This is a genomic window from Lentzea kristufekii (assembly GCF_033949925.1).
GTDB classification, from domain to species: Bacteria; Actinomycetota; Actinomycetes; order Mycobacteriales; family Pseudonocardiaceae; genus Lentzea; species Lentzea kristufekii.
Genome location: NZ_JAXAVV010000005.1, coordinates 1 through 55112, shown reverse-complemented (window position 1 = coordinate 55112; position 55112 = coordinate 1). Strand labels below are relative to the sequence as shown.

At 68.6% G+C, this 55112-nt stretch carries 63 protein-coding genes and 3 pseudogenes (1 of these 66 running past the window's edge); 26 read left to right on the top strand and 40 right to left on the bottom strand.

What is annotated here, in order from left to right; all coding sequences use genetic code 11:
* Window positions 1-1161, bottom strand: the 5' portion of a protein-coding gene (locus SK571_RS11765; RefSeq protein WP_266042585.1) for a glycine--tRNA ligase. 225 nt of this gene lie to the left of the window's left edge; 1161 of the gene's 1386 nt are visible here — the first part of the coding sequence; it begins with the start codon at window positions 1159-1161; its stop codon lies beyond the left edge, outside the window.
* A 93-nt stretch (window positions 1162-1254) separates the two neighbouring features.
* On the opposite strand from SK571_RS11765, the gene SK571_RS11760 reads away from it, so the two are divergent.
* Window positions 1255-1932 carry a tetratricopeptide repeat protein gene (locus SK571_RS11760; protein ID WP_319984080.1) on the top strand — a complete coding sequence of 226 codons (678 nt, stop codon included), beginning with the start codon at window positions 1255-1257 and terminating at the stop codon, window positions 1930-1932.
* Here SK571_RS11760 and SK571_RS11755 read toward each other — a convergent pair.
* Complete coding sequence (locus tag SK571_RS11755; protein WP_319984079.1) at window positions 1913-2290, bottom strand: antibiotic biosynthesis monooxygenase; 378 nt, start codon at window positions 2288-2290, stop codon at window positions 1913-1915. The two genes, SK571_RS11760 and SK571_RS11755, sit on opposite strands and share 20 nt — an antisense overlap.
* A 17-nt stretch (window positions 2291-2307) precedes the next feature.
* Between SK571_RS11755 and SK571_RS11750 the strand changes: the two genes are divergently transcribed.
* The 3 genes from SK571_RS11750 to SK571_RS11740 are packed head-to-tail and all read left to right on the top strand — an operon-like array spanning window position 2308 to window position 3343.
* The gene (locus SK571_RS11750) at window positions 2308-2586 is read left to right on the top strand and encodes a hypothetical protein (RefSeq protein ID WP_319984078.1); all 279 of its coding nucleotides are present in this window, start codon (window positions 2308-2310) and stop codon (window positions 2584-2586) included.
* A gap of 11 nt (window positions 2587-2597) precedes the next feature.
* On the top strand, window positions 2598-2948 hold the full coding sequence (locus SK571_RS11745) for an ArsR/SmtB family transcription factor (protein ID WP_189159914.1): 351 nt from the start codon (window positions 2598-2600) through the stop codon (window positions 2946-2948).
* On the top strand, window positions 2945-3343 hold the full coding sequence (locus tag SK571_RS11740; protein ID WP_030474433.1) for a Fur family transcriptional regulator: 399 nt from the start codon (window positions 2945-2947) through the stop codon (window positions 3341-3343). The genes SK571_RS11745 and SK571_RS11740 overlap by 4 nt, the downstream gene beginning before the upstream one ends.
* A 407-nt stretch (window positions 3344-3750) precedes the next feature.
* Here SK571_RS11740 and SK571_RS11735 read toward each other — a convergent pair whose 3' ends face one another.
* The 13 genes and pseudogenes from SK571_RS11735 to SK571_RS11675 form a co-directional block, all read right to left on the bottom strand.
* Entirely contained in the window at window positions 3751-4455 is a 705-nt protein-coding gene (locus SK571_RS11735; RefSeq protein ID WP_319984077.1) for a TIGR03943 family putative permease subunit, read from the bottom strand.
* Entirely contained in the window at window positions 4452-5462 is a 1011-nt protein-coding gene (locus SK571_RS11730) for a permease (RefSeq protein ID WP_319984076.1), read from the bottom strand. Before SK571_RS11730 ends, SK571_RS11735 begins: the two co-directional genes overlap by 4 nt.
* Window positions 5459-5890: a hypothetical protein gene (locus tag SK571_RS11725; protein ID WP_319984075.1), complete on the bottom strand. Its 432-nt coding sequence runs from the start codon at window positions 5888-5890 to the stop codon at window positions 5459-5461. Before SK571_RS11725 ends, SK571_RS11730 begins: the two co-directional genes overlap by 4 nt.
* Window positions 5891-5913: 23 nt before the next feature.
* Window positions 5914-6312, bottom strand: coding sequence for a YbjN domain-containing protein (locus SK571_RS11720; protein WP_086667743.1), 399 nt, complete (start codon window positions 6310-6312; stop codon window positions 5914-5916).
* Entirely contained in the window at window positions 6309-7133 is an 825-nt protein-coding gene (locus SK571_RS11715; protein ID WP_266042529.1) for an isoprenyl transferase, read from the bottom strand. Before SK571_RS11715 ends, SK571_RS11720 begins: the two co-directional genes overlap by 4 nt.
* A gap of 47 nt (window positions 7134-7180) precedes the next feature.
* Window positions 7181-7933 (bottom strand): DNA repair protein RecO, encoded by a 753-nt coding sequence (recO, locus tag SK571_RS11710; protein WP_319984074.1) that lies wholly within the window; start codon window positions 7931-7933, stop codon window positions 7181-7183.
* Window positions 7934-8096: 163 nt separating this feature from the next.
* Window positions 8097-8993, bottom strand: a complete 897-nt coding sequence (gene era, locus SK571_RS11705; RefSeq protein ID WP_266042531.1) for a GTPase Era — start codon at window positions 8991-8993, stop codon at window positions 8097-8099.
* Window positions 8994-9137: 144 nt separating this feature from the next.
* Window positions 9138-9470: a cytidine deaminase gene (locus SK571_RS11700; protein ID WP_319984073.1), complete on the bottom strand. Its 333-nt coding sequence runs from the start codon at window positions 9468-9470 to the stop codon at window positions 9138-9140.
* Window positions 9463-10752 carry a hemolysin family protein gene (locus SK571_RS11695; protein WP_319984072.1) on the bottom strand — a complete coding sequence of 430 codons (1290 nt, stop codon included), beginning with the start codon at window positions 10750-10752 and terminating at the stop codon, window positions 9463-9465. Before SK571_RS11695 ends, SK571_RS11700 begins: the two co-directional genes overlap by 8 nt.
* A gap of 4 nt (window positions 10753-10756) precedes the next feature.
* The gene (ybeY, locus tag SK571_RS11690; protein WP_030474423.1) at window positions 10757-11302 is read right to left on the bottom strand and encodes an rRNA maturation RNase YbeY; all 546 of its coding nucleotides are present in this window, start codon (window positions 11300-11302) and stop codon (window positions 10757-10759) included.
* 5 nt (window positions 11303-11307) lie between these two features.
* Window positions 11308-11664: pseudogene (locus tag SK571_RS11685) on the bottom strand (PhoH family protein); the annotation flags it as partial.
* Window positions 11665-11994: 330 nt separating this feature from the next.
* Window positions 11995-12177 (bottom strand): annotated as a pseudogene (locus tag SK571_RS11680) (hypothetical protein); the annotation flags it as partial.
* A 570-nt stretch (window positions 12178-12747) separates the two neighbouring features.
* Window positions 12748-13440, bottom strand: a pseudogene (locus SK571_RS11675) (PhoH family protein); the annotation flags it as partial.
* A gap of 145 nt (window positions 13441-13585) precedes the next feature.
* On the opposite strand from SK571_RS11675, the gene SK571_RS11670 reads away from it, so the two are divergent.
* Window positions 13586-14332 carry a GNAT family N-acetyltransferase gene (locus SK571_RS11670; protein WP_319984071.1) on the top strand — a complete coding sequence of 249 codons (747 nt, stop codon included), beginning with the start codon at window positions 13586-13588 and terminating at the stop codon, window positions 14330-14332.
* A gap of 11 nt (window positions 14333-14343) precedes the next feature.
* Window positions 14344-15126: a GNAT family N-acetyltransferase gene (locus SK571_RS11665; protein ID WP_319984070.1), complete on the top strand. Its 783-nt coding sequence runs from the start codon at window positions 14344-14346 to the stop codon at window positions 15124-15126.
* On the opposite strand, the gene SK571_RS11660 is transcribed toward SK571_RS11665, so the two are convergent.
* The 6 genes from SK571_RS11660 to hrcA form a co-directional block, all read right to left on the bottom strand.
* On the bottom strand, window positions 15123-15440 hold the full coding sequence (locus SK571_RS11660) for a histidine triad nucleotide-binding protein (RefSeq protein WP_319984069.1): 318 nt from the start codon (window positions 15438-15440) through the stop codon (window positions 15123-15125). The genes SK571_RS11665 and SK571_RS11660 overlap by 4 nt on opposite strands.
* Window positions 15441-15448: 8 nt before the next feature.
* Window positions 15449-16039 carry a TetR/AcrR family transcriptional regulator gene (locus tag SK571_RS11655; RefSeq protein WP_319984068.1) on the bottom strand — a complete coding sequence of 197 codons (591 nt, stop codon included), beginning with the start codon at window positions 16037-16039 and terminating at the stop codon, window positions 15449-15451.
* Window positions 16040-16048: 9 nt separating this feature from the next.
* Window positions 16049-16705 carry an alpha/beta hydrolase gene (locus SK571_RS11650; protein WP_319984067.1) on the bottom strand — a complete coding sequence of 219 codons (657 nt, stop codon included), beginning with the start codon at window positions 16703-16705 and terminating at the stop codon, window positions 16049-16051.
* Between the two features lie 350 nt (window positions 16706-17055).
* Window positions 17056-17787: a 16S rRNA (uracil(1498)-N(3))-methyltransferase gene (locus SK571_RS11645; protein WP_319984066.1), complete on the bottom strand. Its 732-nt coding sequence runs from the start codon at window positions 17785-17787 to the stop codon at window positions 17056-17058.
* Window positions 17784-18932, bottom strand: coding sequence for a molecular chaperone DnaJ (dnaJ, locus tag SK571_RS11640; protein ID WP_319984462.1), 1149 nt, complete (start codon window positions 18930-18932; stop codon window positions 17784-17786). Before dnaJ ends, SK571_RS11645 begins: the two co-directional genes overlap by 4 nt.
* Window positions 18933-18975: 43 nt before the next feature.
* Window positions 18976-19998: a heat-inducible transcriptional repressor HrcA gene (hrcA, locus tag SK571_RS11635; protein WP_319984065.1), complete on the bottom strand. Its 1023-nt coding sequence runs from the start codon at window positions 19996-19998 to the stop codon at window positions 18976-18978.
* Between the two features lie 126 nt (window positions 19999-20124).
* On the opposite strand from hrcA, the gene SK571_RS11630 reads away from it, so the two are divergent.
* On the top strand, window positions 20125-20319 hold the full coding sequence (locus SK571_RS11630; RefSeq protein WP_319984064.1) for a hypothetical protein: 195 nt from the start codon (window positions 20125-20127) through the stop codon (window positions 20317-20319).
* Here the strand turns inward: SK571_RS11630 and hemW are convergent, their stop codons facing one another.
* On the bottom strand, window positions 20320-21528 hold the full coding sequence (gene hemW / locus SK571_RS11625) for a radical SAM family heme chaperone HemW (protein WP_319984063.1): 1209 nt from the start codon (window positions 21526-21528) through the stop codon (window positions 20320-20322).
* Between the two features lie 157 nt (window positions 21529-21685).
* Here hemW and SK571_RS46355 point away from each other — a divergent pair, with 157 nt between their 5' ends.
* From SK571_RS46355 to SK571_RS11570, 12 genes are all read left to right on the top strand, one after another.
* A complete protein-coding gene (locus SK571_RS46355; protein ID WP_406601977.1) occupies window positions 21686-21787 on the top strand; it encodes a putative leader peptide in 102 nt (33 codons plus the stop codon).
* 109 nt (window positions 21788-21896) lie between these two features.
* Window positions 21897-23576 (top strand): nitrite/sulfite reductase, encoded by a 1680-nt coding sequence (locus tag SK571_RS11620; RefSeq protein WP_319984062.1) that lies wholly within the window; start codon window positions 21897-21899, stop codon window positions 23574-23576.
* Window positions 23573-23731 carry an Insertion element protein gene (locus SK571_RS11615; RefSeq protein ID WP_090006108.1) on the top strand — a complete coding sequence of 53 codons (159 nt, stop codon included), beginning with the start codon at window positions 23573-23575 and terminating at the stop codon, window positions 23729-23731. The genes SK571_RS11620 and SK571_RS11615 overlap by 4 nt, the downstream gene beginning before the upstream one ends.
* Window positions 23728-24423 (top strand): phosphoadenylyl-sulfate reductase, encoded by a 696-nt coding sequence (locus SK571_RS11610; RefSeq protein WP_319984061.1) that lies wholly within the window; start codon window positions 23728-23730, stop codon window positions 24421-24423. The genes SK571_RS11615 and SK571_RS11610 overlap by 4 nt, the downstream gene beginning before the upstream one ends.
* Window positions 24420-25319, top strand: coding sequence for a sulfate adenylyltransferase subunit CysD (gene cysD, locus SK571_RS11605; protein ID WP_266042548.1), 900 nt, complete (start codon window positions 24420-24422; stop codon window positions 25317-25319). Before SK571_RS11610 ends, cysD begins: the two co-directional genes overlap by 4 nt.
* Complete coding sequence (locus SK571_RS11600) at window positions 25320-26663, top strand: sulfate adenylyltransferase subunit 1 (protein WP_319984060.1); 1344 nt, start codon at window positions 25320-25322, stop codon at window positions 26661-26663.
* A complete protein-coding gene (locus SK571_RS11595; protein WP_406601969.1) occupies window positions 26660-27727 on the top strand; it encodes an ABC transporter substrate-binding protein in 1068 nt (355 codons plus the stop codon). Before SK571_RS11600 ends, SK571_RS11595 begins: the two co-directional genes overlap by 4 nt.
* Before the next feature lie 30 nt (window positions 27728-27757).
* Window positions 27758-28534 carry an ABC transporter ATP-binding protein gene (locus tag SK571_RS11590; protein ID WP_319984059.1) on the top strand — a complete coding sequence of 259 codons (777 nt, stop codon included), beginning with the start codon at window positions 27758-27760 and terminating at the stop codon, window positions 28532-28534.
* Window positions 28518-29390, top strand: a complete 873-nt coding sequence (locus tag SK571_RS11585) for an ABC transporter permease (protein ID WP_319984058.1) — start codon at window positions 28518-28520, stop codon at window positions 29388-29390. Before SK571_RS11590 ends, SK571_RS11585 begins: the two co-directional genes overlap by 17 nt.
* Window positions 29387-30082 (top strand): sirohydrochlorin chelatase, encoded by a 696-nt coding sequence (locus SK571_RS11580; protein ID WP_319984057.1) that lies wholly within the window; start codon window positions 29387-29389, stop codon window positions 30080-30082. The genes SK571_RS11585 and SK571_RS11580 overlap by 4 nt, the downstream gene beginning before the upstream one ends.
* 79 nt (window positions 30083-30161) lie before the next feature.
* Window positions 30162-30626 carry a hypothetical protein gene (locus tag SK571_RS11575; RefSeq protein WP_319984056.1) on the top strand — a complete coding sequence of 155 codons (465 nt, stop codon included), beginning with the start codon at window positions 30162-30164 and terminating at the stop codon, window positions 30624-30626.
* Between the two features lie 601 nt (window positions 30627-31227).
* Window positions 31228-31839 carry a cyclase gene (locus tag SK571_RS11570; RefSeq protein WP_319984055.1) on the top strand — a complete coding sequence of 204 codons (612 nt, stop codon included), beginning with the start codon at window positions 31228-31230 and terminating at the stop codon, window positions 31837-31839.
* Between the two features lie 30 nt (window positions 31840-31869).
* Here the strand turns inward: SK571_RS11570 and SK571_RS11565 are convergent, their stop codons facing one another.
* Entirely contained in the window at window positions 31870-32304 is a 435-nt protein-coding gene (locus SK571_RS11565) for a MarR family winged helix-turn-helix transcriptional regulator (RefSeq protein ID WP_319984054.1), read from the bottom strand.
* 4 nt (window positions 32305-32308) lie between these two features.
* On the bottom strand, window positions 32309-32923 hold the full coding sequence (locus tag SK571_RS11560; RefSeq protein WP_319984053.1) for a DJ-1/PfpI family protein: 615 nt from the start codon (window positions 32921-32923) through the stop codon (window positions 32309-32311).
* Between the two features lie 62 nt (window positions 32924-32985).
* On the opposite strand from SK571_RS11560, the gene SK571_RS11555 reads away from it, so the two are divergent.
* Window positions 32986-33753 (top strand): enoyl-CoA hydratase family protein, encoded by a 768-nt coding sequence (locus SK571_RS11555; protein WP_319984052.1) that lies wholly within the window; start codon window positions 32986-32988, stop codon window positions 33751-33753.
* On the opposite strand, the gene SK571_RS11550 is transcribed toward SK571_RS11555, so the two are convergent.
* The 4 genes from SK571_RS11550 to SK571_RS11535 are packed head-to-tail and all read right to left on the bottom strand — an operon-like array spanning window position 33750 to window position 35128.
* Window positions 33750-34166, bottom strand: coding sequence for a hypothetical protein (locus SK571_RS11550; protein ID WP_319984051.1), 417 nt, complete (start codon window positions 34164-34166; stop codon window positions 33750-33752). The genes SK571_RS11555 and SK571_RS11550 overlap by 4 nt on opposite strands.
* Before the next feature lie 43 nt (window positions 34167-34209).
* Window positions 34210-34473: a barstar family protein gene (locus tag SK571_RS11545; RefSeq protein ID WP_319984050.1), complete on the bottom strand. Its 264-nt coding sequence runs from the start codon at window positions 34471-34473 to the stop codon at window positions 34210-34212.
* Window positions 34470-34919, bottom strand: a complete 450-nt coding sequence (locus SK571_RS11540) for a ribonuclease domain-containing protein (protein ID WP_319984049.1) — start codon at window positions 34917-34919, stop codon at window positions 34470-34472. The genes SK571_RS11545 and SK571_RS11540 overlap by 4 nt, the downstream gene beginning before the upstream one ends.
* The gene (locus tag SK571_RS11535; protein ID WP_319984048.1) at window positions 34916-35128 is read right to left on the bottom strand and encodes a hypothetical protein; all 213 of its coding nucleotides are present in this window, start codon (window positions 35126-35128) and stop codon (window positions 34916-34918) included. Before SK571_RS11535 ends, SK571_RS11540 begins: the two co-directional genes overlap by 4 nt.
* A 70-nt stretch (window positions 35129-35198) precedes the next feature.
* Here SK571_RS11535 and SK571_RS11530 point away from each other — a divergent pair, with 70 nt between their 5' ends.
* Together SK571_RS11530 and SK571_RS11525 are read left to right on the top strand one after the other, a co-directional pair.
* Window positions 35199-36167 carry a zinc-binding dehydrogenase gene (locus SK571_RS11530; RefSeq protein WP_319984047.1) on the top strand — a complete coding sequence of 323 codons (969 nt, stop codon included), beginning with the start codon at window positions 35199-35201 and terminating at the stop codon, window positions 36165-36167.
* Window positions 36168-36437: 270 nt separating this feature from the next.
* On the top strand, window positions 36438-37856 hold the full coding sequence (locus tag SK571_RS11525; RefSeq protein WP_319984046.1) for an amino acid permease: 1419 nt from the start codon (window positions 36438-36440) through the stop codon (window positions 37854-37856).
* Here the strand turns inward: SK571_RS11525 and SK571_RS11520 are convergent.
* The 4 genes from SK571_RS11520 to SK571_RS11505 form a co-directional block, all read right to left on the bottom strand.
* The gene (locus SK571_RS11520) at window positions 37831-39360 is read right to left on the bottom strand and encodes a DUF885 domain-containing protein (RefSeq protein WP_319984045.1); all 1530 of its coding nucleotides are present in this window, start codon (window positions 39358-39360) and stop codon (window positions 37831-37833) included. The two genes, SK571_RS11525 and SK571_RS11520, sit on opposite strands and share 26 nt — an antisense overlap.
* Window positions 39360-40883: a DUF885 domain-containing protein gene (locus SK571_RS11515; protein WP_319984044.1), complete on the bottom strand. Its 1524-nt coding sequence runs from the start codon at window positions 40881-40883 to the stop codon at window positions 39360-39362. Before SK571_RS11515 ends, SK571_RS11520 begins: the two co-directional genes overlap by 1 nt.
* Before the next feature lie 10 nt (window positions 40884-40893).
* On the bottom strand, window positions 40894-41940 hold the full coding sequence (locus tag SK571_RS11510; RefSeq protein ID WP_319984043.1) for an NAD(P)H-dependent flavin oxidoreductase: 1047 nt from the start codon (window positions 41938-41940) through the stop codon (window positions 40894-40896).
* Window positions 41941-42072: 132 nt separating this feature from the next.
* The gene (locus tag SK571_RS11505) at window positions 42073-43545 is read right to left on the bottom strand and encodes a chitinase (protein ID WP_319984042.1); all 1473 of its coding nucleotides are present in this window, start codon (window positions 43543-43545) and stop codon (window positions 42073-42075) included.
* A 98-nt stretch (window positions 43546-43643) separates the two neighbouring features.
* Here SK571_RS11505 and SK571_RS11500 point away from each other — a divergent pair, with 98 nt between their 5' ends.
* Together SK571_RS11500 and SK571_RS11495 are read left to right on the top strand one after the other, a co-directional pair.
* A complete protein-coding gene (locus SK571_RS11500) occupies window positions 43644-44075 on the top strand; it encodes an HD domain-containing protein (RefSeq protein ID WP_406601968.1) in 432 nt (143 codons plus the stop codon).
* Between the two features lie 73 nt (window positions 44076-44148).
* Window positions 44149-44376 carry a hypothetical protein gene (locus SK571_RS11495; RefSeq protein WP_319984040.1) on the top strand — a complete coding sequence of 76 codons (228 nt, stop codon included), beginning with the start codon at window positions 44149-44151 and terminating at the stop codon, window positions 44374-44376.
* Between the two features lie 53 nt (window positions 44377-44429).
* Here SK571_RS11495 and SK571_RS11490 read toward each other — a convergent pair whose 3' ends face one another.
* The 3 genes from SK571_RS11490 to lepA all read right to left on the bottom strand — a co-directional run bounded on the left by SK571_RS11490 (window position 44430) and on the right by lepA (window position 47802).
* A complete protein-coding gene (locus SK571_RS11490; RefSeq protein ID WP_319984039.1) occupies window positions 44430-45041 on the bottom strand; it encodes a class I SAM-dependent methyltransferase in 612 nt (203 codons plus the stop codon).
* A gap of 68 nt (window positions 45042-45109) precedes the next feature.
* A complete protein-coding gene (locus tag SK571_RS11485) occupies window positions 45110-45934 on the bottom strand; it encodes a DUF72 domain-containing protein (RefSeq protein ID WP_319984460.1) in 825 nt (274 codons plus the stop codon).
* Between the two features lie 32 nt (window positions 45935-45966).
* Window positions 45967-47802 (bottom strand): translation elongation factor 4, encoded by a 1836-nt coding sequence (lepA, locus tag SK571_RS11480; protein WP_319984038.1) that lies wholly within the window; start codon window positions 47800-47802, stop codon window positions 45967-45969.
* Window positions 47803-47891: 89 nt separating this feature from the next.
* Between lepA and SK571_RS11475 the strand changes: the two genes are divergently transcribed.
* Window positions 47892-48314 (top strand): type II toxin-antitoxin system PemK/MazF family toxin, encoded by a 423-nt coding sequence (locus tag SK571_RS11475; protein ID WP_319984037.1) that lies wholly within the window; start codon window positions 47892-47894, stop codon window positions 48312-48314.
* Here SK571_RS11475 and SK571_RS11470 read toward each other — a convergent pair.
* From SK571_RS11470 to SK571_RS11450, 5 genes are read right to left on the bottom strand one after another with little or no spacing between them, the layout of a single operon-like run.
* On the bottom strand, window positions 48299-48475 hold the full coding sequence (locus SK571_RS11470) for a DUF397 domain-containing protein (RefSeq protein WP_319984036.1): 177 nt from the start codon (window positions 48473-48475) through the stop codon (window positions 48299-48301). The genes SK571_RS11475 and SK571_RS11470 overlap by 16 nt on opposite strands.
* Entirely contained in the window at window positions 48450-49295 is an 846-nt protein-coding gene (locus tag SK571_RS11465) for a helix-turn-helix domain-containing protein (protein WP_319984035.1), read from the bottom strand. The genes SK571_RS11470 and SK571_RS11465 overlap by 26 nt, the downstream gene beginning before the upstream one ends.
* Window positions 49296-49355: 60 nt before the next feature.
* On the bottom strand, window positions 49356-50198 hold the full coding sequence (locus tag SK571_RS11460) for a transglutaminase family protein (RefSeq protein ID WP_319984034.1): 843 nt from the start codon (window positions 50196-50198) through the stop codon (window positions 49356-49358).
* Window positions 50199-50200: 2 nt separating this feature from the next.
* On the bottom strand, window positions 50201-51148 hold the full coding sequence (locus tag SK571_RS11455; protein ID WP_319984033.1) for an alpha-E domain-containing protein: 948 nt from the start codon (window positions 51146-51148) through the stop codon (window positions 50201-50203).
* Between the two features lie 11 nt (window positions 51149-51159).
* Window positions 51160-52791: a circularly permuted type 2 ATP-grasp protein gene (locus SK571_RS11450; protein ID WP_319984032.1), complete on the bottom strand. Its 1632-nt coding sequence runs from the start codon at window positions 52789-52791 to the stop codon at window positions 51160-51162.
* 89 nt (window positions 52792-52880) lie between these two features.
* Here SK571_RS11450 and SK571_RS11445 point away from each other — a divergent pair, with 89 nt between their 5' ends.
* Window positions 52881-55061, top strand: a complete 2181-nt coding sequence (locus tag SK571_RS11445) for a P-loop NTPase fold protein (protein ID WP_319984031.1) — start codon at window positions 52881-52883, stop codon at window positions 55059-55061.
* Window positions 55062-55112 lie beyond the last annotated feature (51 nt).

The window sequence follows — 55112 nt, the reverse complement described above, 5'->3', positions numbered from 1 at the left end:
CGCGAGGTCGCGGGCCTTGGGCGACAGGTCGGCGTTGCGCGACAACGGCAGCACCGCGACCTTGACCGGTGCGAGGCGGCGGTCGAGCTTCAGCACGACGCGCTTGTCCACGCCGCCCTTGGCGTTCGGGGCCTCGTCCTCGGTGTAGGCCTCCAGCAGGAACGCCATCATCGGGCGGCCGACACCGGCCGCCGGTTCGATGACGAACGGCCGGAAGCGCGAGTTCGTGGCCTGGTCGAAGTACGACAGGTCGACACCCGAGTGGTTCGAGTGCGTCGTGAGGTCGAAGTCGGTGCGGTTCGCGATGCCCTCGAGCTCACCCCACTCCTGGCCGCCGAACTGGAAGCGGTACTCGACGTCGACCGTCCGCTTCGAGTAGTGCGACAGCTTCTCCTTCGGGTGCTCGTAGTGACGCAGGTTCTCCTTGGAGATGCCCAGGTCCGTGTACCAGCGGGTGCGCTCGTCGATCCAGTACTGGTGCCATTCCTCGTCCGTCCCCGGCTCGACGAAGAACTCCATCTCCATCTGCTCGAACTCGCGGGTGCGGAAGATGAAGTTGCCCGGCGTGATCTCGTTGCGGAACGACTTGCCGATCTGGCCGATGCCGAACGGCGGCTTCTTGCGCGACGTCGTCTGCACGTTCAGGAAGTTCGTGAAGATGCCCTGCGCGGTCTCGGGGCGCAGGTAGTGCAGGCCCTCCTCGGTCTCGATCGGACCGAGGTGCGTCTTGAGCAGGCCGTTGAACATCTTCGGCTCGGTGTAGGAGCCGCGCACGCCGCAGTTGGGGCAGGGCACGTCGGAGACGTCGCCCTCGGCGACCTCCTTGCCGGTGCGCTCCGCGTACTCCTCGGACAGCGTGTCCGCGCGGAACCGCTTGTGGCACGACTCGCACTCGACGAGCGGGTCGACGAACGCCTCGACGTGACCGGAGGCGACCCACACGTCACGCGGCAGGATCACCGACGAGTCCAGGCCCACCACGTCCTCACGGCCGCGGACCATGAAGTTCCACCACTGCCGCTTGATGTTGTCCTTGAGCTCGACGCCGAGAGGTCCGTAGTCCCATGCCGAGCGGGTACCGCCGTAGATCTCCCCGCACGGGTAGACGAACCCCCTGCGCTTGCAGAGGCTGACAACGGTCTCGATGCGATCGGCGGGCAAGGGGAACTCCATCGGGGGAATGAGAATCGGGGGCTCAAGCCTAGCCCGTCACGTCGTGCCCCGAACGAGCGACCGGAGCCTTACCCTGCACCAATGGAAGACCGGCTGCGAGAGCTGTGGGACTTCGCCGACCTCGACGGCACCGAGGCGAGGTTCCGCGCGTTCCTGGGCAACGTGGAGACCGACGACGAGCGGGCGGAGGTGCTGACCCAGCTCGCCCGCGTGGAGGGCCTGAGGGAGAACTTCGCCGCAGGTCACGCTCTGGTCGACGAGGCGGAGGTGCTGGTCGCCCCCGACTCGACGGGCCGCGTGCGCGCGCTGCTCGAACGCGGCAGGCTGCACCGCTCCAGCGGTGACCCCGAGGCGGCGCAACCGCTGTTCGTGGCGGCGTTCATCCTGGCCAAGACGCGCGGCGACCTGTCGCTCGCGGTCGACGCCGCGCACATGGCGTCGCTGGTCGACGACCCGGAGAAGTGGACCAAGCAGGGCATCGAGATCGTCGTGGCCAACCCCGAACTGGTGCGCTGGCTCGGCCCGCTGCACAACAACCTCGGCTGGTTCTACTTCGAGAACGGCCGCTACGACGAGGCGCTCGACGCGTTCGAGAAGACCCCGGAGGCCTACGCGGAGAGCGGCAAGGCCAAGACGCTGCACGCGCTGGGCCGGTCCGCGGAGGCCGCCGAGGCCGCGCGCAGGGCGTTGGAGCTGCTCCCCCACGACTCGCAGGAGGAGTGGGTCGAGGAGATGGAAGCTATCGCCGCGGGTTCGTAGGCCCTGCCGCCTCGCCGAGCCGCACCGTGAACGCGTCCTCGGCGAGCACGCTCGTGTGCGTCTCGACCTCGCCGCCGGCGCTGGTCAGCGTCGGCTCGTACATCGCGGGCTCGTCGGTCAGCGCCTCGGACAGCAGCGGGATGACGTGTTCGCGCACGGGGAACGGCGACATCGCGCGCCGGTAGGCCACCACGGACTCGAACTCGACGGTCAGCACCCAGCGGTCGTCCTCGTCGGTCGACCGCGCCAGCGTGCCCTTGTGACACCCCGGCTGAGCCGTCAGGAGCTTCAACGCCTCTGCGACGCGCACGGTGAACGTCTCGGGGTCGGACACGCGGAATCGGCACACCAGCAGCACGGTGCAAGGATGGCACGGTGACCTCCAAGCGCCCTCTCCTGCCCGGCGACGGCCCACTCGCGCGCGTGCGCCCCGTCGTGGCGTTCGTGCTCGTGCTCGGTCTGTTCATCACCGGCGTTCTGGTGGGCGGCACCCTCGGCGCGGTGCTGCTCGGTGTGCTGATCGTGGGCGCCGCGGTGCTCCTGGCCGCCACCTGGAAGGTTCTTTCCCCAGGTCACCGCACATTGCGCGTGGTGGTCCTGCTGGTACTGCTCGTCATCACCGTAGAATTGGTTGTGAAAATCCCTACCAGGTGAGGTGCGCCGCCATGACCGTTCAACTGCACGGCGAGCACTCCCCCGAACGCGAGGCCCCGGCGCCCGCGGCACCCCGCTCCGCGCACACCCTCGCCGAGGCCGGCGACCTGCTGCGCGCGCTGGCTGCCCCGGTCCGCATCGCCATCGTTCTGCAGCTGCGGGAACACGACCGCTGCGTGCACGAACTGGTCGAGGCGCTGGGAGTCGCGCAGCCGCTGATCAGCCAGCACCTGCGCGTGCTCAAGTCGGCGGGCGTGGTGCACGGCGAGAGACACGGCCGCGAAGTCGTGTACCGATTGGTGGACGAACATCTGGCGCACATCGTGGTGGACGCTGTGACGCACGTCGAGGAGAAGTTGTGACCGGACTGAGGTCCACCAAGCAGCGCACCGCGGTGTCGAACCTGCTCGACCAGCTCGACGACTTCCGCAGCGCCCAGGAACTGCACGAGGAACTACGCCGCCGCGGCGAGGGCATCGGCCTGACCACGGTCTACCGCACCCTGCAGTCCCTCGCGGACGCCGGCCAGGTCGACGTCCTGCGCACCGACTCGGGTGAGGCGATCTACCGCCGTTGCTCGGCGCACCACCACCATCACCTCGTGTGCCGCCACTGCGGCCGCACGGTCGAGGTGGAGGGTCCGGCCGTCGAGAAGTGGGCGGACCGGGTGGCGGCCGAGAACGGCTTCTCCGAGGTCAGCCACACCGTCGAGATCTTCGGCACCTGCGCGGACTGCACGGCCAAGGGCCTCAAGTAAGGCGAGGACGGGGCACCCGATCCGGGCGCCCCGCTCCTAGTAGAGCGTCGCGGCTTAGCTGTGCTGCGTTGAGTCGCGCACGGGGCTGGGCGGCCTGGTCGGTCGTTACCGAAGCCCGGATGGTCGCGCGCTCACGCACGTCGCCGCCGAGTTGGCGGCAGAAAACTGCCGGCGCAAACGTTTGCTGATCACCCCAACTACCGCCAACCGCGCAGGTGACAGCCATGAGAGCGCGATCTTCATGATCGAAAATCAGCAACCTGCCGCCATCGCTATCCCAAGAGATAGCCGCGACGCTCTACTAGTGGTGTGGCCCAGAAAGTTGCCGGGCGAATTCGCGGTCAGACGGGTGCATCGCGGTGCCCTGCTGAGCGTGAATTACCCAGCCGACTTTCTGGGTCACGCCACTAGCTCTCGTAGGGCTCGACCGGCTCGGCCACGGGCGTGAACGACTCCACGGTGAAGGTCGGCACCCAGGAGTTCTTCTCGTTCGCCGACTTCGGCACGACCTGCCCGGTCACCTCGACCCACTGCTCGTCGGGCAGCGAGGGCACGTCCCCGGTCACCCGCACCTTCAGCGGCCGGGCGTCGGCGGCGCAGCACGAGATCGCGAGCCGGGCGACGAACGTGTCACCCTCCGCACGCAGCAGGAACCCGGTCAGCTTCACCCGGCGCCCGTCCAGCGTCCCGGACTCGTCCCACGCCGTGCGCGTGACGAACTCCGTCATGGACAACGGGATCACGTCGCCGGACGGCAGTTCGCCCAGCAGGTTGCGGGAGCGCTGCGTCTGGTTCGTGTCGGCGGCCGAGTTGACGACGTCGCCGCCGAGGGCCGGGGGCGAGATCAGGAACACCGCCAGCACCGGCAGCAGCATCAGCCACGTCGAGCGCGACGAGTGCGAGTGCTCGTGGTCGTCCTCGGAGGCCGCCTTGCCGCGGCGGATGTCCTGGACGATCGCGAACAGCGCCAGGCCGATCATGATCACGCCGGCCGCGATCAGCAGTGGCAGCAGGCTCTTCTGCACGTACCTGAGGTACAGGCCCGAGAAGCTGATCTTCAGCAGCGCGCCGCCGAGCAGGACCAGCAGGATGTTCTGGGTTTCCCGTCTCACAGCAGCACCACTCCACTCACGACGGCGCACAGGATCGCCACCACGAAGGTAGCCGGGGCGAAGCGGAAGGCGAAGGACTTGCCGAACGCACCGGCCTGCAGCGCGATCAGCTTCACGTCGACGGCGGGGCCGACGACGAGGAACACCAGGCGCGGCAGCAGGGGCAGCGCGGAGAACGCCACCGCCACGAAGGCGTCGGCCTCGGAGCACAGCGCCAGGATGACGGCCAGGAGGGCCATCACGATCACGCCCAGCACGATCTGGCCGCCCAGCGTCTGCATCCACGCGGTGGGCACGAACGTCTTGAACGCCGCCGCGAACAGCCCGCCGAGCACCAGGAACCCGCCGGCGTCCACGAGGTCGTGCCGCGCGCTCTCGGCGAACACGGCCCACTTGGACCTGCCGGAGTGATCAGCCAGCTTGGCCAGCGCACGTTCGGCGATCCACTCCATCTTGCCGAAGCGCACCCACAGCCAGCCCATGACCATCGCGGTCAGCAGGGAGCCCACGAACCGGGCGGCGACCATCATCGGGGTGTCGTTGAACGCCACGGCGGTCGACACCAGCACGATCGGGTTCACCGCGGGCGCGGCCAGCAGGAACGTCAGCGCGACGGCCGGTGCGACACCCTGCTGCATCAGCCTCTTGGCCACCGGCACCGAGGCGCACTCGCAACCCGGCAGGGCGATGCCGGCGACACCGGCCACGGGCACGGCCAGAGCGGTCTTCGACGGCAGCAGCTTGCGCAGCGCCGAGGCCGGTACGAACGCCGCGATGGCGCCCGAGATCAGCACGCCCAGCACGAGGAACGGCATCGCCTGCACGCAGATCGCGACGAACACGGTCGACGCCGTGCGCAGCTTCGGCACGTCGAGAAGATCGACAAGTCTTGACTGGAAGAGCAGTGCGAGAACGAGGATCCCGCACAGCACCTCCAACGACGTGATCTTCAGCCGAGGCGGGCCCGAGCGCCGCTTCGACGAGCGGATCTCGCCGGTGATCGTCATTCCGCGTCCGCGTCCAGGTCCAGCAGGCGGCGGTACTGGCGCGCCATGCCCTCACGGATCTCCTCGGGCGAGGGCGGCTCGTCGAACTCCGCCTCCTCCTCTTCGAGGTCGTCGTCGTCGAAGTCGACCGGGGTGCCGTTGACGGTCTCCTCGGCGTCGGCCTCCTCCTCGAGAGCGGCCTCGCGCAGCTCCTCGATCGTGGCGGAGACGTCCTCGGCGGACAGCGCGGGCAGCATCGGCTTCACGATGGCCAGCACACCGCCCTCGGCGTCGTCCAGCGCCACGGCCTCGGCCAGCGCGACGGCGTGGTCACGCTCGTACGGGCCGCAGATGAACGAGTCCCAGTCGTCGCCGCCCGAAGGCTCGAACGTGACGGTCCACGGGAACTCGTTGACGTCCGAGTCCTCTTCCGGCTCGTAAATGATCACGCCACCCATCGAAGGGTCCTTTCTCAAGAAAAGCGGGAGAGGAGCTCGCCGCGCACCTGCGACGCGGTCGACACGACGAGCATGAGCAGCGTGCTCAGCGGCTCGGGCTTCAGGCCGTCCGCCGGGAAGGCGTACCGGAGCATCACGTCCGTGCCTCGTTCGGACGCGATGACACCCAGCGTCCCGAACAGGCCCTGACCAGCGCGTTCCGCGACCCACACGGCCACGTCACCGACCAGGTCCCACGCGACGACGACCGTCAGCGAGAGAACCGTCAGTCCTTCGGCCAGTTCCATGCCCTGCACCGCGCACGGCACGTCGCCGTGGCGGAAGCTCAACGCGCCGTCATCGTCCACGGAGACGTCGTGGAACAGCTCCAACGCCTTGCGCGCGGCCTCCAGGGCCTCACCACTCGCGTTCACGACGACACCACCTCCTCGCCCGGCTTGTCGACGGCACCGCCGAAGCGGCGGTCGCGCCCGGCGAACTTCTCGCAGGCCCGCCACAGGTCGCGGCGGTCGAAATCGGGCCAGAGGATGTCCTGGTAGACCATCTCGGCGTACGCGGACTGCCACAGCAGGAAGTTCGAGATGCGCTGCTCGCCGGACGGCCTGATGAACAGGTCGACGTCGGGCATCTCCGGCTTGTACAGGTACTTCGCGAGGGTGCGCTCGTCGACCTTGTCCGGGTTGATCTTCCCGGCGGCGACCAGGCGCGCGACCTCGCGAGCGGCGTCACCGATCTCCGCGCGACCGCCGTAGTTCACGCACATCACGAGGTTCAGCACGTCGTTCTCGGCCGTGCGGACCTCGGCCTCCTGCAGCTGCTTGATGACGCTGCCCCACAGCTTCGGCGAGCGGCCGGCCCAGTGGATGCGGACACCCATCTCGTCCAGCTCGTCGGTGCGGCGCGCGATCACGTCGCGGTTGAAGTTCATCAGGAAGCGGACCTCTTCGGGGCTGCGCTTCCAGTTCTCCGTGGAGAACGCGTAGAGCGAGAGCCACTTCACGCCCAGCTCGATGGAGCCCTTCGCGACGTCGAGCACGACCTGCTCACCGCGCTTGTGCCCCTCCACCCGCGACAGCCCGCGCTGGTTCGCCCAACGGCCGTTGCCGTCCATCACGATCGCGATGTGCTTGGGCACCAGGTCGGCGGGGATGTCCGGGGGCGTCGCACCGGACTCGTGCGGCTCCGGCGGGCGCGGAACGCGCTTCTCACGCTCGGAGCGGCGGCGACGCAACATGGACTCGGCATCCTCTCGGGCGAAAACCGTTGTCGGTAGCCGCCACATTAGCCGTCGGCCGGCTGCGCCTTGCGCTCGACCAAAGGCAACGACCTGAGCTGCCGTTCGAGGTGCCACTGCAGATGCGCCGCGACCAGGCCACTCGCGTCACGACGGGCGATGTGCGGGATCTCGTCGACCACGGTCCACTGGCCGTGCAGCAGCGCCGAGAGCAACGTCAGCGTGTCCTGGGACGGCGAGGAGGACCCGGCCGGACGGCAGGTCGGGCAGCACGAGCCGCCCGCCTGGATGCTGAACGCCCGGTGCGGACCGGGGTTACCGCACTTCGCGCACTCGTTCACCGCGGGCGCCCATCCCGCGAACGCCATCGCACGCATGAGGAACGCGTCCAGCAGCAGCGACGGGTCGCGCTCACCGTTCGACAACGCCCTCAACGCCCCGGCCACGAGCATGTAGAGGCGCAAGACCGGTTCGCCTTCTTCGGCCGTGAGCCGGTCGGCGGTCTCCAAGATGGCGCACGCTGCCGTGTAGCGCTGGTAGTCGGTGACGATGCCGACGCCGAACGCGTCCAGCGTCTGCACCTGCGTGATGATGTCGAGCGACCGGCCGGGGTGGAACTGCACGTCGACGTGGCAGAACGGCTCCAGCCGCGCGCCGAACTTCGACGACGTGCGGCGCACGCCCTTGGCCACGGCGCGGAGCTTGCCGTGCTTCTGGGTCAGGAAGGTGATGATCCGGTCCGCTTCACCGAGCTTCTGCACACGAAGCACGATCCCGGTGTCGCGGTACAGGTTGGCCATAGTGCCGTCACCTCCAGCCTTTGCCTCGTATTTCGACGGTCAGACGGGTGCATCGTGGTGCCGTCCCCACGTCCTCATACTGGACCGTATGGGGGCGTGGGGCGGTGCCGCGAGGCGCCCTGCTGAGCGCCGGAAGACGCGGTGAAGGCTGGTGGTCGCGGCACTAGAAGCCCAGGCGGCGCAACTGCTTCGGGTCCCGCTGCCAGTCCTTGGCGATCTTGATGTGCAGGTCCAGGTACACGCGGCTGCCCAGCAGCGCCTCGATCTGCTTGCGGGCGGCCATGCCGACCTGCTTGAGCCGCTCGCCCCGGTGGCCCAGGATGATCGCCTTCTGCGACGGCCGCTCCACGAACACGAACGCGTGGATGTCGATCAGGTCGTTGCGGCCCTCGCGCGCCTGCATCTCCTCGACCACCACGGCGATGGAGTGCGGCAGCTCGTCGCGCACGCCCTCCAGCGCCGCCTCGCGGATGAGCTCGGCGACCAGCGTCTGCTCCGGCTCGTCGGTCAGGTCGCCGTCCGGGAACAGCTGCGGGCCCTCGGGCAGCTTCTTCAGCAGCAGGTCGCTCAGCTTGTCGACCTGGAAGCCGTCGACGGCGGACACCGGGATGATCTCGGCGAACTCCATGACCTTCTGCAACGCGAGCAGCTGCTCCATCACCTGCTGCTGCGACACCAGGTCGGTCTTGGTGACGATGCCGACCACGGGCGTGCGCTTGGCGACCTTCTCCAGCTCGGCGGCGATGAACTTGTCACCGGGGCCGACCTTCTGGTCCGCGGGCACGCAGAAGCCGACGACGTCGACCTCCGACCACGTCTCGCGCACCAGGTCGTTGAGGCGCTGGCCGAGCAGCGTGCGCGGCCGGTGCAGACCGGGCGTGTCGACCAGCACGAGCTGGCCGTCCTCGCGGTGCACGATGCCGCGGATCGTGTGGCGCGTCGTCTGCGGCTTGCTGGACGTGATGGCGACCTTCGTGCCCACCAGCGCGTTCGTCAGCGTCGACTTCCCTGCGTTCGGGCGGCCGACGAAGCACGCGAACCCGGAGCGGTAACCATCCATCCGTCCATTGTCCCTGGGACCGGCAACCGGGTTGTCGCCGGTCCCGGAACCTGCTGTTCCGTCACGTCCGCGACCGGTCAGGACCAGGCCGGCCGGTGCACCGCGGAGTCACTGCCGGTGACCGCCCGACACGGCCCCGGCTCGCTAGAACTGCTTGCGCAGCTCGCCGGAAGTGTTCGCGAGGAGCACCGGGCCGGTGGGCGTGAGGTCACGCACGGCCGCGAGCGACGCCCCGTCCACCCGGTTCGCCTCGGTGACGACCGCCGCCGCTTCCAGCCCCTCGGCACCGCTCGACACGGCGGCCGCGATGGCCGCCTGCAGCGCGGTGAGCTTCAGCGACGGCAACGAGACCGTGGAGGCGTTGTAGGTGCGGCCGTCGAGGTCCCGCACCGCCGCTCCCTCCTCGGCACCGTTGCGCGCACGAACGGACCGCGCCAGCGTGATCAGCTTGGCGTCCTCGGGGGCAACGTCAGTCATCTTCTTCTGTCTCCTTCTGCACGGGACGCACGAGCACAGTGGTGACCCGGATGCGGCCGCGTTCGTCCTTGCCGCCCTCGGCCCGCATGCGCAGGCCGGCGATCTCCGCCTCGGTGCCGGGCAGCGGCACGCGCCCGAGCCGTTGCGCGAGCAGGCCGCCGACGGTCTCGACCTCGTGGTCGTCGAGCTCGGTGCCGAACAACGCGTCGAGGTCGTCCACCGGCAGACGCGCGCTGACCCGCACCGCGCCGTCCTCCAGGTGCTCGATCGGCGGACGGTCGTCGGTGTCGGACTCGTCGGTGATCTCACCGACGATCTCCTCGAGGATGTCCTCGATGGTCAGCAGGCCCGCGGTGCCGCCGTACTCGTCCACGACGATCGCCATGTGCCGGCGTGACACCTGCATCTCGCGCAGCAGGTCCGCGATGGGCTTCGAGTCCGGGATGAAGCTCATCGGGCGCATCAGCTCGGCGACGTTCTTCGGGTCCTCGTCCTCGGCGAGCGTGGCCCGCATCAGGTCCTTGAGGTTCACCACGCCGAGCACGTCGTCGACGCTTTCGCCGATCACCGGCACGCGGGTGTAGCCCGTGCGCAACGACAGCGCGAGCGCCTGCCGCACCGACTTCGACTGCTCGATCCACACGATCTCGGTGCGCGGCACCATGATCTCGCGCGTGATGGTGTCGCCCAGCTCGAACACCGAGTGGATCATCTCGCGCTCGCCCTCGTCCACGACGCCGCGTTCCTGCGCCATGTCGACGAGCTCGCGCAGCTCGACCTCGGAGCTGAACGGACCCTCGCGGAAGCCCTTGCCGGGCGTGATGGCGTTACCGATGAGGATCAGCAGCTTGGACAGCGGCCCGAGCACGCGCCCGAGCTGCCGGACGGTGCCCGCGGCGAGCAGGCTCACGCCGTACGGGTGCTGACGGCCGATGGTGCGCGGTCCGACGCCGACGAGGACGTACGACACGATGAGCATGCTCAGGCAGGCGTACAGGACAGCGAGCCCGTCCTGTGCCACGAAGTCGAGGAACACCGTCGTGGCCAGCACCGCCGCCGACATTTCGCAGGCCAGCCGCAGCAGCAACAACAGGTTGACGTGCCGCGGCCGGTCGTTCAGGACGTGCAGCAGCTGCCCGGTGCCCCAGCGACCCTGCCGTTGCAGGGCCTCCACCCGTGCGCGTGACACGGTGCCGAGAGCGGCATCCACACACGCGAACAGTCCGGCTGCGAGCACGAGCAGAACGGCCAGCACGATCACACTGGCAGGGTTCGCGGTCATCGCGTCAGGCTTCTTCGTTCTTCTCGTCCAGGCCGACCGCGCCGAGCACCTTGTCGTCGGTGCTGCGCTGGTGCGCGGCCCGTTCGGCCTCGTCACGGGCGGTGCGGAAGTCGCCGAGGATGCGGTTCTGCAACGTGAACATCTCACGTTCCTCGGCGGGCTCGGCGTGGTCGTAGCCGAGCAGGTGCAGCACGCCGTGCACGGTCAGCAGGTGCAGCTCGTCCAGCAGGCCGTGGCCCGCCTTCTTGGCCTGGTCCTTGGCGAACGCGGGGCACAGCACGATGTCCCCGAGCAGCGCGGGCCCGAGGCCCGCAGCGTCGGGGCGGCGCGCGGAGTCCAGCTCGTCCATGGGGAAGGCCATGACGTCCGTCGGACCCGGCAGGTCCATCCAGCGCTCGTGCAGGTCGGCCATCACGTCCAGCTCCACGAGCAGGACGGACAGTTCGGCCAGCGGGCTCACGCCCATGCGGTCCAGCGCGAAGCGGGCGGCGGAGACGATGGAACCCTCGTCGACTCCGACACCCGACTCGTTGGCGATCTCGATGCTCACGGCGCCTATCGTCCTCGCCGCTGGTTCCCCCGGCGTGCACCGGGTCCGTGGTGCTGCCCGTTCTGGTCGACGAGGTCCTGCTGGACCTGCCACTTGTCGTACGCGTCGACGATGTCGCCGACCAGGCGGTGGCGCACCACGTCCTGGCTGGTCAGCACCGAGAAGTGCACGTCGTCGACGCCTTCGAGGATGTCCCTGACGACCCGCAGACCGCTGCGCTGCCCGCCCGGGAGGTCGACCTGGGTGATGTCACCCGTGACGACCACCTTGGAGCCGAAGCCGAGGCGGGTGAGGAACATCTTCATCTGCTCGGGCGTCGTGTTCTGCGCCTCGTCGAGGATGATGAACGCGTCGTTGAGCGTGTTGTGCGTCAGCAGGTAGTCCTCGGTGACGTACAGGGAGTCCTGCGCCGCCACCTGGATGCACACCGTCTCCGTCCGGCCTGCGGGCTCGATGCTGTCGATGAACCGCATCGGACGCCCGCCGCCACCGGCCGCGTGGTACTTCTCCCGCTTGCGCTTGAGCCGGAACGGTTCGACGCCCTCGGGCAGCCTGATGTCGAGGACGTACGCGTCGTGGCGGTAACCGACGTCACGGCCCTTCGCCCTGCCCGGCTTGCGTCCCTCGGCCGGACGGCAGCGCCAGTAGGCGACGCCGCCGAGCGAGCGGACCAGTGCGACCACGTCGTCCCGCAGCCGCTCCGACGTCGTCGTGTACTGGACGCGGCAGGTGCGGCCGAGCTGGGTGACCGGGCCGCCGTCCGAGTCGAGCAGGCCCTGCAGGACGGCGAGACGCACGTCCGCGCTGTTGTGCAGGTAGAGCTCGGGCACGAACTTGGTGTGCGAACGGGTGCCGTGCAGTCCCAGCTCGCGCATCACGGCAGTCACGGGATTCGCGATCGTGATGACGTCGCCAGGCGTCCTGATGCGCCGCATCGTGTAGTCGACCTGGGACTTCTTCATCACCGCGATGTCCGGCTCCAGCGCGATCTGCAGTGCGAAGGCGAGTGCCGGGTCAGCGGTCGAGAACGACGGCGTCGTCGAGCCCGTGATGCACCCGTCGCCCAGCAGCAGGCCGAGCGCGTACGCGTTCATCGGCACTTCGCGTTCCGGCAGGCACACCGGTGCGCTGAGGAGCGGCAGCTCGTACCGCCGGGCGTGTGCCGCCCGCAGGTTGCCGATCATCTCCTTGGTCTCGAGCACTCGCCACGGCTTGTTCCGGCGCCGGTCGGACGCCGTCCGAACGGTCCAGAGGTGCTCACCGCAGGCGAGCGTCGACGAACCGTCCTGTGCCGTGACGCGGTAGACGTCCTTCTCACCCTGCGGGTAGACGCCCAGCACCGGGGTCGGCTCGCCGTTGGAGCCGATGACGAGGTCACCGACCTGCAGCGATCCGATCGGCCGGTAGCCGTCCGGGGTCAGGACCGGGGTGAAGATCGGCTGGGCGCGGCCACGCATGTAAGCCAGCGGTGCGACCTCGATCGTGCCCGCCTGCGTGAGGCGCGGGATCGACTCCGGGTCGACCATGTCGTGCAGCGCGTCGTAGAGCGGGCGCAGGTACGGGTCGATCTTCTCGTAGAGCGTGCCGGGCAGGTAGCCCAGGCGCTCGCCCGCCTCGACGGCCGGGCGGGTGAGGATGATGCGGTTGACCTGCTTGGCCTGCAGCGCCTGCACGGCCTTGGCCATGGCGAGGTACGTCTTGCCGGTGCCGGCGGGGCCGATGCCGAACACGATCGTGTTCTTGTCGATCGCGTCGACGTAGTGCTTCTGGTTCAGCGTCTTCGGCCTGATCGTGCGGCCTCGGCGGCTGACGATGTCGAGGCTCAGGACCTCGGCGGGCGACTCGACGTCGTTCGCGCTGAGCATCGCGACGATGCGGCGGACGGCGTTCTGGTCGATGGGCTGGCCACGGCCCGCGAGGGTGATGAGCTCGGAGAAGACGCGTTCGGCGAAGGCCACGTCGGCGGGGTCGCCGGACAAGGTGATCTCGTTCCCGCGCACGTGCACGTCGGCGTCGAGCAGTTCCTCCGCGAGGCGGAGGTTCTCGTCGCGCGACCCGAGCAGCGTGAGCACCGCGCCTTCCGGCACGGCGAACCGGGACTGACCTTCCTTGTTGCTCTGCTGGTTTTCTTCGGCCACGTGGCCCCGGCCTGCTTCCTGTCGCTCGGATCTGGTGCCGTCGATGCTAGTCCGGCCGAAAATGAGTGGCTACCGCTTTGCTCACGGTGTGTGCTCGGGAGCTGTGGAGATCCGCAGGCTTGGCGTTGAGGACGTACCCGAGTGCATGAAGCTGGTGACGGACCGGGGTTGGAGCTGGACGCCCGCGCAGTGGGAGATGCTGCTGGCCCTCGGTCCGGGCTTCGGCGCCTTCGACGGGACCGGGTTGCTCGGCACGACCCTGGTCACGCCGTATCCCGAGATGCAGGCGATCAGCGGCGTGCTGGTCGGTTCGTGGGCCGAACGCAGAGGCATCGCGGGCGCGCTGATGTCCAACGTGTTGGATGCGGGTCCGTCGGTCCTGTACGCGACCGCGATGGGTCAGCCGCTGTACGAGCGGCTCGGCTTTCACTCGGTCGGGCGTGCGGCGGCGTACCACGGCGAGCTCGGCGGCGCGGCGACCGGCGTGACACGTCCGGCGACGCCTGATGACCTGCCCGCGGTGGTGGCGCTGGACCGGGCGGCGAGCGGGTTCACGCGTGAGGCGTTCTGGGCGCATGTGTTCGGTCCGTCATCGGCGTACACGCCCCACGTCGCGAAGGACGGTTTCGTCTGCACGCGGCGCATGGATGAGACGTTGGTCATCGGTCCGCTCGTAGCACCGAACGCGGCGGCGGCGTGCGAGATCATTGCTGACGTGGCCGCCGGCGCCGGGCCGTCCCGCGTCGACGTGAGCGACCCGGACGTGACGGCGTTCCTGTCGGGCGAGGGTTACGAGATGCGCGGGGGCTGCGCGCTGATGGTGCACGGCGTCGACGACGTCGGCGGCGACCGCGGGCGGTACTTCGCGCCCGCGTCGCTCGCGCTGGGATGACTGGGGAAACTGTGGAACTGCGACGACTGACCTTGGACGACATCCCCGCGTGCTCCGACCTGGCGGAAAGCCGGTCGTGGCCGCGCGAGGAGAGCAAGTGGGAGTTCCTGCTCACGTACGGCGAGGGCTGGGGACTGTTCGACGAGCAGGGCCTCGTCGGCACGACGATCGTGACGCGCTATCCGGAGCTGGCGTCGGTCAGCATGGTGCTGGTCGCCGAACGCGCCGCGCGCCAGGGCCACGCCCGCCGCTTGGTGTCACACGTGCTGGACACGGGTGTCTCGACGTTGTTCGCGACGTCGATGGGCCGCCCGCTCTACGAGCAGCTGGGTTTCCACGCCGTCGGCTTCACCGACATCCACGCCGGGACGTTCACCGGACCGGCATCCGGCGTGTCGCACTTCGCGACCTCCGCCGACCTCGACGATCTCGTCGCGCTCGACACCAAGGTCACCGGCCTCACCCGGCCGTACCTGTGGGAGTCGCTGCTCAGGATGGGCACGGTCCGGATCTCCGAGCGCGGCGTCGCGGGCTCGTGGCAGGTGCGCGAAGGCCGGAAGCTGATCGGCCCGGTCATCGCGGACTCCCCCGCCGACGCGTGCGCGCTCATCGCCGACTGCGCCGCCGGCGATCCCAGCGTGCGCGTCGACGTGCACGACCCCGAGGTCATCGCGTTCGTGCGCGAGAACGGCCTGGAGTCGTGGGGTGAGGCCACCTGGATGGTCCGCGGTGCCGAGCAACTGCCGGGTGACCGCACCCGCTACCGCGCTCCGCTGCTGCAGGCGCTGGGCTAGAGACGTCGGCCGCCCAGCAGGTGCAGGTGGGCGTGGAAGACCTCCTGTCCGCTGTCCGGGCCGGTGTTGAAGAGCAGCCGGTAGCCCGACTCGGCCACGCCCTCGGCGTCGGCGACCTCCTTCGCGGCGGCGAAGAGGTCGCCGAGCTGGTCACCGGTCAGGTCGACGGCGTTCGGCACGTGGTCGCGCGGGATGAGCAGCACGTGCACGGGCGCCTTGGGCTGGATGTCGCGGAACGCGAGCGTCGTCTTGGTCTCGTGCACGATCCTCGCGGGAATCTCACCGTCGACGATCCGGCAGAACAGACAGGACATGCCCCAAGCTAAACGAACAGCCGGTCCAGCTGCTCGTCGACGGCCTCGACCATGTCGTCGACCGTGAGCTCGTCGGGGCCGAGCCCGTGGTGGATGTTGAGCCCGTCGATCAGCACGATGAACCGCCGCGCGGCCTTCATCGGCACGACGCCGGCCCGCAGCTCACCGGCTTCCTGCGCCGCGACGAGAACGCGTGCGACCCCGTCGTACAACTCGCGTGTGCCGATGCGTTCCAGCTCGTGCAACGACGGCTCGACCATCGCCCGCGGCAGGAACGACAGCAGCACCGCGGCCTCGACCCGGCGGTCGTCGTCCAGCGCCAGCATCTCGTGCGCGAAGGACCGCAGCACCTCCCGGTTGCCGGCGGTGGTGTCGATCTTCTCGAGCCGCGCGATGAACCGCCGGTACGCGAGCTCCATCGCGAATCCCAGCAACGCGTCCTGCGTCGGGAAGTAGTGGCGCAGCGACCCGCTCGACCAGCCGGACTCCGCGGCGACGGCACGCACGGACGCGTGGTCTATCCCGTCTCGCTGGACGATGCGCCACACTGCCTCAGCGAGTTCCCGGCGGCGTTCGTCGTGGTCGACAACCTTCGGCACCGGCCCTTTTTAGCAGTCGCGCGCGAGCCGGACGACAGCCGCGCGGCACCTCTCCCACGACTCGGTGCCCGGCGTGATCATGTCCATGTGGCCGGCTCCCCCGACCACGACGAGCTCCGCCTGCGGCTCGGCGGCGCAGAACCCGATCGACTGCTCGACCGGCACGTCCTCGTCCTGGTCACCGTGCACGCACACCACCGGCTTGCCGATGGGGATCAGCGCGGCCGGCGAGGCCTGCGCGAACTGCTCCTGGGTGCACAGCTCCAGCGCCCGCGGCGTGATGTGCTTCGTGAAGTCCAGCACCGCCGCCTGGGCGACCGCTCCGACCACTCGCGCGCTGTGCTTGGCCGCCCACACAGCGAGGTGGCCACCGGCGCTGTGCCCGAGCGTCACGACAGGCCCGATGTCGACGGCGTCGATGGCGGCGAGCACGTCCTCACCGGTCTGCGGCCACCCTCCGCCGCCGCTCACCCGCCGGTATTCGATGTTCCAGACGACAAATCCTTCTGCGACGAGCACGTCGGCAAGTGGGCGGCCGAGTTCGAGGCCGTAGCGCTGGTGCCAAAAACCACCGTGAATGACGACAACGGCACCCTGAGTCGCGGTCCCGGGAACGTAAAGCTCGCCGAACTGACTGGGATGGTCACCGTAAGCAATTCGCTGCACACGCAGAACTTACGTGAACGACAAGAATTCGCCGAGAAGCGCGCCGGTTCGATAGGGAGTGACGAACCCGCAGGCCAGGCGGCCGGAACGGCACCGCGCAAACAGGCCTGGAAACCAAAAGGGGCGCCTCGCGGTCCGAAGCCTGGGGGTCGCTTCGCCGCGAGGCGCCGACGCCGGACCGAGGGGGGAGGTGTCCGGCGAGTCTTTTGGTCAGAAGGTCTAATCGTCTACTCCGTTTCCGGATAGACCAATCAGCCCCACTGCGAACAAGAGTAACCCCAACCGCCTGCGGTTCGCTACAACTTGCGTCAAGCCAATCCATCCGATGTTCACCTTGGGAGTGATCGGGGTCACCACCTAGTAGTACGTACCCCGATGGCACCAAGAGCAACCGCCGCAGCGGTAGATGCACGCAGAACGGTTGGTCCCAATCGGACGATCCGGGCACCCGAAGATCGCAACGCGTCGAGTTCCTCAGGCGTGATTCCGCCTTCGGGACCCACGACGAGCAGCACGTCCCCGGAATCGGGCAGCGCGACGTCCGCGAGCCGTTCGGTCGCGCTTTCGTGCAACACGAGAGTGAGCGCCGACGATGACACGCGATGAGAGAGCTGGTTCGTGCTCACGGGTTCGTCGACGAACGGCACTCGCGCGCGGCGGGCCTGCTTGGCCGCCTCGCGAACCGTGGACCGCCAGCGCCCCAGCGCTTTCGCGCCGCGCGGGCCGTCCTCCCACTTCGCCACGCACCGGGCCGCGCGCCACGGCACCACGCCGTCCACACCGGCCTCGGTGGCGAGCTCGACCGCCAGCTCACCCCGGTCGCCCTTCACCAGGGCCTGGGCGAGCACGACGCGCGGTGCCGGTTCGGGCTCGACCCAGCGCTCGACCACGCGCAACGCCAGGGCGTCCTTCTCCACCGCCACCACGGAACAGCGCACCTGGGCACCGGAACCGTCCGACAGGACGAGTTCCTCGCCCGCGCGCAACCGCTTCACGGTGGCGGCGTGCCGGCCTTCCGGGCCGTCGAGCACGAACTCCTCACCGGAGGGCAACGCCTCGACGAGGAAGACCGGCAGGGTCACCGGTGGCCGCGCGAGGAGCGCAGGCGGGAGAACAGCCCGCCGCCGCCCTTGCCGTTGTGGGACAGGGAGGGTTCGTTCTCCCCGCGCATCTCGGCCAGGTCGCGCAGCAACGAGGCCTGTGCGGCGTCGAGCTTGGTCGGCACGACGACCTCGAGGTGCACGTGCAGGTCGCCGCGACCGTCGACACGGCCGGTGGACCGCAGCTTCGGCATGCCGCGGCCGGTCATGACGAGCTGCGTGCCCGGCTGCGTGCCCGGGTCGATCTGCAGTTCTTCCTCGCCGTCCAGGGTCTTCAACGGCAACGTGGCGCCCAGGGCGGCCGTCGTCATCGGGATCTGGACGATGCAGTGCAGGTCGGCGCCGTCGCGTTCGAAGATCTCGTGCGGGTGCTCCTCGACCTCGACGTAGAGGTCGCCGGCCGGGCCACCGCCGGGGCCGACCTCGCCCTGGCCCGCGAGGCGCACGCGCATGCCCTCGGCGACACCGGCGGGGATGTTCACCGAGATCGTGCGACGCGACCGCGTGCGGCCGTCACCGGCGCACTGCTGGCACGGGTCGGGGATGACCTCGCCGTAGCCGCGGCACACCGGGCACGGGCGCGACGTGACGACCTGGCCGAGGAACGAGCGCTGCACCGACTGCACCTCGCCGCGGCCGTGGCAGGTGTCGCACTGGACGGGCTTGGAGTTGTTCTGGGTGCCGGCGCCGTGACAGCGGTCGCACAGGATCGCCGTGTCGACGGTCAGCTCACGGGTGGTACCCGCCGCGCACTCCTCCAGCGTCATGTCGAGCCGGATCAGCGCGTCGGAACCGGGCTGCACGCGGCTGCGCGGCCCCCGGCCACCACCGGGCGAGGCACCGAAGAAGGCGTCCATGATGTCGCCGAGGCCGAAGCCCGCGAACGGGTCGCCACCCGCGCGGCCACCGCCGCCCGAGTCGAGCGGGTCGCCTCCCAGGTCGACGATGCGGCGCTTCTCGGGGTTCGACAACACCTCGTAGGCGGCCGTCACCTCCTTGAAGCGGGCCTCCTCGTTGGGATTGACGTCCGGGTGCAGCTGCCTCGCGAGCTTGCGATAGGCGCGCTTGATCTCATCCTGTGTCGCGTTCTGCGAGACACCGAGGATGCCGTAGTAATCCCTGGCCACCTTGTTCGCTTTCGTGTTCATCTCAAGTGCAAGACGTTTCTGGTCAACGACCGGTCAGGATCTCACCGACATAGTTGGCGACCGCGCGCACGGCGGCCATGGTCCCGGGGTAGTCCATGCGCGTCGGTCCGACGACGCCGAGGCCCCCGAGCGGGTTGTCACGGCTGCCGTAGCCGATGGACACCACGGAAGTGCTGCGCATCTCGGCGGCCTCGTTCTCCTCGCCGATGCGCACCAGCACGCGACCGGGGTCGCGGGAGGCGGCGAGCAGTTTGAGCACGACGACCTGCTCCTCCAGCGCCTCCAGCACCTGCCGCAGCGAGCCCGGGAAGTCGGTGATGCTGCGCGTGAGGTTCGCGGTACCGCCGAGCACCAGCCGTTCCTCGGGGTGCTCCACCAGCGTCTCGATGAGCACAGTAGCGACTCGCAGCATCGGATCGCGCAGGTTCGACGGTACCTCGTCGGGCAGCTCGGCGACCTTGGCACTCGCCTCGGCCAGCCGCTGCCCCGCCATCGCCTGGTTCAGCACACCGCGCAGCTGGGCCGTGTGCTCCTCGCTGATCACGTCCCCGAGCTCGACGATCCGCTGGTCGACGCGGCCGGTGTCGGTGATGAGCACCAGCATCAGCCGCGACGGCGTGATCGGCAGCACCTCCAGGTGACGCACGGCCGCACGCGACAGCGTCGGCACCTGGATCACCGCCACCTGCCGGGTCAGCTGCGCGAGCAACCGCACGCTGCGGCGCATCACGTCGTCGAGGTCGATCGCGCCGTCGAGGAAGCTGCGGATGGCCCGCCTCTCGGCCTGCGAGAGCGGCTTGATCTCGCTCAGCTTGTCGACGAAGAGCCGGTAGCCCTTGTCGGTCGGCACGCGCCCCGCGCTGGTGTGCGGCTGGGCGATGTACCCCTCGTCCTCCAGCGCGGCCATGTCGTTGCGCACGGTCGCGCTCGACACACCCAGGTTGTGCCGGTCGACCAGGGCTTTCGACCCCACGGGCTCCTGGTTGGACACGTAGTCGGCAACGATGGCGCGAAGCACCTCGAAACGACGCTCGTCGGCGTTCACCGCTGTTCACCTCCATGTCCACTGCTCCCGAGTTTACCCAGCCCGTTTCCTGCCTGGTGCGCGCTCTGAAGTCGTGCTCGATCCGGCCTCCGGTTTTTTGTCGGTGGCGATCGCTAGGGTCCAAACGTGGACAACGTTGTGTGGCTGCGGCCACCCGGCAAGCCATGCCTGGTGCTCAGCGACGACGAGTGGTGGAAGGGCTCGGTCGTCTGGGAAGAGGCCCGCAGGGAGGACGGGCTCTGGTGGGGCACGGTGACGTACGACAAAGACGGACAGAAGATCACCGAGGTGCGCAGTCAGCACGACCTGCGCGCCCGCTGATCAGGGAAGCAGGCGCCTGACCACGGCGTCGGCGAGCAGCCGTCCGCGGTCGGTCAGCACGCAGCGGTCGTCGTGCGGTTCGAGGAGTCCGTCGGCGATCGCCTGCTTCGCCTCCTCGCGGCCGGCGTCGTCCAGCACGTCCATCGGCAGGCCTTCGGCGAGGCGCAGTTCCAGCAGCACCCGTTCGACGCGCTGGTCCTCGGCCGCCAACGTCTCGCGGCCTGCGGCGGGCGACTTGCCCTCGGCCAGCAGGGCCGAGTAGCGCGCGGGGTGCTTCACGTTCCAGAAGCGCACCCCGCCCACGTGGCTGTGCGCGCCGGGGCCGAAGCCCCACCAGTCGGCGCCCTTCCAGTAAAGGACGTTGTGCCGGCACTGCGCCTGCGCGGACGTCGCCCAGTTCGACACCTCGTACCAGGAGAAGCCCGCGCCGCTCAGCACCGAGTCGACCATCTCGTACGACGAGGCCAGCACGTCGTCGTCGGGCATGGGCAGGTCGCCGCGGCGGATGCGGCGGGCGAGGCCGGTGCCGTCCTCCACGATCAACGCGTAGGCGGACACGTGGTCGACGCCCGCGGCCAGCACGGCGTCGAGGGATTCGGCCAGATCCGAGGGTCGTTCCCCCGGTGTGCCATAAATCAGGTCCAGGTTCACGTGCTCGAACCCGGCTTCACGGGCCTCCAGTGCGGCTTCACCCGGACGGCCGGGCGTGTGCTTGCGGTCCAGGACGGCGAGAACGTGCCGCGCGGCCGACTGCATCCCCAGGGACACGCGCGTGTAGCCGGCGTCCCGGATGCCTTCGAAGAACGGAACAGAGGTCGACTCGGGGTTCGACTCCGTCGTCACCTCGGCGTCGGGAGCCAGGCCGAACGACTGCCGCACCGCGTCCAGCACGTCGCCGAGACCCGAGGCGCCCAGCAGGGACGGCGTGCCACCGCCGACGAACACGGTCTGGGCGGGCACGGCGGACCCGAGGACGGACGCGGCCAGGTCCAGTTCGCGGCGCAGGCCCTCCAGCCACGACTGCGGTGACGCGGAGGAACCCAGCTCGCCGGGCGTGTAGGTGTTGAAGTCGCAGTAGCCGCAACGGGTCGCGCAGAACGGCACGTGCACGTAGACGCCGAAGGGGCGCGAGCCGACACCGGCGAGAGCGGAAGGAGGAAGCGAACCGTCGGCGGGCGCGGGCTCGCCATCGGGCAAAGCGGAGGGCATGACTCCCAGTGTCCCCTACACGGCCCGAATGGCGGTGTTCGACCAGGGAAAGTATCTGTCGGTGACAGAATAATTACGGAGTGAAACCGGCCTAAGATGTCAACTTCCCCTCGTCGATCCCAGCATTCGGTTGGCGGTGGACCACGCACTGGACGACATGCACACTGAGGTCATGCATTCGACTGGAGTCCGCCTCGTGGCCCGCCGCCACGTCGACTTCCGTCGTGTCTCCAGCGCGATGTGCCGTCGTTCGGCATGACCGCGCGCTGATTTGTTCCCGTCAGCGCTCGGCGCGCTGACGAGGCCCCCACCACAAGCACCTCCGGGCTCGCACGCGCACTGAGCGCCTCGAAACCCGGAGGATGGCGATGGCCACGCCGCAGACGTCACCGCGTGCCAAGCAGCGTCGCGGCGAGGGGCAGTGGGCACTCGGTTACCGAGAGCCGTTGAACCCCAACGAGCGGAGCAAGAAGGACGACAACCCGCTCAACGTCCGCGCCCGCATCGAGAACATCTACGCCCACGGCGGTTTCGACTCGATCGACCCGGCCGACCTGCGCGGACGGTTCCGCTGGTACGGCCTCTACACCCAGCGCAAGCCCGGCATCGACGGCGGCCGCACGGCCACCCTGGAGCCGGAGGAGCTGGACGACGAGTTCTTCATGATGCGCGTCCGCAGTGACGGCGGTGCGCTCACCACGGAGCAGTTGACGGTCCTCGGCGAGATCTCGCAGACCTACGCCCGTGACACCGCGGACATCACCGACCGGCAGAACATCCAGTACCACTGGATCCGGGTCGAGGACGTTCCCACGATCTGGCAGAAGCTCGAAGCCGTCGGCCTGACGACGATGGAGGCGTGTGGCGACAGCCCGCGCGTCATCCTCGGTTCGCCGGTCGCGGGCATCTCGCAGGACGAGATCATCAACGGGCAGCCGGCGATCGACACGATCCTCGAGCGCTACATCGGCGACCCGCGCTTCTCCAACCTGCCGCGCAAGTTCAAGACGGCCATCTCCGGTCTGCAGGACGTCGCGCACGAGATCCACGACATCGCGTTCGTCGGCGTGAACCACCCCGAGCACGGGCCGGGCTTCGACCTCTGGGTCGGCGGCGGCCTGTCCACGAACCCCATGCTGGGCAAGCGCCTGGGCGCCTGGGTGCCGCTCGACGAGGTGCCGGACGTGTGGGAAGCCGTCATCAGCGTCTTCCGCGACTACGGCTACCGCCGCCTGCGCCACCGCGCGCGCATCAAGTTCCTCGTCGCCGACTGGGGCCCGGAGAAGTTCCGCCAGGTCGTCGAGGACGAGTACCTCAAGCGCAAGATGATCGACGGCCCGGCGCCGGAGACCCTGGACCAGCAGCTCGACCACATCGGCGTGCACAAGCAGAAGGACGGCCTGTTCTACGTCGGCGCCGCGCCGGTCGCGGGCCGGGTCTCGGGTTCGATCCTCGTCGAGGTGGCGAAGTTCGCCGAACGGGCCGGCTCGAACCGCGTCCGCTTCACGCCGCAGCAGAAGATCATCGTGCTGGACGTGCCCGAGGCCGAGATCCCCGCGCTCAAGAGCGATCTCGCCAAGCTGGGCCTGCAGGTCGACCCGTCGCCGTGGCGCCGGGGCATCATGGCCTGCACCGGGATCGAGTTCTGCAAGCTCGCGATCGTCGAGACGAAGGCACGTGCCCTCGACCTCGTCACGCAGCTCGAAGCCAACCTCAAGGACATCGTCGACGGTGTCACGGCGCCGATCACGGTGCACATCAACGGCTGCCCCAACTCCTGCGCCCGAATCCAGACCGCGGACATCGGCCTCAAGGGCCAGATCGTCACCGACGAGCAGGGCAACCAGGTCGAGGGCTTCCAGGTGCACCTCGGCGGCGGACTCGGCCTCGACGCCGGGTTCGGCCGGAAGCTGCGCGGCCACAAGGTGACCGCGGCCGAACTGCCCGAGTACGTCGAGCGGGTCGTGCGGAACTTCGTCGCCCAGCGCGAGACCGACGAGCGGTTCGCGCAGTGGGTCGGCCGGGCGGAAGAGGGTTCGCTGCGATGACCGAACGCGCGACGCCGTTCTACTGCCCCTACTGCGGCGACGAGGACCTCCGGCCGCAGGAGGAACCCAGCTACGCGTGGCTGTGCACCGGGTGCCGCCGCGTCTTCAAGGTCTCGTTCGTCGGGCTCAACCTGCCGCAGGAGGTGAAGAAGTGAGCGATCTCAAGGAAGACCTCAAGATCGTCGCCGAGGCCGCGGAGCTGGAGCTGAAGGACGCGAACGCCGAAGAGGCGCTGGAGTGGGTCGCGCGGACGTTCGGCGACAACTACATCGTCGCCTCCAACATGCAGGACGCCGTGCTGATCGACCTCGCCGCCAAGGTGAAGCCGAACTTCGACGTGCTGTTCCTGGAGACGGGCTACCACTTCCCGGAGACCATCGGCGTGCGTGACGCCGTCGGGGTCGTCTACCCGGAGGTGCGCATCGTCAACGCCGCCGCCGAGCAGTCCGTCGCGGACCAGGAGGCGGAGTTCGGCCTGCTGTACCAGTCGGATCCGGCGAAGTGCTGCAACCTGCGCAAGGTCGTGCCGCTGCGCCGGGAGCTCGCGAAGTACGACGCGTGGGTCACCGGTGTGCGCCGCGTGGACGCCCCGACGCGGGCGAACACGCCGATCGTGCAGTGGGACGAGCGCAACGGCCTGGTGAAGATCAACCCGATCGCGCCGTGGAGCGACGACGAGTTCAACGCCTACATCCGCGAGAAGGGCATCCTCGAGAACCTGTTGGTGCAGGAGGGCTATCCCTCCATCGGCTGCCTGCCGTGCACCGCCAAGCCGTTGCCGGGCCAGGACGCCCGCAGCGGCCGGTGGGCGGGCCAGTCCAAGACGGAATGTGGGTTGCACGGATGACACTGGCTCTGGACACCCTGGGACGCCTCGAATCCGAGGCGATCCACATCTTCCGCGAGGTCGCGGGCGAGTTCGACCGGCCGGTGATCCTCTTCTCCGGCGGCAAGGACTCGACGCTGCTGCTGCACCTCGCGATCAAGGCGTTCTACCCGGCGCCGGTGCCGTTCCCGCTGCTGCACGTCGACACCGGGCACAACTTCGACGAGGTCATCGAGTTCCGCGACCGCGTCGTCGCGCAGCACGGTCTGCGCCTGGAGGTCGCGAAGGTCCAGGACTGGATCGACGACGGCCGTCTCGAGGAGCGCCCGGACGGCACGCGCAACCCGTTGCAGACCGTGCCGCTGCTGGACTCCATCACGCAGCACAAGTTCGACGCGGTCTTCGGCGGCGGCCGCCGGGACGAGGAACGCGCCCGCGCCAAGGAGCGGATCTTCAGCCTGCGCACGGCGTTCGGCCAGTGGGACCCGAAGCGCCAGCGCCCGGAGCTGTGGAACCTCTACAACGGCCGGCACCGCGCCGGTGAGCACGTCCGCGTGTTCCCGCTGTCCAACTGGACCGAGCTCGACGTGTGGAACTACATCGAGCGCGAGGGCATCGAGCTTCCGGACATCTACTACTCGCACCAGCGCGACGTGTTCCTGCGCGACGGCATGTGGCTCGCCGAGGGCCCGTGGGGCACCGCGCGCGAGGGCGAGACGTTGCTGCGCAAGACGGTTCGCTACCGCACGGTCGGCGACGGCTCCTGCACGGGTGCCGTCGAGTCCGACGCCGCCGACATCCACGCGGTGATCGCCGAGGTCGCCGCGTCACGACTGACCGAGCGCGGCGCCACGCGGGCCGACGACCGGCTGTCCGAGGCCGCCATGGAAGACCGCAAGCGGGAGGGCTACTTCTAAATGAGCGACCTGTTGAGGCTGGCCACCGCGGGCAGCGTGGACGATGGGAAGTCCACGCTCGTCGGCAGGTTGCTCTACGACACCAAGTCCGTGCTCGCGGACACGCTCGACGCCGTGCATCGCGCGAGCGCCGACCGAGGTCTCGCGACGCCGGACCTGTCACTGCTGGTCGACGGCCTGCGTTCGGAACGCGAGCAGGGCATCACGATCGACGTGGCGTACCGCTACTTCGCGACGCCCAAGCGGTCGTTCGTGCTCGCCGACACCCCCGGTCACGTCCAGTACACCCGCAACACCGTCACCGGTGCCTCCACCGCGCAGCTCGCGGTGCTGCTCGTCGACGCGCGCAAGGGCGTCATCGAGCAGACTCGGCGCCACGCGGCGGTTCTCGCGCTGCTGGGCGTGCCCAGGCTCGTCCTCGCGGTCAACAAGATCGACCTCGTGGACTACGACGAGGTGACGTTCTCCCGCATCGCCAAGGAGTTCACGGCACACGCCACGGCTCTCGGCTACACCGAGGACGCGGTCGTCGAGATCCCGGTCTCGGCGCTGGCCGGCGACAACGTCGTGGACAAGTCCGCGAACACACCCTGGTACTCCGGCCCGACCCTGCTGGAGCACCTGGAGAACGTGCCGGTCGAGCCCGACCCGCACGACGCCCCGTTCCGCTTCCCGGTGCAGTACGTGATCCGCCCGCGCACCGCCGAGCACCTCGACTACCGGGGCTACGCCGGTCTGATCGCGGCGGGCACGGTCAAGCCGGGCGACGAGATCGTCGTGCTGCCCTCCGGCCGTCGCTCGACGGTCACCAAGATCGACACCGCGGACGGCGAACTGACCGAGGCGGCGGCCGGCCAGTCCGTCACGCTGCTGCTGGCCGACGACATCGACATCTCGCGCGGCGACCTGATCTCGGTGGCGGGCAACGAGCCCACCGTCACCGACGAGCTGGACGCCACCCTCTGCTGGCTCGCGGAGAAGCCGCTGCGGCCCGGCGCACGAGTCCTCGTCAAGCACGGCACGCGCACCGTGCAGGCGATGGTCACCGACCTGCGCGACCGCTTCGACGAGCAGAACCTGTCCAGTGTGGACAGCCCCGGCTCGCTGGAGCTCAACGAGATCGGCCGAGTGGCACTGCGACTGGCGGAGCCCGTTCCGCTGGACGACTACAGCTTCAGCCGGCGCACCGGGTCCTTCCTGGTGATCGACGCGAGTGACGGTTCCACTCTCGCCGCCGGACTGGTCGGGGCTCCACTGCCGCTGCTTGAGGACGGCGTGGAGAGCTGTACCGGGGGCAGCGCCGCTGCCCCGGACGACCACGCCCTCGTCTCCCCCGGTCCGTGAAAGGCCAGCTTCCCGTGAACCTCAAGCCCGCAATCGCCGTCGCGCTCATCGCACTGTCAGCACTGTCCGGTTGCAGCCGCCGCGCCACCGACGAACCGGCCACGGTCGGGTCGAAGGGTGCCGCGACCGAGGTCCGCCTCGGGTACTTCCCGAACGTGACCCACGCCGCCGCGCTGATCGGCGTCGACAAGGGCTTGTTCGCGAAGGATCTCGGCGGCACCAAGCTGACGACGCAGACGTTCAACGCGGGCCCCGACGAGGTGAACGCCCTGCTGGGCGAGTCGCTCGACATCGCGTACATCGGCTCCGGCCCGGCGATCAACGCCTACGCGAAGTCCAAGGGCGAGGCCGTGAAGCTCATCGCGGGTGCCACGTCCGGTGGCGCTCAGCTCGTGGTGAAGCCCGAGATCAACTCGATCGAGGACCTCAAGGGCAAGGTCGTCGCCACGCCGCAGCTCGCGAACACGCAGGACGTGTCGCTGAAGAAGTTCCTGGCGGAGAAGAACCTCACCGGCCAGGTGACCGTGCAGAACGCGGAGAACGCGGCGTCGCTCGACCTGTTCAAGAGGGGCGACGTCCAGGCCGCCTGGGCACCGCAGCCGTGGTCGGCACGCCTGGTCGCCGAGGCCGGCGCCAAGGTGCTGGTGGACGAGAAGACGCTGTGGGAGGGCGGGGCGTTCCCGACCACCGTGGTCATCGTGCGGACGAAGTTCCTGCAGGAGCACCCGGAGACGGTCGAGGCGGTGCTGAAGGGTCACGTCGCCGCGATCGACTGGGCGAAGGCCAACTCCGACGAGGCCAAGAAGTCCGTGAACGCCTCGCTGGAGAAGCTCACGTCCAAGAAGCTCGGCGACAAGATCCTCGACGCCGCGTGGGACAACATCGAGCTGACGACCGACGCGCAGGCCAAGTCCTTCCCGCAGCTCGCGAAGGACGCCGTGACGGCGGGCGTGGCCAAGGAGGCCGCGAACGTCGCCGGGTACGCCGACTTCACGTTGCTGAACAAGGTTCTCCAGGCACAGGGCAAGCCGCAGGTACAAGCAGCCGGACTGGACCAGAAGTAAGTCTTCGACGCCGAGGGAAGGCACACGACCATGACCGCCACGCTCGAGACCACTGTCCCGTCCACTGTGGACACCGCCGTCGAACTGGCCGGAGTCCGGAAGGTGTTCGGCCACGGCAACTCGGCCGTGGTAGCGCTCGACGGGGTCGACCTGTTGGTCAAGCCCGGTGAGTTCGTGTGTCTTCTCGGCGCCTCCGGCTGCGGCAAGAGCACGCTGCTCAACATCGTCGCGGGCCTCGACGCCGCGACGTCCGGCGAGTTGCAGCTCAACACCTCGCGTCCGGCCGTGATGTTCCAGGAGCCCGCGCTGATGCCGTGGCTCACCGCCGCGCGCAACGTCGAGCTGGCGCTGCGCTTCGCCGGTGTCGGCCGGCTGGCGCGCAAGCGCCGCGCGCTGGACCTGCTGGAACTGGTGCGGCTGGGCGACGTCGCGGACAAGCGTCCGCACGAGCTCTCCGGTGGTATGCGTCAGCGCGTGGCCCTGGCTCGCGCGCTGGCGTCCACCACCGTCTCCGCGGACGGCGCTCCCGCCCTGCTGCTGATGGACGAGCCGTTCGCGGCCCTCGACGCCATCACGCGCGACGTGCTGCAGAGCGAACTGCTGCGCGTCTGGGAGACCACGAACACCGCGATCATCTTCGTGACGCACGACGTGCGCGAGGCCGTTCGCCTCGGCCAGCGCGTCGTGCTGCTGTCCTCACGTCCCGGCCGCGTCGTGCGCGAATGGGACGTCACCGACTCCTCGGACGACGTCCTCGCCGAGATCAACACCCATCTGCGAGAGGTCATCAGTGGCCACGCCTCCTGACACGCTCGACAAGGTCGGCGCCGGCCTCGACGCGCTCGATGTGCCCGTGGAGGAGCACAAGCCGCCGGTCTGGCGCCGTTTCCTGAAGACGGGCGTGCCACCCATCATCGCCTTCGCGCTGCTCCTGGGCGTGTGGCAGGCGTTGTGGGCTTCGGCTCTGGTGCCCGAGTTCCAGCTCCCCGCTCCCGTCGACGTGTGGGACGAGCTGGTCCGCTCGATCTCCACCGGCGAGGCGTTCGGCATCCTGTGGACCTCGTTGCACCGCGCGGTGCTCGGGTTCCTCGCGGCGGTCGTGATCGCGACGCCGCTGGGGTTGCTGATCGCCAAGGTGCGGGTGGTGCGCGCGGCGATCGGGTCGTTGCTGACCGGCCTGCAGTCACTTCCCTCGGTGGCCTGGGTTCCGGCGGCGATCCTGTGGTTCGGCGTGACGCCGTCCACGATCTACTTCGTGGTGCTGATGGGCTCGGTGCCGTCGATCGCGAACGGCCTGGTGGCGGGCATCGACCAGATCCCGCCGCTGCTGCCGCGCGTGGGGCGCGCCCTGGGTGCCGGCCGGCTCGCCTCGGCCCGCCACATCCTGCTCCCCGCCGCCCTCCCCGGTTATCTGGCGGGTCTCAAGCAGGGCTGGGCGTTCTCGTGGCGGTCACTGATGGCCGCGGAGATCATCGCGACGTCACCCCAGCTCGGCGTCGGGCTCGGGCAGTACCTGCACAACGGGTCGTCGTTGAACGACATCAACATGGTGATCGCGGCGATCTTCCTGATCCTGCTGGTGGGCATCGGGATCGAGCTGCTGCTGTTCCGGCCGTTGGAGCGCGCTGTGCTGCGGGCCCGTGGACTGACGGGGGCGCTGTGATTCCCCTTGTCGCCGTCGCCCACGGCAGCCGTGATCCTCGTTCGGCCGCTTCGATCCATGCTTTGCTCGACGTGGTGCGCTCGTTGCGGCCCGAGCTGGACGTCCGCGGGTGTTTCCTGGACCTGTGCGCGCCGCGGCTGAACGACGTGCTGCGCGGACCCGCGGTGGTCGTGCCTTTGTTGCTGGGCAAGGCTTATCACGCCCGCGTCGACGTTCCGGCCGCCGTGGCCGAGTCGCGCGTGCCTGCTGTGGTGACTGACGTGCTGGGGCCGGATCCCCGGCTGGAGTCGGCGGCTCTGCGCCGGCTGTCCGAGGCCGGGGTGTCGTTCGGGGACAGGTCTTTGGGTGTGGTGCTGGCCGGTGCGGGCTCCTCGCACGCGCCCGCCAACGAGGCCGTGGCCCGCGTGGCTCGGCGCTGGGCTCGCGAGTCGGGCTGGGCCGGGGTGGAGGCGGCGTTCGCGTCGATCGCGTCGCCGACCGTGCCCGAGGCGATCGAACGGTTGAAGGCTCGCGGTGCCACTCGGATCGCGGTGGCGTCGTGGTTCCTGGCGCCGGGGTTGCTGCCGGACAAGGTGGCGAGGCTCGCGGGCGATGCCGTGGTGGCGCAGCCGTTGGGTGACGACGTGGAGGTCGCGCAGCTCGTGCTGGACCGCTACGACTTCGCCCTGGCACGCCAGACCGTCGCGGCTTAGCTTGTGCCGCAAGCAAATCCTTGGATCGCATTCAACGACCCGGGCAGGAATTGTCGGTGGCACCTGCGATCCTGTTTGGATGCATATGTTCGTCGACGAGTCGGAGCGGAGCGGCTACCTCATGGCAGCCGTCCTGATCGCCCCGAACGCACTGCACTCCACCCGCTCGTTGATGCGCGGCCTGTTGCTCCCCGGTTGTCGACGCGTGCACTTCAAGACCGAGAAACCCGCCCGGCGCAAGCTGATCGCCGACAAGCTGGCGTGCTGCGACCTCGTGGTCAACATCTACGTCGCGCGCGGCAAGAGCGAGAAAGTCCGTTCCAAGCTTCTCCCGCTGCTGGTCGATGACGCCGTCGGCGCAGGCGTCACCCGCCTGGTGCTCGATTCACGTGACCCCGTGGCCAACGGTCGCGACCGGCTGGTGATCGGCACCAGAACCAAGGCCCATGATGCTGGACTGGTGTACGAGCGGTGTGTCGCAGCTAACTCTTGGATTAGTGACGAGCGGGAGGGACGTCGGCAGGTGGCCGAGCTTCGATCATGAAGATCGCGCTCATGGCTGTCACCTGCACGGTTGGCGGTACTTGAGGTGATCAGCAAACGATTGCGCCGGTAGTTTTCTACCGCCAACTCGGCGGTAAATGTGCGTGAGAGCGCGACCATCCGGGGCTTTGGGCAACGAGCGACCACACCGCCCAGCCCTCTGCCCTGCTCAACGGAGCACAACTTAGCCGCGACGCTCTACGAGCACATCCAGTCGTCCTCGGAACCAGCGCTGTGGGTCAGCGACGCGCTCGCCTGGTGCCACGGCGCCGGCAGCGACTGGAAGCGGCGGATCGCACCCATCACCGGGACCATCGTCGACCTGGGCCAGCTCTAGAAAGCGCGAAGCCCAGGCAGCGACCGTCCGGACGCGCACCTGGGCTCACTTCCTCCACCTAGCGGCGAAGGCTATGCGCACAGCCTAGCACATTTGAGCCCAACCGCTCCCCCGCGCCACTTCCAGCCGCCGCCACAAGATCGAACGCACAGCGCCGTTCGGGCGATGTGAAGCGTGAACTGTTGACGTGAAACCTACTCATGAGTAGTCAGGTGCTTACGCCGCGTGCTGGAAGTGTCCCTCGTCCACTCATCGGGGAGAGGCCATGAAGCTAGCCGGAATCGCCGCAGCAGCACTGGTACCGATGCTGATGTTCGCCGCCAACGCGTCAGCAGCTCCGCAGACCATCACCTACAAGCTCCGGGCGAGCGCCGCCGGGCAGTCGTCGGACTTCACGCTCGACCAGGGCGTCGACGCGTCGGCACCCGCGACCGTCGCGCCCAACGGTTCGGTGGCGGTCACGATCGACCCCGCGCCCAACAAGATCCCGACCGAGGCCGGCGGCCGGCAGGTGCGGGAGATCAAGGGTCTCGCGCTGAGGTTGCCGGTGCCCGCCAACTCGAAGTTCCAGTCCGCGTCGCTCGCCGGCGGTTCGGGGCTGGGCGGCACGCCGACGGTTGCCTTGCAGGGCAACGACGTCGTGCTGAGCGTGCCAGGGCCGATCAAGGGCGGCGCGGACTTCGAGCTGCCCACCGTCACCATCAACCTGCAGGCGGGCGGCACCGGGACGATCACCACGAAGCTGGGTGGCACCAGCTACGACGCCCCGGGCCTCACCTTCACCGCCGTCGTCACCGTCATCGGGTTCCCGGTCAACGCCGCCGCGAAGGGCTACCCGGACCCGAGCCCCGTGCTGACCACGACCACGATCGGCTAGCGATCCTGACGCCCAACCCCCTGCCGGGCATCAGGAAGTAGCCGCGACCAGAGCGGTCATCGTGGCGAGCGTCGTGCGCAGGTCTTCCAGCGAGACCTGCGCACTGACGCGGTTGGCCCACTCGTACTGCGCCTCCCGCAACCGTTCGATGGCGGCGAAACCCTCGGGAGTGGGCCGCACCAGCTTCGCGCGGGCGTGCGTCGGGTTCGGCAGGTACTCCGCCAAACCCTTGTCCACCAACAGGTCCGCGATCCGCTGCACGGACTGCCGCGCCAGTCCCATCTCCCGCGCGATGCCCGAGACGGACAACGGTTCGCGCAGCACCGCGCCGAGCACCTGCCACCACGCCGCGGTCAGGCCGACCGGCTTCGTCATCACCTCGGCCGCGTCGAGGAACGCTCCGTACAGACGGAAGGTCCTCATCACGACGTCGGTCAGCACGTCACCTGATTCAGTCCTGGACACCGGCTCAGTCCTGGACACTCGCCACCAGCTTCCCGAACGCCTCGGCCGTGTCGTCGCGGTTGAACTCGTACCAGGCCTGCAGGGTCCCCGGCGAGAACGTCTCCAGCTCCGCCAGCACCTCGCGGGCGAACTCCAGCGCGGACGCACCGCCCGCCGTGATCACACCGTCGGCGCGCACCACGCGTTCGTCGCGATACAGAGCCGCGCCACCGTAAGAACCAAGTGCTCCAGGAAAGTTCGACGTGTGCGGCACGTCGTCGAGCAGCCCTTCGGCCGCCAGCCCGACCGTCGCCCCGCAGATCGCCGCGATCGGCTTGCCCGCTTCGCGGAACCGCCGCGCGAGCTTCCCGAACGCCGCCAGCTCACCGGTCTCCCAGCCGTCGCCGCCCGGCATCACGAGCATCGCCGCGTCGTCCAGGGACACGTCCCCGATGGTGACGTCCGGCAGCATCCGCACGCCGCCGACCGTGCGGATCGGGTCCGCGGTCAGACCGACCGTCCGCAACTCGTACCGCCCCGGCTGCTGCTGGAACTGCTGCAGGCTCACCTGCGCGGCCACATGGCCGTACTCCCAGTCGGCGAGCTGATCGGCCAGAACGAGGTACACCGTCTGTGTCATGACAGCATCCTGTCGTGAATGACAGGATGCTGTCAACATGGCCGCGAGCTAAGGTCAGCGACATGGCAGACGAGCTGGTCCACTACGAGGTGCAGCGTGGCATCGCGACGATCACGCTGGACTCCCCCCACAACCGCAACGCGCTGTCCTCGCAGCTGCGCCGGGAGCTGAAAGAGCACCTCACCAGCGCGGCGAGCGACGACCAGGTGCGCGTGGTCGTGCTGACGCACACGGGCTCCGTGTTCTGTTCCGGCATGGACCTCAAGGAGGCGGCCGGCGCGAGCGCGGGCGACCAGGGCGTCAACGAGTTCCCCGCGATCCTCGAACAGCTCTGGACCAGCCCGAAGCCCGTCGTCGCCGCGCTGAAGGGCCCGGCCCGCGCGGGCGGCGTCGGCATCGTCGCGGCGTGCGACATCTCCATCGCCGCCACCGCGGCCACGTTCGCGTTCAGCGAGGTCAGGATCGGCGTCGTGCCGGCCGTCATCTCGGTGACCGTCCTGCCGCGCCTGCTCCCCCGCCAGGCCCACGAGCTGTTCCTGACCGGCGAGACGTTCGACGCGCGGCGCGCGGTCGAGATCGGCCTGCTCAACTCCGCGACCGACGACGTCGACGCGGAGGTCCGCCGCTACACGGACATGCTCGCGCTCGGCGCCCCCAACGCGCTCGCGGCCACCAAGGAGATGCTGCAGCAGGAGAGGTCCACGAACCTCGGCGAGGTCTTCGCGGACCTGCTCAAGCTGTCTGCTCAGCACTTCGGCGGCCCGGAGGGCCAGGAGGGCATCGCGGCGTTCAAGGAGAAGCGCAAGCCCTCCTGGGTGCCTGCCGACTAGAACCAGCCGGTGCACTCGATGACGCCCTGCGAGGACCCGCAGGCGCGCATCACCTTGCCGTCGTTCTTGAACGCGTCGGTGTACTTCGCCGAACCCGAGTCGATCCTGGTGTAGCCGAGGAAGCCCTCGTGCCCGTTGGCCGAGGGCTCCTTGCGGTCCGTCCAGATCTCCTCGCCGGGCGTGCCGTAGGAGATGCGGCCCCACGCGCACTTGGACTTGTTCGACGCGCGCAGCTCGACCACACGGCCGTTCTGCATCGTCACGGGGTTGTCGCCGTCGATCGTCTCGAACGGCGTGAAAGGCCCCTCCTGCGAGCAGTCGGGGTCACCGGCGAACGACACCGCCGGACAAAGCGCTCCAACAACCACGACGACGCCGAGCGCGGAGCTCAAGCGGCGGAATTGCGTTCCCATGGAACGGCACTGTCCACTCCGGACGCCATGACCGCAGCCCCAGTCACCGTTCTGTGCGAATCACGCGCACTTTTCGGTCACCTGATTCGGCGGTCTGTTTCGCAGCGTCACGCAGGACCTGCGAGACGGACGGGTCCAGGTCCGCGGGCACGACCAGCACGTACTCGCCCGCGGGCAGCCACGAGAGATCGGTCAGGCTGTCGTACAAAGCGTCCAGGTTCTGCCCGAACCACTCGGGGAAGTCCAAAGCGGCGGCAATGGCCGAGATCGCGGCGGACTTTTCCGAAACGAGAATGTGCCGTTTCACTTTTTCACGTCCACGACGACGAACGACGAATAGTGGTCACCGGTGTAGAAGACTTCCTTCTCCGAACCGGTGACGAGGCGCCGCGCACCCCGGTCGGGACTTCCCGGCGTCGGCACGGTGTACTCCTTGTAGTACCCGGAGTTCTTGGCGGGCAGCCGCTTCTCCCGGTTCTGGAACGTCACGCCGTCGTTGCGCGGGTACGGGAACGGCCCCTTCGCCTCGATCAGCTTCCAGGTCTGGCCGGCCTCGGCGGGCAGCTTCGACAGCGCCTCGATGTCCAGCCCGGAGTTCGCGCCGGGCACGGTCTCGGCCTCCGCCGCGCTCGTGACCACCGGCTTCGTGGTCCCGGGAGGCGGCTCCGAGCTGTTGTCCTTGACGAACCACCCGATGACGACCAGCGCGAGGAGCCCGACCAGCGCGACGGTCAGGCGACGACCAGGGCTCACGCGGCGACCTTCTCCGGCTCGGGCTCGGGTTCCAGCTCGGAACCGGAAGCCGGGTTCTTCGCACCCCAGTCAGCGACCCGGTCGATCAGCCGTGCCACGCCCAGGCAGAGCGGGAGCACCACGATCATCACGACGGGGAACTGCACGGCGACGGGCAGCTGGACGACCCACAGCTCGACCCCGTCCCACCACTGCACCAGCCAGTCCACGCACCTCAGCCTAGTCTCGTGACCGGTGTCACGGCATTTGGCCACGATCCAGGTGGGTATGTTGCGAACCATGTTCGCCGTTTACGCAGCAGAACCCAGTCCTGAGAACCCGCTGGCCTCGCTTCGCGTCGGCGAGCGCCCCGACCCCGAGGTTCCCGCCGGGTGGGTGCGCGTCGCGGTCAAGGCGGCCAGCCTCAACATGCACGACCTGTGGACGTTGCGCGGTGTCGGCATCAAGCCCGAGCAGTTCCCGATGATCCTGGGCTGCGACGGCGCCGGTGTCCTCGACGACGGCACCGAGGTGGTGCTGCACTCCGTCATCGGCGACCCGAGCTGGGACGGCGACGAGACGCTCGACCCGAAGCGCACGCTGCTCACCGAGAAGCACCAGGGCACGTTCGCCGACTACGTCGTCGTGCCGGCCCGCAACGCGCTGCCCAAGCCGGCGGACCTCACGTTCGCCGAGGCCGCCTGCATGGGCACGGCGTGGCTGACCGCGTACCGGATGCTGTTCGTGAAGTCCGGCCTGCGCCCCGGCCAGACGATGCTCGTGCAGGGCGCGTCGGGCGGTGTGTCGACCGCGCTGATCCAGCTCGGCCGCGCCGCCGGGTTCCGCGTGTGGGTCACGGGCCGCACGGAGGAGAAGCGCGCGCTCGCGTCCAGTCTCGGTGCCCATGACACGTTCGAGTCCGGCGCCAGGCTGCCCGAACGGGTCGACGCGGTGTTCGAGACCGTCGGCAAGGCCACCTGGTCGCACTCGATGAAGTCGCTCAAGCCCGGCGGCATCGTGGTGATCTCCGGCGCGACGTCCGGTGACGCCTCCGCGGCCGAGCTCCAGCGGCTGTTCTTCCTGCAGCTGCGCGTCGTCGGCTCGACGATGGGCACCCGCGAGGAGCTGGGCGACCTGATCAGGTTCTGCGCTCTGAACGACCTCAAGCCGCAGATCGGCGCCGAGCTGAAGTTCGAGGACGCAGAGCAGGGTCTTCGCTCGATGCTGGACGGCGACACCGCCGGCAAGATCGTGTTCAGCCGCCCGTAAACAGCACGAAGAGCCAAAAATCGGCTCCCTGATTGGTGGGTCCGGACAAACCGCGTGACAGTTGGCGCGGGCAGTGTGGTGGCCGCCAGCCTTTGCCCCGTCTTCGGTGTTCAGACGGGCGCATCGCGGTGCCGGCCCCGCGCTCTCGTACTGGTTGTACGGGGGCGCGGGGCCGGTGCCGCGAGGCGCCCTGCTGAGCGCCGGAGACGCGGTGAAGGTTGGCGGCCACCACACTCCGTTCGCCCGGTCCCACCAACCAAGGAGCTAGGCATGACCACACAGGGCGTCTTCAGGCGCAAGCCCATCGAACAGATCGCCGAGGACAAGGGCGACGGGCTCACCAGAACACTGGGCCTGTGGCAGCTCACGGCGATCGGCATCGGCGGCATCATCGGCGCGGGCATCTTCTCGCTCGCGGGCGCCGTCGCGAACAAGACGGCGGGCCCGGCCGTGCTGATCTCCTTCCTCATCGCTGGTATCGCGAGCGCGGCGGCGGCGTTCTCGTACGCGGAGTTCGCGGGCCTGATCCCGAAGGCCGGCAGTGCCTACACCTACGGCTACGCGGTGCTGGGCGAGATCGTCGGCTGGTTCATCGGCTGGGACCTGCTGCTGGAGTACACCGCGATCGTGGCGGTGGTCGCGATCGGCATCTCGGGCTACTTCACCGAGCTCCTCAGTCTGCTGAACATCCAGCTGCCGCAGTGGATGCTGGGCGCGCCGGGCACCGAGACAGGGGACGTCGCCGCGGGCACGTACAAGGTGAACCTGTTCGCCGTCGTGCTGTGCCTGTTGATCGCTTACGTGCTGAACATGGGCATGAAGAACGCCGCACGGTTCGAAACCACGCTGGTGTACCTGAAGGTCGCGGTGGTGGCGCTGGTCATCGTCGTCGGCGCGTTCCACATCAACACCGACAACTACAACCCGTTCTTCCCGTTCGGCATCTCGGGTGCGCTCACGGGTGCAGCGACGGTGTTCTTCGCGGTGTTCGGCTACGACGCGATGTCGACGGCGGCGGAGGAGTCCAAGGACTCGCAGCGGCACATGCCCAAGGCGATCATCTACTCGCTCGCGGTGTCGATGGTCCTGTACGTGCTGGCCTGCCTGGTGCTGACGGGGATGGTGAACTACAAGGACGTCGACGCCGAGTCGGCGTTCGCCACGGCGTTCGCCGACGTCGGCCTGCCCGCGCTGGGCATCATCATCAGCGTCGGCGCCATCCTCGGCATCACGACGGTGCTCTTCACGTTCCTGCTGGGCGCGGCCCGCGTCGGCTACTCGATGAGCCGCGACGGCCTGCTGCCCCAGTGGTTCGCGAAGACGCACCCGGTGAAGCACGTTCCGTCGCGCATCACCTGGGTGCTGGGCGTCGCCTCCGCGGTCATCGCCGGTTTCCTGCCGATCGCGGAGGCCGCCGAACTCACCAACATCGGCATCCTGCTGGCGTTCGTCGTCGTCTGCATCGCCGTGATCGTGCTGCGGTACAAGCAGCCCGACCTGCCGCGGACGTTCAGGACGCCGGGCATGCCGGTGGTGCCGATCATCGGCGTGATCTTCTCGATCTGGCTGATCACGTTCCTCACCCCGGAGACCTGGCTGCGGTTCGCGGTCTGGTTCGTGATCGGCCTGATCGTCTACTTCGCCTACTCGAAGCGGCACTCCCTCATGGAGCGTCAGTCCAAGCGGTGACGATCTGGTCGAGGGTGGAGAGCGGCACCGCGCCGCTCCCCACCACCAGGTCGTGGAACGACTTGACGTCGAACCGGTCGCCCAGCTTCGTCTCCGCCTCCGCCCGGATGCGCTGGATCTCCAGGCGCCCCACCATGTACGCGAGCGCCTGGCCCGGCGTCTCGATGTACCTGTCGATCTCCGAGTCGATCTCCGGCGCGGTCATGACGGTGTTCTCCCGCAGGTAGTCGACGGCCTGCTGCCGCGACCAGCCGAACGCGTGGATGCCGGTGTCCACGACGAGCCGCCCGGCGCGCATCGCGTCGAGGCCCAGCATCCCGAGGCGCTGCTCGTCGGACGAGTACAGGCCCATCTCGTCCGCGAGGCGCTCGGTGTAAAGACCCCAGCCCTCCAGGTACGCCTCGATGAACGCGTACTTGCGCATGTTGGGCAGTTCCGTCTCGGAGGCGATCGAGAACTGGTAGTGGTGGCCCGGCACGGCCTCGTGGAACGCCGTCACCTCGGACAGCGTGCGGCTGCGTTCGGTGGCGCCCAACGGGTTCAGCCAGTACGTGCCGGGACGGCTGCGATCGGCCGGCGCGGGCTGGTAGAACGCGATGGCCGACGTGCGCTGCTCCTCCTGCGGCACGGCACGCACCTGGCAGCCGATGCCCGGCATGCGGCCGAACCACTTCGGCGCCTCGGCCTCCGCGCGGGCGATCGCCGCGACGGCGTTCTCGATCATCTGCTCTTCGCTGTCCCACAGCAGCTCCGTGCGCAACCGGTGGAAGATCTCCGGCACGTCCTTCGTGCCCCACAGCCGCGAGCCGATCTCCGCGTACTCCTCGCGCAGCGACGCGATGATGTCGAGCCCGAGCCGGTGCAGCTCGTCAGGCGTGCGGGAGGTCGTGGTGTAGGTGCGGACCAGGTTCGCGTAGTTCGCCTCGCCCTCGGGCAGCCAGCAGAGCCCGGCCTTGTCGTCGTCGCGGCCGTCCTCGATCGACGCCAGCACGTCGCGGAACCCGGCGACGGCGGTGCGGATCTCCGCCGAGTGCGCGCCTTCCCACTCCTGTGCCGGCAAGGCCAGGAACGCGTCCATGCGCTGCACACCGGCCTGGAGGTGACGGCTCAACGGTCGCCGGTCGGAGTCGCGGACCCTCTCGGCGGCCTGCCCGATGTACCGCGGGTACTTGTCGAGGCGCTGGGACACGTCCAGCTTGGAGGAGATCATGAGCAGGCCGTTCACCGGCGCGCTCATGGTCCCGACGGTGTGTTCGGCCAGCCTGGCGTCGATGCGGTCGACGATCGCCCTGCCCTGCTGCTTGATCACCGCGAGCGTGACGGCGTCCTCGGTGTCGTCCGTCTCGGCCCTGTCCACGAGGGCGGCGATCCGGTCGCGGTCGGCCCGCTGGCCCTCGACGCTCAGGTCTCCGAGCCCGTCCTCCCAGCCCGGCACCCCCAGCATCGTGGCCTGCAACGGCGAATAGTCCATCATCGCCTGGAACATCTCATCAGCGAGCGACATCAGGCCCTCCTGGACCAGTCGGAAACGAGCTTGCCGAGCGTGGGCAACGGCACGATGCCGTTCTGCAGCACGAGGTCGTGGAACTCCTTGATGTCGAACCGGTCGCCCATCGCCGCCCTGGCCTCCTCGCGCACGCGCTGGATCTCCAGGCGTCCCACCATGTACGCGAGCGCCTGCCCCGGCGCCTCGACGTACCGGTCGACCTCGGACGAGATCTCCGCGTCGTCCATGGCGGTGTTCTCGCTCAGGTAGTCGATGGCCTGCTGCCGGGGCCATCCGAGCGCGTGCAGGCCCGTGTCGACGACCAGCCGGCCGGCGCGCATGGCGTCGAGGCCCAGCATGCCCAGGCGTGCCTCGTCCGACGAGTACAGGCCCATCTCGTCGGCCAGGCGTTCGGTGTAGAGGCCCCAGCCTTCGAGGTAGGAGTCGATGAACGCGAACTTGCGCACGTTGTGCATGTCGGTCTCGGCGGCGATCGAGAGCTGGAAGTGGTGGCCCGGAATGGCTTCGTGGAACGCCGTCACCTCCGACACCGTGCGGCTGCGTCCGGTGGCGTTCAACGGGTTCACGAAGTACGTGCCGGGACGGGAGCCGTCGAGGGCCGCGTCCTCGTAGTACGCGAACGCGGCGTTGTGGCGGTCGACCTCCGGCACGAACCTGATCTCGCAGCGCGCCAGCGGCAACCGCCCGAACCACTTCGGCGCCTCGGCCTCGGCCCGCGCGACGGCGTCGACCGCGCTGGCGAGCATCTGGTCCTCGTTGTCCCACAACAGGTCCGTGCGCAACCGGCGGAAGATCTCCCGGACGTCGCTGACGCCCCACACCCGCGAACCGATCTCCGCGTACTCCTCGTGCAGCCCGGTGATCAGGTCGAGCCCCAGCTGGTGCAGTTCGGCAGGGCCGTAGGAGGCGGTCGTGTAGTCGCGGACGAGCCTGCGGTAGTTCTCCTCGCCGTCGGGCAGCCAGCACAGGCCGGCCTTGTCGTCGTCACGTCCGGGCAGGCCGAGCAGGACCTCCCGGTAGCGGGCGAACGCCGGGCGCAGGTCCGCGTCGCCCTCCCACTCCTGGCGCGGCGAGGCGAGGAACCGTTCGACGTAGGCCGCGCCGTTCTGCACGTGCCGGCGCAACGGCCTGCGGTCGGTGTCCAGCAACCGTTGCGCGGCCTGCTCCAGGAAACGCGGAACGAGGTGCCGCCGCTGCGAGAAGTCCACCTGGGAGGTCGCCCTGAGCAGGCTCGCGACCGGAGCGTTGACTCCCCTGGACACCGAGTGCTCGACCAGCCGCGCGTCGATGCTGCTGATGATCGACTCGGCCTGGTGCCGGATCACGTCCCGCGAGACCGGGTCCTCGTCGCTGCCGTCGAGGCGGCCGAGGATGCCGGTCAGCCGGGCTCGCAGCGCCTGGTGGCCGTCGACGGTGACATCTTCGAGGCGGTCGTCCCAGCCCGGCACGCCGACGAGCGTGGCGAACAGCGGGTTCCAGTCCATCATCGACTGGAACATCTCATCGGAGAGCGAGGTCACGCCCTCCTTCTTAGCCGCGCGGGAACCGCTCTGCCAAGGAATTGATCGTTTCCGTCAGCTCGGCGCCGATCCGCCGCACCAGCTCACCCGCGGGTTCGGCCGTCGCGAGCGGGTAGGTGGTGCCCGCCCACAGCGACATGACCTCCACCTCACCGGTCGCGCGCACCGGCCTCGTCAGGTGGTGCACGTTCGGGTAAGCGGCAGGCGCGTGCGGGCCCTGCTCGACCATGAACCGGTTCACGAGCCCGCGAGCCGGACGCCCGCTGAACGCCCGCGTGAGCGCGGTGCGCCGGACTCCCTCGGCGAGCGCTTCCCGTTGTGCCGCATTGGTTCCCGCCTCCGGGCAACCGAGGAACGCGGTGCCGAGCTGAGCCGCGACCGCACCCGCCGCCAGCACGGCGGCGACGTCGGCGCCGGTGACCAGGCCGCCGGTCGCGATCACCGGCAGGTCGACGGCTCCGCGCACCAGCCTGACCGCCGCGAGGGTGCCGTACAGGTCGCCGCCGCCGGGCGAGATGCCGTCGTCGACGAACGTGCCGCGGTGGCCGCCCGCGTCCGACCCCTGCACGCACACGACGTCGGCGCCGATCTGCTGCGCCTGCCGTGCCTCGTTGGGGGTGGTGACCGTCACGATGATCGTGGAGCCGGCCGCCTTGAGCCGCTGCATGTCGTCCGCGTCGGGCAGTCCGAAGGTGAACGACACCACGGGCACGCGCAGTGCCAGGACGAGTTCGAGCTTCGCCGCGTAGTTGTCGTCGTCCCAGCGCGGATCGCCGGGTACCGCGCCGACCTTCTCGGCGTAGGACGTGACGCGTTGCACGTACGAGGAGATGTCCGCTGTCGGCCGTGTGCCGGGCGCGAAAAGGTTGACCCCGAACGGTTTGCTCGTGAGCTCGCTCGTGCGCGTGATCTTCTCCGCGAGCTGCTCGACGGTGATGTAGCCGGCCGCGAGGAACCCGAACCCGCCTGCCTCGTTCACCGCGGCGACCAGTTCGGGGGTGGAGGGGCCCCCTGCCATGGGCGCGGCGATCACGGGCACGGCCAGCGTGTGGAACATGAGGACAACCTAGTTGGATCGGGCGGCGAATGCCTGGTGAAGCGCGCTGTGTCCTTGACGACGTGAGAACTGCTCCGGACGGACGTCCGGCGCCACGTCCACTGTGGACGTGGCGCCGACCGGTTCCATCATCTAGGGCAGGGAGTCCAGATGAGGAGCGACCGTGTTGGCGAACTGCCAGTTGTTGGAAGCGTCCCAGTTGATCGACCACGTCATGGCGCCGCGGATGGACGGCCAGGTCGTGCTCGGCTTGAACGTCCCGCAGTTGGTGCCGCGGGCGAGGCAGCTGAGCGCGTTGTTGACGTTGGACGGCGACTGGTAACCGCCACCGGCACCGGACGGCGACGCCGGCAGGCCGAGGCCCACCTGGTCGGCACGCAGACCGGACTGCAGCTGGATGCACGCGAGCGCGGTCAGGAAGTTGACCGTGCCCTGGCTGTGGACCTGCTGGTCGCAGCCGAGCATCGAACCGGAGTTGTAGTACTGCATGTTGACGATCGTCAGGATGTCCTTGGTGGCCAGCGCCAGCTTGAAGTACTCGGCGTTGACGTTCTGCATGTCGATCGTCTGCGGCGCCATGGTGATGACGGTGCCGCCACCGGCGTGGATGGCACGCAGCGCCTGACCCATGTACTGGGCGTTGACGCCGTTCTCCAGGTCGATGTCGACGCCGTTGAAGCCGTAGCTGGAGATCAGGCCCTTGACGCTGTTGGCGAAGTTCGTCGCCGCCGTCGAGTCGCCGACGCTGATCGTGCCCTTCTCACCGCCGACGGAGATGATCACCTTCTGGCCGCGGGCCTGCACGGTCTTGATGTCGGCGCGGAACTGCGCGTCGGTGTAGCCGCCGAGCTGGCTGCTCAGGCCGGGGTCGAGGTTGAACGCGACCTGGCCCTGCACCGCCGTGGCGTCGGCGAACGAGACCGCGATGATGTCGTAGGTGGTGGGGACGTCGGCCAGCCTCAGAGCGCGCGCACCGTTGTAGAAGTTCTGCCAGTAGCCCGTCAGGACGTGCTTGGGCAGACCGGTGTTCGGCGGGTTGCTGGTCGTGGTGGTGGTCGTCGTGGTCGTCGTCGTAGTGGTGGTGGTCGACGTCGTGGTGCTCGTGGTCGTCGGCGGGGTGCCGGGGCCGTCGAGGTTGACGTCGTCGGCGTAGTACGCGGGCTGGCCGTACCAGCCGTGCAGGTAGATCGTGACGCTGGTGGCGCTGCCGGTCGTGAAGTCGACGGTCAGCTGCGAGAAGCCGCTGGTGCCGGGCGTCCAGGTGTTCTTCTCCACGCCACCGGTGACGCCGAGGTAGACGTAGCTGCCCTGCACCCACGCGGACAGCTTGTAGGCCGTGTTCGGTTGCACCGTCACGGTTTGCTGGCACCGTGCGTTGCTCTGCCCGGCAGGAGCGCCCTGCAGTGCGTACGTGCCGGTGCGCTTCGTGCTGTTGGTGACGCTCGTGCCCTCGGTGCAGGTCCAGCCGCTCAGGTTGCCGGCCTCGAAGCCGCTGTTCGCCGCGAGGTTCGCGGCGGCAGCGCTCCCGTTGATCACCAACACCAGACCGGCGCAGGCGATCAGCGCGGACAACAGCGCTATGGCTGCTCGTCTGGTCTTGGACATGGTCCACCTCCACACATCATGCGGCGGCCATGTTGTGAGTGGACTAAAAATGGACTAGACCACTGCGTCCGGTCAAGACCTGGTTTAGCTTGATGCCCGTGTTCACCCTCGAAGACGCCATCACGATCGCCACCGCGGCCCACGACGGGCAGGTCGACAAGTCGGGCCGTCCGTACATCGGACACCCGTTGCGGGTCATGGCGTCCGTGACCGGAGAGCACGAGCAGATGGCCGCCGTCCTGCACGACGTCATCGAAGACACGCCGGTGACAGCGGACGACCTGCTCGCGCGCGGCTGCCCCGCCGCCGTGGTCGACGCCGTCGTGGCGCTGTCGCACCTGCCGGAGGAGCCGCAGGAGGACTACCTGCGGCGCGTGGCCGCGAACCCGCTGGCACTCTCCGTGAAGCGTGCGGACATCAGCGACAACCTCTCCCCCGCCCGCATCGCCCGGCTGGAAGAGGCGACGCAAGATCGCCTGAAGGCCAAGTACGCACGAGCCCTCGGGTTGCTCGACGAGTACGTGAGCTAACTCGCTTCTTCATCGGTACAGGTCGCTTGAACAGGGTGTATTATCGAATCGTAACCAAGATTGGAAGGACGCGATGACCCGCCACGACCTGTCCGTGAAGTCCCTGCGCTCGAGCCTGGCTTCCCGCCGTGCCGCTCGCACGAAGCGCCAGAGCCTGGAGCGGCAGTTGGCCAGCTACACCACCGAGAGCGACCGACTCGAACTGGACGCCATCCTGTCGCGCCACAGCGCGGAGGAGACCGGCGAACTCCGTTCGATCATCAACCGCCAGGCGATGGACCGCTTGATCCGTTCCGCCTGACGAGTACTCCTTGGGCCACCCCGGCAACGTTGCCGAGGGTGGCCTTCGCGTTTCTAGAAGAGCCGCTTGAGGGTCAGGACGTTGTCCTTGCGCATCTCCTGCTGGCCGTCCGGCCCGGTGAGCGGCCGTTCCACCACCTCGTCGGTGATGATGATCCAGTTGTCCTTGAGCGCCAGGTGGTCGAGCACGTCCTTGGTCGTCGGGAAGTAGTAGTCCTGGTGCTCCGACCACGACGGAGCACCCGCATGTCCGCCGATGACCAGGTGGCCGCCCGGCGCCACCGCCTGTGAAGCCCGCTTCAGGATGCTGTTGCGCTCCCCGTCCTCCTCGACCGGCGAGTGCAGGAACTGGGCACTCACGAGGTCGTACAGGCCGTCGGGGAACGTGACCTTGAGATCGTGCTGCTCCACCGAGATCTCGACACCGGCGTCGTACGCGTGCTTCAGCGCCCGGTCGAGCGCGACCTGCGACACGTCGACGCCCAGCACCCGCCAGCCCCGCTTCGCCAGCCAGACGGCGTCGCCACCCTCCGCGCACCCGATGTCGAGGGCACTGCCGGGCGTGAGCCGTTCGGCCTCGCGCACCAGCAACGGATTCGGCTTCCCGGACCAGACCTGGTCCCGCTCCGAGTAGAAGGTCTCCCAGAACTCCTGCGCTGTCGTCATGCTTCCAAGGTGCCGCAGACCGTGCCGTATTGGCAATCAACGTTGCTGGTTCAGCAACGCCAGGTCGTTCAGAACAGGGTCGCGGGCTCAACCGGCTCGGGCTCGGGCAGTGCATCGAGGCCGGGCACCAGCGCTCGCACCTCGTCGTGAAACCGGCGGGCGAGCGCCGGCGCGTCGTTGTTGTCGGGGGTGTGCAGGAACACCGTCGGCGACCTGCCCTCCCGCAGCCAGTCGGCGACCACCGCGGTCCACGACCGCCACCCCTCGACCGTGTCCTCGGCCGAGTCCCGGCCCAGGTAGCGCACGATCGGCTGGTCGGTCAACGCCTGCGTTCGCCGCGGCAACCGCGGTTTCCTGTCCCAGGCCTCCCGCTCGGCCTCGCTGGTCGGCGGGCTCTGGAAGAAGACCGTGGTGTCGAACGGCACCCACTCGGCGTGCGCGCCGGCGAGCGCCCCCTCCAGCAGCGACGTCGCTCCGCCGTCGGTGAAGAACAGCGGGTGACGCACCTCCACGGCGCGCCGGAGGCCGGCGGGCAGCCTGCGCAGGAAGCGGCCCAGGGCGTCGACCTCCGCCGGGCCGAACGAGCCGGGCAGCTGGGTCCACAGGACCGCACGCTCGCCGAGAGGTTCGATCGCGTCCAGGAACGCCCGCATCTCGACCTCGACGCCGGCCAGGCGTCGCTCGTGCGTGACGACCTTGGGCAGCTTGACCACGAACCGGAAGCCGGGGTCGGTCTGCTGTGCCCAGGTCGTGACGGTCTTCCTGGCGGGCGTCGCGTAGAACGTGGTGTTGCCCTCGACGGCGTTGCACCAGCCCGCGTAGGCCCGCAGTCGCTCCCCGGCAGGGTGCGACTGCGGCAGGAACCGCCCGAGCCACGCCTTGTGGTTCCACATCGCGCAGCCGACATGAAGACGCGCCACTGCGCCTACTTCTTGCCCTTCGGCTCATCCGTGGACAGCGCGGCGACGAAGGCCTCCTGCGGCACCTCCACACGCCCCACCATCTTCATGCGCTTCTTGCCTTCCTTCTGCTTCTCGAGCAGCTTGCGCTTACGGGTGATGTCACCGCCGTAGCACTTGGCCAGCACGTCCTTGCGGATGGCGCGGATCGTCTCGCGGGCGATCACGCGGGCACCGATCGCGGCCTGGATCGGCACCTCGAACTGCTGCCTGGGGATGAGCTCACGCAGACGGGTCGCCATGCGCGTGCCGTACGCGTAGGCGTAGTCCTTGTGCACGATCGCGCTGAACGCGTCGACCGTCTCACCCTGCAGCAGGATGTCGACCTTGACGAGCTCCGCGTCCTGCTCGCCGGACTCTTCGTAGTCCAGCGACGCGTAGCCGCGGGTGCGCGACTTCAGCGAGTCGAAGAAGTCGAAGATGATCTCGCCGAGCGGCATCGTGTAGCGCAGCTCGACGCGGTCCTCGGAGAGGTAGTCCATGCCGCCGAGCTGGCCGCGCTTGCCCTGGCAGAGTTCCATGATCGCGCCGATGTAGTCGGACGGGGCGATGATGGTGCACTTGGTGACGGGCTCGTAGACCTCGGCGCGCTTGCCCTCCGGCCAGTCGGACGGGTTCGTCACGACGTGCTCGGTGCCGTCTTCCATGACGACGCGGTACACGACGTTCGGGGCCGTGGAGATGAGGTCGAGACCGTACTCGCGCTCCAACCGGTCGCGGGTGATCTCCAGGTGCAGCAGGCCGAGGAAGCCGCAGCGGAAACCGAAGCCCAGCGCCGCGGACGTCTCCGGCTCGTAGGTGAGCGCGGCGTCGTTGAGCTGCAGCTTGTCGAGCGCCTCGCGCAGCTCCGGGTAGTCGGAGCCGTCGACCGGGTACAGGCCCGAGTAGACCATCGGGCGGGGCTCGCGGTAGCCGGCCAGCGGCTCCGTGGCGCCCTTGCGCTCCGACGTGACGGTGTCGCCGACCTTGGACTGGCGCACGTCCTTCACACCGGTGATCAGGTAGCCCACCTCGCCGACACCGAGGCCCTGGGACGGCTTGGGCTCCGGCGAGACGATGCCGACCTCGAGGATCTCGTGGGTCGCGCCCGTCGACATCATCTTGATGCGCTCGCGCGGCGTGATCCTGCCGTCGACGACGCGGATGTAGGTGACGACGCCGCGGTAGGTGTCGTAGACCGAGTCGAAGATCATCGCGCGGGCCGGGGCGTCGTCCTGGCCGACCGGGGCCGGAACCTTCCGCACGACCTCGTCCAGCAGCGCCCCGACGCCGAGACCGGTCTTCGCCGAGACGCGCAGCACTTCCTCCGGCTCGCAGCCGATGATGTGCGCGATCTCCTTCGAGTACTTGTCCGGGTCCGCGGCGGGCAGGTCGATCTTGTTCAGGACCGGGATGATGGTGAGGTCGTTCTCCATCGCCAGGTACAGGTTCGCGAGCGTCTGCGCCTCGATGCCCTGCGCGGCGTCGACCAGCAGCACGGCGCCCTCACAGGCCTCCAGTGCGCGGGACACCTCGTAGGTGAAGTCGACGTGCCCAGGCGTGTCGATCATGTGCAGGACGTGGTCCTGCCCCTCGAGCTGCCACGGCAGGCGCACGTTCTGCGCCTTGATGGTGATGCCGCGCTCGCGCTCGATGTCCATGCGGTCGAGGTACTGGGCACGCATCGCCCGCGCTTCGACCACGCCGGTGAGCTGCAGCATCCGGTCGGCCAGGGTCGACTTGCCGTGGTCGATGTGCGCGATGATGCAGAAGTTCCGGATGAGCTCCGGCGGCGTGAAGGTCGTGTCGGCGAACGAGGTCAAGGCAGTCCTCAGCAAAAAATCGGACGGGTGTCCCCTTATGGTCCCATAGTGGCCGGCGTGCTCTGCACCACTAGGGTGCGTCCGTGCAAATGAACGGTGAAGACCCCCGCCCGGCCAAGGGCGCGGTCCGCGAGATCTTCGACGCGGCACGGGCCGCCAAGCTGGACTACGCCCCCACCATGGACGGCGACGCCGACCCCGGTGAGGTCGTGTGGGCGTGGGTCCCCTTCGAGGAGGACGCCACCCGCGGCAAGGACCGTCCACTGCTGGTCGTGGGGCATGCGGACGGCGATCTCGTGGCGCTGATGCTCTCCTCGAAGGAGCCGCGCGACGACTTCCTGGAGCTGGGCGCGGGCGCCTGGGACCGCGACGGCCGCCCGTCGTACCTGCGCCTCGACCGCGTCTTCGCCCTCGACTCGGACGACGACATCCGGCGCGAGGGTGCCGTGCTGGCACCCGCCGCCTTCGGCCAGGTCGTGGACGCCCTACGCGAACGTCACGGCTGGCGCTGAACGAACGCACGCCACGCGGGTGCGCTGAAGCTCAGCGTGCCCGCGTCGGCGTTCTTGGAGTCACGAACGAGTACGTCCTGAGCGAACGACACTTCGACGCACTCGCCGCCCTCGGTCGCTCCGCTGTAGCTGCTCTTACGCCAGACGCGGTCCCCGGCCATCGAATTCCTCTCGCGGTGGGCTGACGTACTCCGCCAGCTTCGTCCGCGATTGTCCCGCATCCAACGCGACTCGCTCCAGGTGATCGAAGAGGAGCCTGGTCCGCGCGATGGCACCCGGGTCCTGCACGAACACGTTCACCAGGTCGGCCTCGCAATAGACCACCGGCGCCGACTTCTCGTACGACCACAACACGCAGCCCGACGAGGGCACCACGACGTCCGCAGGCACGATCCGGATGTCCTGCGCGCTGAACAGCAGCTTGGCGTACTGGTCCTCCATGATCCGGTCGTCGCCGACCTTCTGCCGAAGCGCCAGCTCGTGCACGAAGAACACGCAGGTCGGCCGATCGTGTCGGCGAAGGATCGCCTGCCGCTCGATGCGGAACCGCACGAGGTTCGGGATCCGCTCCTCCGCGACGAAGCCGCCCAGCCGGTACAGGGCATCGGCGTACTCCGACGTCTGGACCAGCCCAGGTATGCCCCGCGAGGAGTAGCTGGTGAGCGTCGCCGCCGTGGACTCGGCGAACGCAACCGTGCGCAGCTCCTCGTTCACCTGCACCACGTACTCGTCGAAGGCGTGCTTGTAGCGCCTTCGGAAGTCCTCGAAGAAGTCGATGTCCTTGCCGCACATCGTCAGGAACTGCACCAGGTCGATCTCACTGGCGCGCGCCTTGCCCTTCTCGATGTTGGTCACCTTGCTCGGGTGCCAGCCCAGCCGCACGGCCATGTGGGCACCGCCCAAGTCCGTGCAGGACTCTCGAAGCCGACGGAGCTCGTCACCCAAAGCCCTGCTGCACGCGGTGGATGTGATCACACTCATAGGGCCGACGCTAGGGATTGCAGTCGGTCCAATGAAGGCGCTCATTCGGGTGAAAACAACCTACGCAAGGCGCGTGATGTCGACCGTCACCTCCAGCGCCGTGGCCGCTCCACCCGAGTAGATCCCCTTCAACGGAGCCACGTCCGCGTAGTCACGCCCGAGCGCCACCCAGATGTGCCGTGGCCCGACCGGCATGGCGTTGGTCGGGTCGTACCCCCACCACCCGCCGGTCCACGCCTCGATCCACGCGTGCGACTCGCCACGCACCGTCTCCCGCAGCGCGCCGTCCTTGTTCGTGTGCAGGTACCCGGACACGTACCGCGACGGGATCCCCATGCCGCGCAACAACACCAGCGTCAGATGCGCGAAGTCCTGACACACGCCCTTGCGCTCGTGCCACGCGTCCACGGCCGAGCTGTGCACGCCGGTCGAACCCGGCTGGTACTTCAGCTGCTCCCACACCCACTGCGAGGCGGCCAGCACGGCCTCGGACGGCGTCTTGCCCTTCTTGAGCTCACGCGCCTTGGCCAGCAACTCACGGTTGCGCGGCGTGTAGCGCGTCGGCTCCAGAAACTCCGTGTACCGGTCGAGGACGTTGTCCTCGCGCATGTCCGCCCACGTCCCCGTGGTCACCGGCTCGATCACGTCGCTCGTCTCGACCACCGACGACGCGACGACCTGCAGTTCCTTGTGTGGCGCATGGAGGTCGAACGACGTGACCTCCGTGCCCCAGTAGTCCGTGTATCGGTACGCACGGGTCGCCGGCGTGGTCTCGACTCGTGAGACCACCACGTTCTGACGGCGGTCACCGCGCGGTGTCAGCCGTGCCTCGTTGTACGACTGCATGACCGGTGCCTCGTACTGATAGCCCGTCGTGTGCACGACACGCACTCGCCAGCTCATGGTCAGCCCACCTCGGTGTTCGTCCAGGCGACCCACGGGGACACGTGGAAGTACTGCTGCGACACGGCCTCACCGACGTCACGCACGGTCTTCTGCAACGCCGAAAGACGTTTCGGCAGGTCGGGCAGCAAGTCGTGCGGCCTCAAGAACTCCAGGTCGCTCCGTGCCTTGCCGAGCAACCGCAGCGCCTCCGCGCGCGCACCGACGCGCACGGACGGTTGGTTCTCCAACTGCTCCAGGCACGACTCCGCCTGCCTCAGCGCGTGGAACACCGACCGCGGAAACAGCCTGTCCAACAACAGGAACTGCACCACTCGCGACGCGTCCAACGCGCCGCGGTACGTCCTCAGGTACGTGTCGTGCGCACCGGCCGACCGCAGAACCGTGACCCATCCAGGCGAAGACGCCTTGTCCCCCACCCGAGCCAGCAGCAGTCGCACGATCATGTCGACGCGCTCGACCGACCGTCCCAGCACGAGGAACCGCCACCCGTCGTCCCGTGACATCGTGGAGTCCGCGAGCCCGGCGAACATCGCCGCCCGCTCCTCCACAAAGCTGAAGAACGCGTGCGGCCCCATCGTGCGCGCGTAGGTCTGCCGTTCGGCAACGGCGTTCCACATCGTGTTGAGGCACTCCCACATCTCGGTCGACACGACCTCACGAGCGCCACGCGTGTTCTCGCGCGCGCTGTTGACCGACGACACGATCGAACTGGGGTTGTCCTTGTTGTACGCCACCAGTTCCGTCAACGACCACACGTCGAACTGGTCGGCACCCTCCGGAGGTGTGATGCCCAGAACCGTCAGCAACTGCCGTGACGTGGCATCGGGGTTGACGGTCGCGTCCTCCAACAGCTGATGGACCGAAACATCCAGGATGCGCGCCGTGTCGTCCGCCCGTTCGACGTAGCGGCCGATCCAGTACAGCGACTCAGCGTTGCGTGCCAGCATTTCGCGCCTCCCTACTGCTGCTGTTGTTGTTGCTGCTGGGACGTGGTCAGCTCCGGCCCTTGCTCAGCCGCCGCGACCTCCATTTCGGACGGACCGGCGAGCCCGGGCTCCGCCAGCTCCCGCTCCTGCGTGGACGACTTGGCCGCCAACACCCACGTGTCCTTGGACCCACCGCCCTGCGACGAGTTCACGATCAAACTGCCCTCCGGCAACGCGACCCGCGTCAACCCACCCGGCAACACGAAGATGAAGTTGCCGTCGTTCACCGCGAACGGCCGCAGGTCCACGTGCCGGGGCGCCAGCTTGTCGCCGATCTTGGTCGGCACCGTGCTCAGCTGCACCACGGGCTGCGCGATCCACCCGCGCGGGTTGGTCTTGATCCGCTTCCGCAGCGAGTTGAGCTCCCTGACCGTCGCGTCCGGCCCGAACACGATCCCGTACCCGCCAGAGCCCTCGACGGGCTTCACCACGAGCTCGTCGAGGTGGTCGAACACGTGCGACCGTTCCTCGGAGAGCCAGCACCGGAACGTGTCAACGTTGGGCAGCAACGGCTTCTCGCCGAGGTAGTACTGCACGATCTCCGGCAGGTACGTGTAGACGAGCTTGTCGTCCGCCACCCCGTTGCCCACAGCGTTGGCGATGACGACGTTGCCCGCCCGCGCCGAGTTCAGCAGCCCCGCGATGCCCAGCACCGAGTCAGGCCGGAAGTGCACGGGATCCAGGAAGTCGTCGTCGATGCGCCGATAGATGACATCGACCTGCCGCTCCCCCTCGGTGGTCCGGAGGTACACGAAGTTGTCGCGGCAGAACAGATCCCGCCCCTCGACCAGTTCCACACCCATCTGCCGAGCGAGCAACGAGTGCTCGAAGTAGGCCGAGTTCCCGAGCCCAGGCGTGAGCACGACAACGTTCGGGTCCGCGGCGTTGGGAGCGGCAGCGTTCCTCAAAGCCCTGAGCAGATGAACCGCATAGTCCCCCACCGCGCGCACACGATGCCGCGCGAACAGGTCAGGAAAGACCCGCGCCATGGTCCGCCGGTTCTCCATGACGTACGAGACACCACTCGGACACCGAAGATTGTCTTCGAGAACCCGGAACGTCCCCTGCTCGTCCCGCACGAGGTCCACGCCCGAGACGTGGATGCGCACCCCGTTGGGCGGCGTGATGCCGGCCGCCTCCCGGTGGAAGTGCTCGCAGCTCGTGATGAGACGCCGGGGCAACACTCCATCCCGGACGATCTGCGCGTCGCCGTAGATGTCCGCGAGGAACATCTCCATCGCCCGCACCCGCTGAACGATGCCTTTCTCGAGCTTCGACCACTCAGTCGCGGTGATGATCCGGGGAATCAGGTCGAGCGGGAACGGCCGTTCCTGGCCACTGAGCGAGAACGTGATGCCCTGGTCCACAAAGGCCCGGCCAAGAGCTTCACTGCGCGCGTTCAGCTCATTGACCTGCGAGGGAGCCACCGACTCGTACAGCGCGCGGTAAGCACTCCGCACCCCGTTGTCCGTGGAGAACATCTCGTCGTAGGCACCGGCATGGGGGCGTGCGGGATTCAGATAGCCGTTGAACAGCTCACCGAGCCTCGGCGTGGTGACCGTGCGGCTGCGGCGCAGTCCTGAGGTGCGGGCTCGGTGCTCCATGGTCCACATCTTCACCCTGTTCAGGCCGTTTTCCCACTAGTCCGACCGGACAGAAACCTCCCGGAAACGAAACTCGGTACTTTCCAGGCGTGAGCTCAGCCGAACCGCCCTCCCGCATGACGCTTGAACGCGTCATCCAGCTCGGCATGCCCGTCACCGAACTATCGGTGAGTACGCGGATGGAGGAAGGCCTGCTGATCCAGGTGAACAGAGGCCTGTACCTCTACGCGGACACCGGCGAGCTGTTCGACGGCGATGCCTACATGACCTTCCTTCGCGGATACACCAAAGCCCTGGAGGTGTCGCTGCCGGGCGTGATCGCGAGAGCCACCGGCAGCACGGTGGCCCTCTCCAACGGACTCAGCCTGAACGTCCACACGAGGCCGATCACCACGCTCGGAGTCTGTGACTCGCGCGGCGTCCCGTTGCTCATCTCGGCGAGCGAGGGCGGCAGCATCCGGCTCTGGGACGTCCGCACCGGCGAGCAGCGACGAGTCGGCCTGCAGCAGAGCCCCACGACCTCGCTGGTCACCTACTTCGGGCCCGATGGGAAACCGCGCATCGCGGCCGGAGGCCCCGAGGGTTCGCTGTACATCTGGAACCCACAGCTCCCCGTCAGCCCGCGGATCGGCCGGGTGGCGACGCGCGGGTTCAACGATCGCGTGGCCGTACAGGACCTTCTCGATCGAAGCGCGCTCGTGTCCGCGCTCGCCAACGTCCTCGAACCAGGAGAAGGCCCCACCGTGATCACGGTGGAGGGGGCTTGGGGCTCGGGCAAGAGCACGGTGCTGGAGTTCGTCCGCGCTGCCCTCGCCACGGACGCCGACAAGACCACGCGCGGCTCACGGCTGACGGTGTTCGCTGCGGACCGCATGTTGTACCGGCCACCGGTGCGCGACTTCGAGAAGACGCTGAAACGGACAGTTCAAAGCAGGAAGAACGCCGACAAGCCGTTGGTCGCGTCGTTCAACCCGTGGCGGCACCAGTCGAGCGAACAGGTCTGGGCCGGCCTGGCGAAGACCGTGATCGCCGCCGCCGAGTCCGCGCTCACGCCGGACCTGAACGCCAAGGAGCGGTACTGGTTCGCGAACAACGCCCACCGGGTGGACCGCAGGCACCTGCAGCGCCAGCTGTGGAAGCGGATCTACTCGCCGCTGTTGTCCTTCGCCGGCCTCGGCTTCGGCCTCTCGCTGCTCGGGGCGCTGACGAAGCTCAACGTCACCTGGTCGTGGTGGACCACCGCGGGGCTCGCCGCACTCGGTGTGCTGCACACCGCCCGCCGGTACTTCTTCAGCCGTGCGTCGGCGTTCCTGCCGGGTGAGCTGTTCGCCGGACCGGTCACCAGCAACGCGTTCGCGGCCGCCGGCACCGACCCGTTGATCCGCGACCCGTACTACAACGCGCGATCCGGCCACCTGTACCTCGTGCAGCACGACGTCAAAGCGGTACTGGACGACCTGGCGGGGCGGGGCTACCAGCTGGTGCTGCTGATCGACGACCTGGACCGGTGCGTGCCGAGCACGACGGCCCAGGTGTTCGAGGCCATCAACGTCTTCCTGTCCGACGACTTCCCCGCCACGAGGTTCGTGCTGGGCCTCGACTCGTCGGTCGTCGCCTCCCACGTCGACCACGCCTACAAGGAACTCGCCGACGCGAAGGTCGTGGCACACCCCGACGATCCGAGTCCGGGGTGGACGTTCCTGCGCAAGCTCGTCCAGCTCCCGGTGCGGCTACCCCGCACGACCGAGGACAACGTGGACCAGGTGCTGCTCGCCCAGCTCGGCCCGGTGCATCGGGAGGAGCAGCCGGCTGAGCTCTCCGAATTCACCTTCACCGGCCGGTCGATGCCCGACTATCTCGCCGAGGCGGAGGACGAGCAGATCGTCATCGCGATCGAACGACAACCCCTGGTGCGCGACCACCTGCGCCGGCGGCTGATGGCCCAACCCGAGCAGTCGGTCCGCGAGGAGAAGCGGCTGCTCAACGTCTGGCAGTTCTACCTGCGAGTGCTGGCTTCCGCGGACGTGGACCAGGCGTGCCATCTGGTCGTCGTTGCCGAGATCGCGGTCAGGTGGCCCGCCTACCTGCACCGGTTGCGTGGCGCGTGGGTGAACCTGGCCGACGCGGTCGAAGACGACGTTGAGTGGGGCGCGACGATCGCCAGGCTCGGATACGGCTATGGCGACCGCAAGGCAGCGGCGAACCTGCGGAAGCTGCTGCAGGACTGCAACGCGCGTGCGGTCGCCGACCTGGCCAACCGGCTGTTCTAGAAACAGCCCTTCAGACTTCTGCCTGACGGGCTTTGCACCTGGTCGAAAACG

Bases quoted from the DNA above. Each gene is read 5' to 3' on its own strand.
- SK571_RS11460 (WP_319984034.1), bottom strand. From the start codon at position 50,198: ATGAGCTGGCGAGTGCGTGTCGTGCACACGACGGGCTATCAGTACGAG.
- SK571_RS11700 (WP_319984073.1), bottom strand. From the start codon at position 9,470: ATGACTGACGTTGCCCCCGAGGACGCCAAGCTGATCACGCTGGCGCGG.
- SK571_RS46355 (WP_406601977.1), top strand. From the start codon at position 21,686: ATGCACACTGAGGTCATGCATTCGACTGGAGTCCGCCTCGTGGCCCGC.
- SK571_RS11600 (WP_319984060.1), top strand. From the start codon at position 25,320: ATGAGCGACCTGTTGAGGCTGGCCACCGCGGGCAGCGTGGACGATGGG.
- SK571_RS11730 (WP_319984076.1), bottom strand. From the start codon at position 5,462: ATGACGATCACCGGCGAGATCCGCTCGTCGAAGCGGCGCTCGGGCCCG.
- SK571_RS11490 (WP_319984039.1), bottom strand. From the start codon at position 45,041: ATGACGACAGCGCAGGAGTTCTGGGAGACCTTCTACTCGGAGCGGGAC.
- SK571_RS11475 (WP_319984037.1), top strand. From the start codon at position 47,892: ATGAACGGTGAAGACCCCCGCCCGGCCAAGGGCGCGGTCCGCGAGATC.
- SK571_RS11465 (WP_319984035.1), bottom strand. From the start codon at position 49,295: ATGAGTGTGATCACATCCACCGCGTGCAGCAGGGCTTTGGGTGACGAG.
- era (WP_266042531.1), bottom strand. From the start codon at position 8,993: ATGGATGGTTACCGCTCCGGGTTCGCGTGCTTCGTCGGCCGCCCGAAC.
- SK571_RS11590 (WP_319984059.1), top strand. From the start codon at position 27,758: ATGACCGCCACGCTCGAGACCACTGTCCCGTCCACTGTGGACACCGCC.
- SK571_RS11550 (WP_319984051.1), bottom strand. From the start codon at position 34,166: ATGGGAACGCAATTCCGCCGCTTGAGCTCCGCGCTCGGCGTCGTCGTG.
- SK571_RS11485 (WP_319984460.1), bottom strand. From the start codon at position 45,934: ATGTGGAACCACAAGGCGTGGCTCGGGCGGTTCCTGCCGCAGTCGCAC.
- SK571_RS11525 (WP_319984046.1), top strand. From the start codon at position 36,438: ATGACCACACAGGGCGTCTTCAGGCGCAAGCCCATCGAACAGATCGCC.
- recO (WP_319984074.1), bottom strand. From the start codon at position 7,933: ATGGCCAACCTGTACCGCGACACCGGGATCGTGCTTCGTGTGCAGAAG.
- SK571_RS11555 (WP_319984052.1), top strand. From the start codon at position 32,986: ATGGCAGACGAGCTGGTCCACTACGAGGTGCAGCGTGGCATCGCGACG.
- SK571_RS11660 (WP_319984069.1), bottom strand. From the start codon at position 15,440: ATGTCCTGTCTGTTCTGCCGGATCGTCGACGGTGAGATTCCCGCGAGG.
- SK571_RS11745 (WP_189159914.1), top strand. From the start codon at position 2,598: ATGACCGTTCAACTGCACGGCGAGCACTCCCCCGAACGCGAGGCCCCG.
- SK571_RS11495 (WP_319984040.1), top strand. From the start codon at position 44,149: ATGACCCGCCACGACCTGTCCGTGAAGTCCCTGCGCTCGAGCCTGGCT.
- SK571_RS11670 (WP_319984071.1), top strand. From the start codon at position 13,586: ATGAAGCTGGTGACGGACCGGGGTTGGAGCTGGACGCCCGCGCAGTGG.
- SK571_RS11570 (WP_319984055.1), top strand. From the start codon at position 31,228: ATGAAGCTAGCCGGAATCGCCGCAGCAGCACTGGTACCGATGCTGATG.
- SK571_RS11450 (WP_319984032.1), bottom strand. From the start codon at position 52,791: ATGGAGCACCGAGCCCGCACCTCAGGACTGCGCCGCAGCCGCACGGTC.
- SK571_RS11575 (WP_319984056.1), top strand. From the start codon at position 30,162: ATGCATATGTTCGTCGACGAGTCGGAGCGGAGCGGCTACCTCATGGCA.
- hemW (WP_319984063.1), bottom strand. From the start codon at position 21,528: ATGCCCTCCGCTTTGCCCGATGGCGAGCCCGCGCCCGCCGACGGTTCG.
- cysD (WP_266042548.1), top strand. From the start codon at position 24,420: ATGACACTGGCTCTGGACACCCTGGGACGCCTCGAATCCGAGGCGATC.
- SK571_RS11695 (WP_319984072.1), bottom strand. From the start codon at position 10,752: ATGACCGCGAACCCTGCCAGTGTGATCGTGCTGGCCGTTCTGCTCGTG.
- SK571_RS11760 (WP_319984080.1), top strand. From the start codon at position 1,255: ATGGAAGACCGGCTGCGAGAGCTGTGGGACTTCGCCGACCTCGACGGC.
- SK571_RS11505 (WP_319984042.1), bottom strand. From the start codon at position 43,545: ATGTCCAAGACCAGACGAGCAGCCATAGCGCTGTTGTCCGCGCTGATC.
- SK571_RS11520 (WP_319984045.1), bottom strand. From the start codon at position 39,360: ATGTCGCTCGCTGATGAGATGTTCCAGGCGATGATGGACTATTCGCCG.
- SK571_RS11620 (WP_319984062.1), top strand. From the start codon at position 21,897: ATGGCCACGCCGCAGACGTCACCGCGTGCCAAGCAGCGTCGCGGCGAG.
- SK571_RS11455 (WP_319984033.1), bottom strand. From the start codon at position 51,148: ATGCTGGCACGCAACGCTGAGTCGCTGTACTGGATCGGCCGCTACGTC.
- SK571_RS11715 (WP_266042529.1), bottom strand. From the start codon at position 7,133: ATGTTGCGTCGCCGCCGCTCCGAGCGTGAGAAGCGCGTTCCGCGCCCG.
- SK571_RS11510 (WP_319984043.1), bottom strand. From the start codon at position 41,940: ATGTTCCACACGCTGGCCGTGCCCGTGATCGCCGCGCCCATGGCAGGG.
- SK571_RS11615 (WP_090006108.1), top strand. From the start codon at position 23,573: ATGACCGAACGCGCGACGCCGTTCTACTGCCCCTACTGCGGCGACGAG.
- SK571_RS11470 (WP_319984036.1), bottom strand. From the start codon at position 48,475: ATGGCCGGGGACCGCGTCTGGCGTAAGAGCAGCTACAGCGGAGCGACC.
- SK571_RS11530 (WP_319984047.1), top strand. From the start codon at position 35,199: ATGTTCGCCGTTTACGCAGCAGAACCCAGTCCTGAGAACCCGCTGGCC.
- SK571_RS11560 (WP_319984053.1), bottom strand. From the start codon at position 32,923: ATGACACAGACGGTGTACCTCGTTCTGGCCGATCAGCTCGCCGACTGG.